The sequence below is a fragment of the Enterobacter cloacae complex sp. IR53030 genome, from assembly GCF_049238365.1.
GTDB lineage: Bacteria > Pseudomonadota > Gammaproteobacteria > Enterobacterales > Enterobacteriaceae > Enterobacter > Enterobacter kobei.
Genome location: NZ_JBMKHA010000007.1, coordinates 171,524 through 227,824, shown reverse-complemented (window position 1 = coordinate 227,824; position 56,301 = coordinate 171,524). Strand labels below are relative to the sequence as shown.

The following is a 56,301-nucleotide window of genomic DNA, read 5'->3' as shown; positions in this document are numbered from 1 at the left end:
CGGCATCGGTAATGGGAGTCTGGTTTGCGCGTATCACCGGCCTGTCGATGTTCCTCGCCTATACCGGCGCATTCTTCACGCTAATCTACTCGCCGCTGAAAGCGATCATTCAGGGTACGCCTAAAGCGCTGTGGCCAGCACGCATGACGCAGTTGAACACCGCAGGAATGCCAGCTAACGCTATGTGGATGCAGTGTCTGCTGGTCTGCATGTTCATCCTGCTGGTGTCTTTTGGTGGCGATACGGCGTCTGCGTTTTACAACAAGCTGACCCTGATGGCGAACGTGTCGATGACGCTGCCCTACCTGTTCCTGACCCTGGCGTTCCCGTTCTTCAAAGCGAAGCAGGATCTTGAGCGTCCGTTTGTGATCTTCAAAACCCGCGCGGCAACGCTGCTGGCGACCACGGTAGTGGTGCTGGTCGTGGCGTTTGCCAACATCTTTACCGTTATACAGCCCGTGGTTGAGGCGAATGACTGGAACAGCGCGTTGTGGATGGTTGGTGGACCGATCTTCTTCTCGCTGCTGGCGATGGGGATTTACGAGAATTACCGTCGACGCTCGCAGGCGTTCGTCACGGAAGTGGCATAGCGCTAAAATACCCCTCCCGAAAGGGAGGGGAGACAGTTACAAACTTCCTGCCGGGCGGGTTCTTGCCGCCGAGGTTAGGGTTTTACCCATCTTTCGTCCGTCCATACTTTCCAGACGCATCTGGAACGGTGGGAACGGCATATCAATACCGTGCTCGCGGAAGCCCGCCAGAATCAGCTGGTGGATCTCATGGCGAAGCGGCATTCGGTGTCCCATTTCGGCGGCGTAGATACGGAGCTCGAAAATCTGGATCCCCTGTTGTAAATCGACCAGGAACACTTCCGGTGCAGGGTTATCGAGCACCAGCGTGCAGCGTTCGGCAGCGGTATAGAGGATCTGCGTGACTTCTTCACTGTTAGCATCCGACGGCGCCGGCACTGTCAGCACCACACGCGTGACGGAGTCTGACAACGACCAGTTGATAAACTGCTCGGTGATAAACGCCTTGTTAGGCACGATGATCTCTTTACGGTCCCAGTCACTGATTGTGGTGGCGCGAGTGTTGATCTTCGTTACGCTACCGGTCAGATCGCGAATCGTCACCGTATCGCCTATACGAATCGGTTTTTCAAACAGGATGATCAGGCCGGACACAAAGTTGGCGAAAATCTCCTGCATGCCAAAACCCAGGCCAAACGTCAGCGCGGCGACCAGCCACTGCAGTTTAGACCACTCGATACCAATCATTGAGAAACCGACCATCCCACCAAAAAGCAATATCAGGTATTTGGTGATGGTGGTAATCGCATATCCCGTGCCGGGGGTTAAATCCAGATGCTGTAATAGCGCCAGCTCGAGCAGTGCCGGGAAGTTACGCACCAGTTGGGTGGTGATGATCAGCACCAGAATGGCAATCAGCACCGCGCCCAGGGTAATTGGCTCCAGGCTTTCCACGCCCTGCACCGTGGACGTCACATCCCACAGAGAGATGTTCTCCAGGAAGCCAAATGCGGAATGAATTTCCGACCACAGGAAGATTACCGACAGGAGGGCTACCAGCATCAGGATGGAACGCACCAGCCGCAGGGACTGGGTACTGATGGCATCCAGATCCAGTTCGACCTCGTCCGCGTCTATCGTGCCTTCCGTGCTGTTAACATGGTTTGACTCTTCCTCACCTCGCGCACGTTGAGCGAGGATCTCCGCCCGGCGATGCTTGGCGCGGTCGAAGGCCAGACGACGGCGCTGGATCAGCATTCCGCGGCGGATAACGTGATACACCACCAGAAGCAGGAACCAGATCGCCACCGAGGTTTCCAGACGCGCCAGTAGCGCCTTCGAGGTAGCCAGATATCCCACTGCTGCAGCCAGCATTGCAATCAGAGGGGCACTGAGCAGCAGGTTCCAGAGCAGTCGGTTAAACATGTTGTCGCCGCTACCGGATTTATCCAGATAGAGCGGTATCCCTGCACGTTTCAGGCTGAGCGTGACAATGGCCAGCGCACCACATATCAGCATAAAGCAGAGGCGGCCCAGCGAGCCTGAGAACTCGCGGTCATCGAGATTATCAAACATGATCAGCGCCATAATCAGCGGCACAATCAGCCCGATGCTCATCAGGTAGTAGCGCATGGCGCGCGCAACGCGGTTACGTGGCCAGCCAAAGTGGGCAATGAAAAGGCCATTTGGCCGCGCGAGGGTGGCGCAGATCATCACGACCCACAGCAGCGGTACCGTGGCGGTCACGCCATCGCCAATGGCAACGGCGAGTGGATAGGGCCAGGCTTCCCGTAGCCCGTACCCGAGCGTCATCCACAGCACCGGCAGCGGAGAGGCGACAAGTATCGACCAAAACACGGTGCGCAGCGTCAGCCAGAAATGGTCCTGAGTGACTTTCCCCACCCGTGCGCTGGAACGCTCCAGGAAACGGGTAAAATGCCTGCGTGAGTAAATGCTGAATCCCACCAGAATCAACGCGCCCAGCAGCGGGAAGATGGTCTCTTTGCTGGTCAGCATCATCACGCTGGCCTGTCCCAGTTGACTGACGGTGTCCAGCGAAATCAGACGGCGCAAATCCTGCACGATCTCGATCGGCCACGAGAAGGTCATTGGACGCACGTCGGATGTCCAGAAAAGATAACGGTGCGTTGCCTCGTTGACCTCTTTCAGCGCATCTTCCAGCTGGCTGTTGGAAACCTTGAGCTTAGTCAGCTCCAGAATCAGCGTATCGCCGCCCTGCAGCAGGGAGTTCAGCAGTTCACGCTGGGTACGCAGCTGAGCTTCCAGAATCCGGTTTTGCTCGCTGGTCAGGGGCTGGCCATCCGCCTGTCGGATTTGGCGAATTTGCGGCTGCTTATTGAGTAGATCCTCAAAATGTAATCGCTGAACGCGTAGCTGGGCCATCTCAGTATCCAGCTGCTGCGGCTTCGGCATTTCCGGCAGACGCGCAACCTGGGCACGCAACGCCTCGCCCAGCAGGTTTGATGACCCAAGCCACTGGGACTGTTCGCGCAGGGTGTTGAGCGCCTGACGCACCTGTAGGGTTTGATTGGTTGCCTGACGTTGCTGTGAGGCAACCAGATCCATACGCTGCGCCTGCTGATTCAGTGCGGCAGAAAGCTCACGGTTGACCTTAAACTGATCGACGATGTCCGCTGGCAGGTTGGCACTGTTTTCCGCCAGCAGTTCGGTGCTTTCGAGAGCACGTTCGGCCTCGCGCTGGCGCTGGCTATTAAGCTGATTACGCAGGGCCTGAAGATACGCATCCAGCTGCTCGCTCTGCTTTTGTGCGAGTTCCGAGCGCATCCGCGACAGCTCCTGGCGGTTATTGGCGGACAGCTGCGCCAGTTCCAGTTCATCTACCAGGGCTTTCAGACGCGCCGATTCCGCCTGCAGGCCAAGATTTTGTGCCTGCGCCTGCGGCGTGTTGCCGGTTTGCGTACCCACGCGGCGCTCAACTTCATTAAGCTGGCGACGGGCGTCGGTTTGCTGCTGCGGGAGCTGGCTGAGGGAGTCGGCAATTTCACGTGCACGCTCTTGCTCCTGCTGAGCCAGACGGCTCTTCTCCAGAAGCTGGCTGCTGACCTGCAGGATTTCCTGATTCAGGGCGTCCGTGGTCATGTTGGCTGGCACATCGCGCGGCTCATCACGCAGATTCGCCAGCTGCGCGCGCAATGTTTGCGAGAGTTTGGGGAAGTTGTCGATAACTTGCTGATATTGCTGAGCGCGCTCAAGAGAGCCTTTCCGCTCTTCAAGCGCGTTCAGTGCGGACTGAAGCGACTCGACGGTCTCTGGCTGAGCGGGTTTGGCCGCTTTTGCCTGCTCCAGTTCCTGACTTATCTGTTTGGCGTCGGGGGCTGTCGCTGCGTACGCCCCCATGCTGAGGCACCAGGCCATCAGTAGAACGATAATCGGGCGCACGTCAGCGATCCTTCTGTTGTTAGCCTTCGTCTTTTTTGTCGTCAACCAGCGGGCTGGCGTCATGCTCGGCGTTGATCTCTTCTTGTGACAGCGGAGCAGGTTCTGCATCGGGTGTCACAAAAGTTTCGGTGGAGACTGCCAGCGGCTGGCCAAGTTTGGTCACCGACAGGCTTTCAAGCTGTTCAGCCAGCTTCACTTTGCCCGGCGCAAACAGGTTGATAACGGTAGAGCCCAGCTTGAAGCGCCCCATCTCCTGACCTTTCAGCAGGGCGACAGAGCCTTCCGCTTCACCGGCAGGCCACGTCCAGCGTTTGATGATACCTTCACGCGGAGGCGTGATGGTGCCAGCCCAGACGGTTTCAATACTGCCGACAATGGTCGCGCCCACCAGAATTTGCGCCATCGGGCCAAATTCAGTATCGAACAGGCAGATGACGCGTTCGTTACGGGCAAACAGGTTCGGTACGTTCTGCGCGGTCAGGTGGTTCACGGAGAAGAGATCGCCCGGAACGTAGATCATCTCACGCAGGATACCGTTACACGGCATGTGTACGCGGTGATAGTCGCGCGGTGACAGGTAGGTGGTCGCAAACGTACCGTTACGGAACAGGTCCGCCATCAGGTAGTTACCCGCCAGCAGCGCTTCCAGGCTGTAGTTATGGCCTTTCGCCTGCAGGATTTTGTCGTCTTCGATATTACCCAGCTGGCTGATCACGCCGTCAGCGGGCATCACCAGTACGTTAGGGTCGGTGTTCAGCGGACGCACTTCATCGCGCAGCGGGCGTACAAAAAACTCGTTGAAGGTACGGTAGCTGGCGGTGTCTGGCTTCTGTGCCTCTTTCATGTCGACCTTGTAATACTTCACAAAAAGGTCGATGACCAGTTTGGTCAGCCAGCCCGCGCGTTTGCTTGCGCCCCAGCCCGCCAGGCGAGTGAGCCACAGTTTTGGCAGAATGTATTGAAGCGAAAGTTTAAATGCGTTTAACAAGGTAGCCTCCAGGCCATTGTTTTGTCGTTCCTGATCCGGCGGTAAGCCGCCGGAACCTGAAAAAAGGGGACGATTTTAGCGATGCTTAGCTTAGTTGTCAGTTGTCAGAATCAGAAAAGTTTTTACGCGTTTTTACCTGATCCATGCTCTCAAGAATGCGGTGGTAATTCTCGAAGCGGGTCTCCGCAATCTCACCTTTTTCGACCGCTTCACGGATAGCGCAACCTGGGTCATTATCGTGTTTACAGTCGCGGTACTTGCAAGCGCCTAAATAATCATGGAATTCGACAAATCCGTTGAAGATTTGTTCCGGTTCAAGATGCCACAAACCGAACTCGCGCACGCCCGGGGAGTCGATGACATCGCCCCCGTGCGGGAAGTGATACAGGCGTGATGCGGTGGTGGTGTGCTGGCCAAGACCCGAGACATCAGACACATCATTGGTAAGGATCGCCTGCTGGAGGCCAAGCAAATTGTTCAGCAGACTCGATTTGCCCACGCCGGACTGGCCCGCAAAGATGCTGATGCGATCGGTGAGCGCCTCTTCCAGCGGTTTCAGACCATCTTTGGTATGGCTGGAGACCATCAGGACGCGATAGCCAATATTGCGATAGATATCCATCTGCTCATTGACGAAGGCCATCCCGTCGTCGTCCAGCAGATCGATTTTGTTTAATACAATGATCGGCTCAACCTGCAGCGTTTCGCAGGCGACAAGGTAACGGTCGATAATGTTGAGCGAAAGCTCAGGTAAAATCGCCGAAACAATAACGATCTGGTTAATGTTGGCGGCAATCGGCTTCACGCCATCGTAGAAATCCGGGCGGGTGAGCACCGACGTGCGTTCATGCACGGCTTCAACGATGCCTTTAACCGTGACCCCTTCAGCCGCCTCTTTACCCGGACGCCAGACCACGCGATCGCCGGTAACCAGTGAACGGATGGTGCGACGGATATTGCAGCGGTGAATATCCCCGTCGGCGGATTCCACATCGGCATGCATACCGAAACGGCTGATGACGACGCCTTCTGTCGCTTCACCAAACAGGTTATCGTCATAATCCGGCTTCTCCGAAGTGGTTTTAAGACGGCGCTGGTGGTTGGCGTTTACGCGGCGCTGCTGCCCTTTGGAGAGTTTATTTTTACTCAATCGCGCTGGCTCCTGGTCGCCCGTAAGGGGCAAAACCTCTATGATACACTCTAATTAATACTAGTTAACCTGCTACTGCCGGTTATGCGAGAAGGGTGGAAAATAACATGAGCGCGGATGAAAACAACCTGATTTGGATCGATCTCGAAATGACCGGGCTGGATCCCGAGCGCGATCGCATTATTGAGATTGCAACTCTGGTGACGGACGCCAACCTGAATATTCTGGCCGAAGGGCCGACGATTGCCGTGCATCAGTCCGACGATCAGCTGGCTTTGATGGATGAATGGAACGTGCGCACCCACACCGGCAGCGGCCTGGTGGATCGCGTGAAGGCCAGCACGTTGGGCGATCGCGAGGCAGAACTGGCGACGCTTGAGTTCCTGAAACAATGGGTTCCGGCAGGTAAATCGCCTATCTGTGGGAATAGCATTGGCCAGGATCGCCGTTTCCTGTTTAAGTACATGCCGGAGCTGGAGTCTTACTTCCACTACCGCTATCTGGATGTCAGTACCCTGAAAGAGCTGGCGCGCCGCTGGAAACCTGAAATCCTTGATGGCTTTAAAAAGCAGGGGACGCACCAGGCGATGGACGATATTCGTGAGTCTGTGGCAGAGCTTGCGTACTACCGCGAAAACTTTATTAAGCTGTGATTTTGAGATCCAGCGCCTTGCGTGGCCGGGTTTTTGTCGTTAAATTGTTCAGCTTGCCGATTTAATAAGCATTTGAACTGAATTTCGAAAAAATCGCTTTAAGGGGGGTTGCAGCTAAAAGGATTTCTCGTATAATGCGCCTCCCGTAACGACAGAGAATTACACGTTACGACAGCAACAAAAGCAGTACAGATTTGCGGGAATAGCTCAGTTGGTAGAGCACGACCTTGCCAAGGTCGGGGTCGCGAGTTCGAGTCTCGTTTCCCGCTCCAAAATTTGAAAAGTGCTTTCACAGCACAGACTGCCCAAGCGGGAATAGCTCAGTTGGTAGAGCACGACCTTGCCAAGGTCGGGGTCGCGAGTTCGAGTCTCGTTTCCCGCTCCAAAATTTGAAAAGTGCTTTCACAGCACAGACTGCCCAAGCGGGAATAGCTCAGTTGGTAGAGCACGACCTTGCCAAGGTCGGGGTCGCGAGTTCGAGTCTCGTTTCCCGCTCCAAAATTTGAAAGTGCTTTCAGAGCACAGACCACCCAAGCGGGAATAGCTCAGTTGGTAGAGCACGACCTTGCCAAGGTCGGGGTCGCGAGTTCGAGTCTCGTTTCCCGCTCCAAATTCTTCTTCATATCTAAAGTATCCACAGCGAAAAGAGTCGTTGGGGACGTTTTCTATTTCTTCTGAAATACTCTTGTGAACAGAGTTATCCACAGATTCCGTCTTTAATCCTGACTGTGCAGAAAGTTAGCAGGGTGAATAATATCCTTCCAAGTGATTGTATAAATTGAAGAAAATTTGATTTCAAAATGTTATTGAGATCACTTGACCTCTTCTCAAGCCCAGATGGCGCTTGAGTTTTTATTTTTATACACAGGCTGTGAATAGTTCACGCATCCCGCGTAAGTCCTTTTTCGATGACCCTGACCAGCCGCTGTTTTTTCGGAAGCTGCACCTCAACCACACAGGCATTACGCTTCTCAATCTGCTGCGCAATCGCCCATTCTATGTGTTCATCAAGAAGTGGGTGCTCACCTCTACGGCTTTCAAGAGCCTGAATGTTCGCTTCATCCCACGGGGCATTACCCAGCGCGACGGCGACATTACGCAGCCAGCGCAGATGACCGATACGACGAATGGCCGAGCCTTCCGTCACTTTCAGGAACCAGGCTTCGCTCCAGACGAACAGTTCGATGAGTTGTGGCGCATGCAGCGCCTTACGCGGGCTGAAATCCTCTTCATCCGTAAGCTGCGAATAACGGTTCCACGGGCAGATCAGCTGGCAGTCATCGCAGCCGTAGATGCGGTTGCCGATAAGTGGTCGAAACTCCTCCGGAATGGCCCCTTCCAGTTCGATAGTGAGATAGGAGATGCAGCGACGGGCATCAACGGTATAAGGCTCAACGATAGCCCCCGTCGGGCAGATGGTCATGCAGGCCACGCAGCGGCCACAGCCTTCCTCCACCGGGCCGTCTATCGGTAACGGTAAATCAATCAGCAATTCGCCAAGGAAGAAGAACGATCCGGCGTCACGGCTAAGGATAAGTGAGTGCTTACCTGTCCAGCCAAGCCCGGCTTTTTCAGCGATCGGGCGCTCAAGAATAGGCGCGGAATCAACAAAGGGTCTAAAATTCAGCGAAACACAGTGCTGCTGAATAGTTTCCCCGAGTTTTTTTAAACGGTTACGCAGAAGCTTATGGTAATCACGCCCCAGGGCGTACCGGCTAACGTAACCCAGAGAGGGATTTTTTAGCGTGCGCGCAAAAGCCGCGTTGGCAGGCAGATAGTTCATGCGCACGCTGATGACGCGCAAGGTACCCGGTAAAAGCTCGTGTGGGCGGGCACGCATCATGCCGTGACGCGCCATCCACTCCATTTCGCCGTGGTATTGTTTGTCCAGCCAGGCCTGCAGTTTTGGCTCGCTGGCGGAGAGGTCGGTGTCGGTAATACCCACCTTCTGGAAGCCAAGTTCAGCACCCCACTGTTTTATTTTTTGCGCTAACTCATTGAGATCGAGGGGCTGTGACATGACGGACCATACAGTGAAGAAAAACCCCGCAAGTATACCACATTCCATCTGGCATGCGGATGACCTCCGGCGCGCCGAAAAAGAGGCTGCAGACAGCCTCGGGATCACCCTTTATGAACTGATGCAGCGTGCGGGAGAGGCAGCATTTACCGTTGCCCGCAGCGCCTGGCCGCAATCCAGCCACTGGCTGATTTTGTGCGGACACGGCAATAACGGCGGGGACGGCTACGTCGTTGCCCGTCTTGCGGTAGCTGCCGGTATTCGCGTTACGCTGCTGGCGCTGGAAAGTGATAAGCCCCTGCCGGAAGAGGCCAGCGCAGCACGGGAGGCATGGCTGAATGCCGGCGGTGTGATTCATGCGCCTGATATTGTCTGGCCGGAGGATGTCGATCTGATTATTGATGGTCTGCTGGGTACCGGGCTGCGCAGTGCTCCCCGCGAGAATATTGCCGCGCTGATTGAACACGCCAACAGACATTGCGCCCCGGTAGTGGCGCTGGATATCCCTTCAGGCCTGAACGCGCAAACCGGCGCGACGCCTGGCGCCGTCATCCAGGCTGCGCACACCGTGACCTTCATTGCTTTGAAGCCGGGTCTGTTAACCGGTAAAGCACGGGATGTGGTCGGCGTATTACACCATAACGCGCTCGGGCTGGAGGGCTGGCTAGCCGGGCAGGAAATACGCATCGCCCGTTTTGATGCATCGCTGCTGACTGAGTGGTTTCCGCCACGCCGTCCGACATCCCATAAGGGCGACCACGGCAGGCTGGTGATTATTGGTGGCGATCGCGGTACGGCAGGGGCGATTCGCATGACCGGCGAGGCAGCATTACGCAGCGGTGCTGGTTTAGTGCGAATTCTCACTCGTATTGAGAACATTGCACCGCTAATCACAGCCCGACCGGAGCTGATGGTGCATGAGCTTACGCCCCAGACGCTTGAGGAAAGCCTCGAATGGGCGGATGTCGTGGTCATTGGCCCAGGGCTTGGGCAACAGGGATGGGGTAAACAGGCCCTGCAAAAAGTCGAGAATTTTCGTAAACCGATGCTGTGGGATGCCGACGCGCTTAACCTTCTGGCAATAAACCCGGATAAGCGTCACAATCGCATCCTGACGCCACACCCCGGCGAAGCCGCGCGCCTGCTTAACTGCAGCGTCGCAGAAATTGAAAGCGATCGCTTACTTTCTGCTCAGCGTCTGGTAAAACGTTACGGAGGTGTTGCCGTTTTGAAAGGGGCAGGAACCGTCGTTGCCAGTGACGAGGCGCTGGGCATTATTGATGCCGGAAATGCGGGTATGGCGAGCGGCGGTATGGGCGACGTGCTTTCCGGTATCATCGGCGCATTGCTTGGACAGAAACTTCCCCTTTATGATGCAGCCTGTGCGGGCTGCGTGGCCCACGGTGTCGCGGCAGATAAACTGGCGGCGCGATATGGAACACGCGGTATGCTGGCCACCGATCTTTTTTGCACGCTACGGCGTGTTGTTAACCCGGATGTGATTGACGTAGAAAATGACTAATCGAGCGATTCCTTTACCTGATGAACAAGCCACTTTAGATCTCGGCAAGCGCGTGGCGCAGGCCTGTCAGGGGGCAACCGTCATTTATCTGTATGGTGATTTGGGGGCGGGTAAAACCACTTTCAGCCGGGGTTTTTTGCAGGCGTTAGGGCATAACGGGAATGTGAAAAGCCCAACCTACACGCTCGTCGAGCCGTACACCCTCGACAATCTCATGGTGTACCACTTTGATTTATATCGCCTTGCGGATCCTGAGGAGCTGGAATTTATGGGGATCCGTGATTATTTTGCCAATGATGCCATCTGCCTGGTGGAGTGGCCGCAACAAGGTGCGGGTGTGTTACCTGACCCGGATGTCGAAATTCACATAGATTACCAGGCACAAGGGCGTGAGGCTCGCATCAGTGCGGTTTCCTCATCAGGGTGTTCCTTACTGGCGCGTCTCGCCGGTTAAGCGTAGGGATGACGGGATGAAAAATCGCGTTAAAGGTTGGCTGTTAGCTGCTTCGGTGCTGCTGTGCGCGCAGGCCGGGGCGGCAAGCCTTTCGGATATTCAGGTGTCGAACGGCGAAAGCCAGGCCCGGATCACGTTTAGCTTTATGGGTGACCCTGAATACGCTTTTTCACAGCCAGACAGCCACAGCGTGGCGCTGGATATCAAACAGACCGGGGTGATTCAGGGGCTCCCGCTTCGGTTCAGCGGTAACAACCTGGTGAAAAGTATTCGCTCGGGTAACCCGCAGGACAGCCAGTCATTGCGCCTGGTGGTGGATCTCACCGAAAAGGGCAAAACGAAAGCGGTTAAGCAGCAAAACGGCGCGAACTATACGGTAGTTTTTACCATCAATGCCGACGTTCCGCCGCCGCCTCCGCCGCCACCGGTTGTCGCGAAACGCGTGGAGGAGCCTGTGTATACTCCGCGTCCATCGGAACCCGCGCGTAATCCGTTTAAATCGCAGAACGATCGCATTACCGCAGCAACCAGCAGCAATACGGTAACGCGTCCGGCGGCCAGTGCGCGCCGCGCGGTCAGCGGTGATAAAGTGATTATCGCCATTGATGCCGGACACGGTGGTCAGGATCCTGGTGCGATTGGCCCGGGCGGCACGCGGGAGAAAAACGTCACAATTGCCATTGCCCGCAAGCTGCGCGCGCTGCTGAATGACGATCCTATGTTTAAAGGCGTGTTGACCCGTGACGGCGACTATTTTATTTCCGTTATGGGCCGCTCGGACGTGGCGCGTAAGCAAAATGCCAATTTCCTGGTCTCTATTCATGCGGATGCTGCGCCAAACCGCAGTGCCACGGGCGCGTCTGTGTGGGTGCTGTCAAACCGCCGGGCAAACAGCGAGATGGCAAACTGGCTGGAAGAGCATGAGAAACAGTCAGAACTGCTGGGCGGTGCGGGTGATGTGCTGGCAAACAGTCAGTCAGACCCGTACCTCAGCCAGGCGGTACTGGATTTACAGTTCGGTCATTCCCAGCGCGTCGGGTATGATGTCGCCACTAACGTGTTGAATCAGCTGCAGGGCATCGGGGCATTGCACAAGCGTCGCCCGGAACATGCGAGCCTGGGCGTGCTGCGTTCGCCGGATATTCCGTCAATTCTGGTGGAGACCGGCTTTATCAGCAACAACGCCGAAGAGCGCCTGCTGGGAAGCGACAGCTATCAGCAGCAAATTGCCGAAGCGATTTATAACGGTCTGCGTAAATACTTTGACGCGCACCCGCTGCAGTCCGCGCCGTCGGGCGGAGCAGGCCAGGTGGCCAACGCTTCACTGCCGGGTGGGATGACCGCGACCAACTAAGGAGACATCATGCCGATTCAGGTTCTACCGCCGCAGCTTGCGAACCAAATCGCCGCCGGTGAGGTGGTGGAACGTCCTGCATCGGTGGTGAAGGAACTGGTGGAAAACAGCCTCGATGCGGGAGCTACCCGCATTGATATTGATATCGAACGCGGCGGGGCGAAACTTATCCGCATTCGCGATAACGGCTGTGGGATAAAAAAAGACGAGCTGGCGCTGGCGCTGGCGCGTCATGCCACCAGTAAAATTGCCTCTCTGGACGATCTTGAAGCAATAATCAGCCTCGGCTTTCGCGGCGAGGCGCTCGCCAGTATTAGTTCGGTTTCCCGCCTGACGTTGACCTCTCGTACCGCTGAACAGCAGGAAGCCTGGCAGGCATACGCCGAAGGACGCGACATGGATGTGACGGTTAAACCCGCGGCGCATCCTGTCGGTACCACGCTGGAAGTGCTGGATCTGTTCTACAACACCCCCGCCCGACGCAAGTTTATGCGTACCGAAAAAACCGAATTCGGCCATATCGACGAGATCATTCGTCGTATCGCGCTGGCGCGTTTTGACGTCACCATTAATCTCAGCCATAACGGCAAGGTGATGCGCCAGTATCGCGCGGTGGCGGAAGGCGGGCAGAAAGAGCGCCGTTTAGGGGCTATCTGCGGAACGCCATTTCTGGAACAGGCGCTGGCGATAGAGTGGCAGCATGGCGATCTCGCTTTACGTGGCTGGGTGGCTGACCCGAACGCCAGCAGTGCGGCTTTCTCTGAAATTCAGTATTGCTACGTGAATGGCCGCATGATGCGCGACCGCCTCATTAACCACGCCATTCGTCAGGCCTGTGAAGACAAGCTTGGGGCCGATCAGCAACCGGCTTTTGTGCTTTATCTGGAGATCGATCCGCATCAGGTCGATGTTAACGTCCACCCCGCCAAGCATGAGGTGCGCTTCCATCAGTCGCGTCTGGTGCATGATTTTATCTATCAGGGCGTGCTGAGCGTATTGCAACAGCAGGTTGAGCCTACATTGCCGCTGGAAAAAGACGATTCCTCACCGCGTCCCATCCCGGAAAACCGTGTCGCTGCGGGCCGCAACCATTTTGCGCAGCCCGCTGTCGCGCGAGAGCCGGAAACGCCTCGATTCTCAACCGGTGCGAGCACGACGCGTCCGACGGGAGCAAACTATCCCAACGCTCAACCCGGCTATCAAAAGCAGCAGGGGGCGTTGTACCGTAAGTTGCTGGAAACGCCTGCTGTTGAGCGCAAAGATCACGTTGCAGTGGCGACACCGTCCCTTGAAGGGCACAGCCAGAGTTTCGGGCGAGTGCTGACGATTATCGCACCGGATATGGCATTGCTAGAACGCGACGGCAAATTGCAGCTTCTGGCGTTACCGGTTGCCGAACGCTGGCTCAAACAGGCGCAACTGACGCCAGGGGAAAATGCGGCCTGTGCGCAGCCGTTATTGATCCCGGTTCGTCTGAAAATATCCGCTGAAGAAACGCGGGTATTGCAGCGTACAGAGGCCCTACTGGCGCAAATGGGCATTGAAATGGTGCTCGAACCACAACATGTGACAATTCGCGCAGTGCCTTTACCCTTACGCCAACAAAATTTACAAAACTTGATTCCTGAACTGATAGGCTACCTGGCGCAGCAAACATCGTTTGAGGCCGCCAACACCGCGCAGTGGATCGCTCGCCATCTGGCCAGCGAACATACACCGTGGAGTATGGCGCAGGCGATTACCGTGCTGGCGGAGGTCGAACGCCTCTGCCCACAGCTGGTGAAAGCGCCGCCGGGTGGGTTATTACAACCTGTTGATTTGAAAACGGCGATGACCGCCCTGAAACATGACTGACGTAAGTAAGGCGAGCCTGCCAAAGGCAATTTTTTTAATGGGCCCCACGGCCTCCGGCAAAACGGCGTTAGCCATTGAGTTACGCAAAGTTTTGCCTGTAGAGTTGATTAGCGTTGATTCCGCCCTCATCTATCGGGGGATGGACATTGGTACGGCGAAGCCTGGCGCAGAAGAACTGCGTGCGGCACCGCACCGTTTGCTGGATATTCTCGACCCGGCAGAGGCTTACTCCGCAGCGGATTTCCGCCGGGATGCCTTAGCCGAGATGGCCGAGATTACGGCGGCGGGACGTATACCGCTGTTGGTTGGCGGCACCATGCTCTACTTTAAGGCGCTGCTGGAAGGATTATCACCTTTACCTTCCGCAGATCCTGACGTGAGAGCAAAGATTGAGCAACAGGCGGCAGAGCAGGGATGGGACGTGTTGCATAAGCAACTAGCAGAGATTGACCCGGTTGCGGCAGCGCGAATCCATCCAAATGATCCGCAAAGGCTTTCCCGGGCACTGGAAGTTTTTTTCATTTCGGGTAAAACTTTAACGGAACTGACGCAAACGTCAGGAGACGCTCTGCCGTATCAGGTGCATCAGTTCGCCATCGCCCCGGCGAGCCGTGAACTGCTCCATCAACGAATTGAGCAGCGTTTTCATCAGATGTTAGCTTCAGATTTTGAAGCAGAAGTGCGGGCGCTATTTGCCCGTGGAGATTTGCATACGGATATGCCTTCCGTTCGTTGTGTGGGATACCGCCAGATGTGGTCGTATCTTGAAGGTGAGATTTCATACGATGAAATGGTTTATCGAGGTGTTTGCGCCACGAGACAGTTAGCGAAGCGCCAGATCACCTGGTTGCGCGGTTGGGAGGGAGTTCACTGGTTAGACAGTGAAAAACCGCAACAGGCGTTAAACGAGGTGATTGAGGTTGTTGGTGATATCGCCCACTGAATGTGTACAATTGAGACGTATCGTGCGCAATTTTTCAGAATCGCAAGGTTCTAAGTACAAAACAAGCATATAAGGAAAAGATAGAATGGCTAAGGGGCAATCTTTACAAGATCCGTTCCTGAACGCATTGCGTCGGGAACGTGTTCCAGTTTCTATTTATTTGGTGAATGGTATTAAGCTGCAAGGTCAGATTGAGTCTTTCGATCAGTTTGTGATCCTGTTGAAAAACACGGTCAGTCAGATGGTCTACAAGCACGCTATCTCTACTGTTGTTCCGTCCCGTCCAGTCTCTCATCACAGCAATAACGCTGGCGGCGGCACTGGCAGTAACTACCATCATGGCAGCAACGCGCAGGGTTCTTCAACGCCAGCGCAGGGCAGCGACGAAACCGAATAAGGTTTCAGCTGTTATCCACACGGGGAGCCAGGGATCCTGCGTTCCCCGCTGATCTTTTTAGAGAGGTTTACGCTTGTTTGACCGTTATGATGCCGGTGAGCAGGCGGTGCTGGTACACATCTATTTTTCGCAAGACAAAGATATGGAAGATCTCCAGGAGTTTGAATCTCTGGTCTCTTCCGCCGGTGTCGAAGCAATGCAGGTGATTACCGGTAGCCGTAAAGCGCCGCACCCAAAGTATTTTGTTGGTGAAGGTAAAGCAGTAGAAATTGCGGATGCCGTAAAAGCAACCGGCGCGTCAGTCGTGTTGTTTGATCATGCGCTGTCTCCAGCCCAGGAGCGCAACCTGGAAGCTCTCTGCGAATGCCGTGTGATCGACCGCACGGGATTGATTTTAGACATTTTTGCTCAGCGTGCACGTACCCATGAAGGGAAATTGCAGGTTGAGCTTGCACAACTGCGCCATCTGGCGACGCGTCTGGTGCGTGGCTGGACCCACCTTGAAAGACAAAAAGGCGGGATCGGTTTGCGCGGTCCGGGTGAAACCCAGCTCGAAACCGACCGTCGTTTACTGCGTGGCCGTATTACCCAGATCCTCTCGCGTCTGGAACGTGTAGAGAAACAGCGTGAACAGGGGCGTCGGGCGCGAACCAAAGCTGACATCCCGACCGTGTCGCTGGTGGGTTATACCAACGCCGGTAAATCCACCCTGTTTAACCAGATAACCGAGGCCCAGGTTTATGCCGCAGACCAGCTGTTTGCGACCCTGGACCCTACGCTGCGTCGTATTGACGTAGCAGACGTGGGTGAAACGGTGCTGGCGGATACCGTAGGGTTTATCCGCCATTTGCCACACGATCTGGTGGCGGCGTTTAAAGCGACGTTGCAGGAGACGCGACAGGCGACCCTGCTGCTGCACGTGATTGATGCGGCTGACGTACGCGTGCAGGAGAACATCGACGCGGTGAACGTGGTGCTGGAAGAGATTGATGCCCACGAAATTCCCACGCTGTTGGTGATGAACAAGATCGATATGCTGGAGGATTTCGAACCGCGTATCGACCGAGATGAAGAGAACAAACCGATTCGGGTCTGGCTTTCTGCTCAGGCCGGTATTGGTGTGCCACTGCTTTTCCAGGCTTTGACAGAACGTCTTTCCGGTGAGGTAGCGCAGCACACGCTGCGCCTGCCGCCACAGGAAGGCAGGCTGCGCAGCCGGTTTTATCAGCTTCAGGCGATAGAAAAAGAGTGGATGGAGGATGACGGCAGCGTGGGGATGCAGGTGCGTATGCCGATCGTTGACTGGCGTCGCCTCTGTAAACAAGAACCTGCGCTGGCGGACTATATCGTCTGATCAGAAAGGGGAAGCCTGAAAAATTCGCCCTTGCATAACAAATATGGAGCATATACATGGCGTGGAATCAGCCCGGTAATAACGGACAAGACCGCGACCCGTGGGGAAGCAGCAATAATCAAGGCGGCAACTCTGGGGGAAATGGCAACAAAGGTGGTCGCGAGCAGGGGCCGCCGGATCTGGATGATATCTTCCGCAAGCTGAGCAAAAAGCTTGGTGGCCTGGGCGGAGGAAAAGGTTCTGGCTCAGGGGGTAATTCCACTCAGAGTCCGCGCCCGCCAATGGGTGGCCGCGTAGTGGGCATTGTGGCCGCTGCGGTGGTAATCATCTGGGCAGCCAGCGGGTTCTACACCATTAAAGAAGCAGAACGCGGCGTGGTCACCCGTTTCGGTAAGTTCAGCCATCTGGTTGAGCCGGGCCTGAACTGGAAGCCGACCTTCATTGACGACGTGACAGCGGTAAACGTGGAGTCCGTCCGTGAACTGGCCGCCTCTGGCGTGATGCTGACGTCTGATGAGAACGTGGTGCGCGTTGAGATGAACGTCCAGTACCGCGTGACCGATCCTGAACGTTATCTGTTTAGCGTAACCAGCGCCGATGACAGCCTGCGTCAGGCGACTGATAGCGCCCTGCGTGGTGTGATTGGTAAATACACCATGGACCGCATTCTCACCGAAGGTCGTACCGTTATTCGTAGCGATACCCAGCGCGAGCTGGAGGAGACCATTCGTCCGTACAACATGGGTATCACCCTGCTGGACGTTAACTTCCAGGCTGCTCGTCCGCCGGAAGAGGTGAAGGCCGCATTTGATGATGCAATTGCTGCCCGTGAGAACGAACAGCAGTACATCCGTGAAGCGGAAGCGTACACCAACGAAGTTCAGCCACGTGCTAACGGTCAGGCGCAGCGTATTCTGGAAGAAGCACGCGCGTATAAGACGCAGACCATCCTGGAAGCACAGGGTGAAGTGGCTCGCTTCGCGAAGATTCTGCCGGAATATAAAGCAGCGCCAGAAATTACCCGTGAGCGTCTCTATATCGAGACCATGGAAAAAGTGCTGAGCCATACCCGCAAAGTGTTGGTTAACGACAGCAAAGGTGGAAACCTGATGGTGCTGCCGCTGGATCAGATGCTGAAAGGCGGTTCTGCACCGGCCGCGAAAGACACCAGCGGAGCAAACAACCTGCTGCGTCTGCCGCCAGCGTCATCGGGCAGCGCCAGCGCGAACACAACGCCTTCTTCGAACGATGGTGACATTATGGACCAACGCCGTGCTAACGCGCAGCGTAACGACTACCAGCGTCAGGGGGAATAAGGATGCGTAAGTCAGTTATTGCGATCATCGTCATCGTACTGGTCGTGCTGTATACCTCGATCTTTGTGGTGAAAGAGGGCGAGCGTGGGATCAAGTTCCAGTTCAGCAGCGTCGTGCGTGACAGTGACAAACGTCCGGTGATTTACGAACCGGGCCTGCACTTCAAGGTGCCGTTCATTCAGTCAGTGAAAACGCTGGATGCGCGTATCCAGACTATGGATAACCAGGCTGACCGTTTCGTGACCAAAGAGAAGAAAGACCTGATCGTTGATTCCTACATCAAATGGCGCATCAGCGATTTCAGCCGTTACTTCCTGGCAACCGGTGGTGGCGACGTTTCTCAGGCGGAAGTGCTGCTGAAACGTAAGTTCTCTGACCGTCTGCGTTCTGAAATTGGTCGTCTGGATGTGAAAGACATCGTGACCGACTCCCGCGGTCGTCTGACCCTGGAAGTGCGCGATGCGCTGAATTCCGGTACAGCGGGCACGGAAGACGAAGTGGAAACGCCAGCAGCGGATGACGCGATTGCGAAAGCAGCTGAACGCGTTCAGGCTGAAACCAACGGTAAAGTGCCGGTGATCAACCCGAACAGTATGGCTGCGCTGGGTATCGAAGTGGTTGACGTGCGTATCAAGCAGATCAACCTGCCAGCTGAAGTGTCCGAAGCGATCTACAACCGTATGCGCGCCGAGCGTGAAGCGGTAGCCCGTCGCCACCGTTCACAAGGCCAGGAAGAGGCTGAGAAGCTGCGTGCTGCAGCGGACTACGAAGTTACCAAGACGCTGGCGGAATCTGAACGTCAGGGCCGTATTCTGCGCGGTGAAGGTGATGCGGAAGCGGCGAAGCTGTTCGCAGATGCCTTCAGCCAGGATCCCGACTTCTACGCCTTTATCCGTAGCCTGCGTGCTTACGAGAATAGCTTCCAGAGCAACCAGGATGTGATGGTGCTCAGCCCGGACAGCGATTTCTTCCGTTATATGAAGACGCCGACTAACGCAACACGATAAACTCTGGCACGTTTGAGTATTCAAACCACCGCTCCCTCCGGAGCGGTGGTTTTCTTTTATAAGGAATAAAAATGAATTCAACCATTTGGCTGGCGCTGGCCCTGGTGTTAGTGCTGGAAGGCCTGGGACCGATGCTTTATCCGCGTGCCTGGCGCCGCATGATCGCGACCATGAGCCAACTTCCGGATAATATTTTGCGCCGTTTCGGCGGTGGACTTGTGGTTGCTGGCATCGTGATCTACTACATGTTGAGGAAAACGATTGGCTGATCAAAAAGTGGTCGGATTTGGCGTATTTTGAGGTCAAAAAGTGCTGTATATCTGAAAAAGCGATGGTAGAATCCATTTTTAAGCAAACGGTGATTTTGAAAAAAATGGGTAACAACGTCGTCGTACTGGGCACCCAATGGGGTGACGAAGGTAAAGGGAAGATTGTTGATCTTCTGACTGAACGGGCTAAATATGTTGTACGCTACCAGGGCGGTCACAACGCAGGCCATACTCTCGTAATCAACGGTGAAAAAACCGTCCTCCATCTTATTCCATCAGGCATTCTTCGCGAAAACGTCACCAGCATTATCGGTAACGGCGTTGTGCTGTCTCCCGCTGCGCTGATGAAAGAGATGAAAGGTCTGGAAGACCGTGGTATCCCTGTTCGTGAGCGTCTGCTGCTCTCCGAAGCCTGCCCGCTGATCCTGGATTATCACGTGGCACTGGACGTCGCGCGTGAGAAAGCACGTGGTGCGAAAGCGATCGGTACGACCGGTCGTGGTATCGGCCCGGCTTATGAAGATAAAGTGGCACGTCGCGGTCTGCGCGTGGGCGATCTCTTCGACAAAGCCACCTTCGCTGAAAAACTGAAAGAAGTGATGGAATATCACAACTTCCAGCTGGTGAACTTCTACAAAGCTGACGCTGTTGACTACCAGAAAGTGCTGGATGACGTCATGGCGATTGCAGACATTCTGACCGGTATGGTTGTTGATGTGTCCGATCTGCTGGACCAGGCGCGCAAGCGTGGCGATTTCGTTATGTTCGAAGGTGCGCAGGGTACGCTGCTGGACATCGACCACGGTACCTATCCGTACGTAACCTCTTCTAACACCACCGCAGGTGGCGTGGCGACCGGCTCTGGCCTGGGTCCACGTTATGTGGATTACGTTCTGGGCATCATCAAAGCTTACTCCACGCGTGTGGGGGCAGGTCCATTCCCGACCGAGCTGTTCGATGAAACCGGCGAGTTCCTCTGCAAGCAGGGTAACGAGTTTGGCGCGACCACCGGTCGTCGTCGTCGTACCGGCTGGCTGGACGCGGTTGCTGTGCGTCGTGCCGTGCAGATCAACTCCCTGTCTGGCTTCTGCCTGACCAAGCTGGACGTGCTGGACGGCCTGAAAGAAGTGAAAATCTGCGTCGGCTACCGTATGCCAGACGGCCGTGAAGTGACCACAACTCCGCTGGCCGCTGACGACTGGGAAGGCATTGAGCCAATTTACGAAACCATGCCGGGCTGGTCTGAGACCACTTTCGGTGTGAAAGAGCGTAGTGGCCTGCCACAGGCGGCGCTGGATTACATCAAGCGTATTGAAGAACTGACCGAAGTGCCGATCGATATTATTTCTACCGGCCCGGATCGTACTGAAACGATGATCCTGCGCGACCCGTTCGACGCATAATCTTCGTGAATGCTGGCCTGCGGGGAAACTCGTAGGCCGGATAAGCGTAGCGCCATCCGGCGACCGCTCCTGGATCTCCGCTTTTTCGCCCCGTCTGTCAAATAAATTAGCCGCTATCTATCTGGCTGGTTTATCATCATTAATGAATATCTCTGCGGTTTGACCGCGTTTTCCCTTTTTCCTGAGGTTGATGTGCAGTTAACAAGTTTCACCGATTACGGCTTACGTGCGCTGATTTACATGGCGTCGTTACCCGATGGGAAGATGACCAGTATCTCTGAAGTGACGGAGGTATACGGCGTATCTCGTAATCATATGGTCAAAATAATCAATCAACTTAGTCGTGCCGGATACGTTGCTGCCGTCCGCGGGAAGAATGGGGGGATCCGTCTCGGTAAACCGGCGCAGAGTATTCGCATCGGGGATGTGGTACGCGAACTGGAGCCCTTGTCTCTGGTGAACTGCAGCAGTGGGTTTTGCCACATTACACCCGCTTGCCGCCTGAAACAGGCGCTTTCTAAGGCTGTGCAAAGTTTTCTCAAGGAACTGGATAACTACACGCTGGCCGATTTGGTTGAAGAGAATCAACCGCTTTATAAATTATTGCTGGTGGAATGAAGAAAATTTCCACCGGAGCTGACAACGGAGGAACCGACATGTCACAAGATCCTTTCCAGGAACGCGAAGCCGAAAAATACGCGAATCCTATCCCCAGCCGCGAGTTCATCATTGAACACTTAACAAAACGCGAAAAACCCGCCAATCGTGAAGAACTTGCCGTTGAATTAAATATTGAAGGTGAAGAGCAAATTGAAGCCCTTCGCCGTCGCCTGCGTGCCATGGAGCGCGACGGGCAACTGGTCTTTACCCGCCGCCAGTGCTACGCGCTGCCTGAACGCCTCGACTTGCTGAAAGGCACCGTGATTGGGCACCGTGATGGCTTTGGCTTCCTGCGCGTGGAAGGCCGCAAAGATGACCTGTATCTGTCATCTGAACAAATGAAAATGTGTATCCACGGCGACCAGATCCTGGCGCAGCCGCTGGGTGCTGACCGTAAAGGTCGCCGGGAAGCGCGCGTGGTGCGCGTACTGGTGCCAAAAACCAGCCAGATTGTTGGCCGTTACTTCACTGATGCGGGTGTGGGCTTTGTGGTGCCGGACGACAGCCGTCTGAGCTTTGACATCCTGATCCCGCCTGAAGAGGTGATGGGCGCACGCATGGGCTTTGTGGTTGTGGTAGAACTCACTCAGCGCCCAACGCGTCGCACCAAAGCGGTTGGTAAAATCGTGGAAGTCCTGGGCGATAACATGGGCACTGGCATGGCCGTTGATATGGCATTGCGCACCCATGAGATCCCCTACATCTGGCCGAAAGCGGTTGAAGATCAGATCGAAAGTCTGCGTGAAGAAGTGCCGGAAGAGTCCAAAGTGGGCCGCGTGGATCTGCGCTCCCTGCCGCTGGTCACCATTGATGGCGAAGATGCCCGCGACTTCGATGATGCCGTTTACTGTGAGAAAAAACGCGGTGGCGGATGGCGTCTGTGGGTGGCGATTGCGGACGTGAGCTACTATGTTCGCCCGCACACCCCGCTGGATAACGAAGCGCGCAGCCGTGGTACCTCGGTGTATTTCCCCTCTCAGGTAATACCAATGCTGCCGGAAGTGCTCTCTAACGGCCTGTGCTCCCTGAACCCGCAGGTTGATCGCCTCTGTATGGTGTGTGAGATGACCATCTCCACCAAAGGGCGCTTAACCGGCTACAAGTTCTATGAAGCGGTCATGAGTTCCCATGCGCGTCTGACCTATACCAAGGTCTGGCATATGCTGCAGGGCGACCAGGATCTGCGCGAACAATACGCGCCGCTGGTCAAGCATATTGAAGAACTGCATAACCTCTACAAAACGCTGGATCAGGCACGCGAAGAGCGCGGCGGGATCTCGTTCGAGAGTGAAGAAGCGAAGTTTATCTTCAACGCAGAGCGTCGCATTGAGCGTATCGAGCAGACCCAGCGTAATGATGCGCACAAGCTGATCGAAGAGTGTATGATCCTGGCGAACATCTCGGCAGCGCGTTTCGTTGAGAAAGCCAAAGAGCCAGCGCTGTTCCGTATTCACGATAAGCCGTCAACGGAAGCCATCACCGCGTTCCGTTCAGTACTGGCGGAACTGGGTCTGGAGCTGCCTGGCGGCAACAAGCCTGAACCGCGCGATTACGCCGAGCTGCTGGAGTCCATTGGCGACCGTCCTGATGCAGAAATGCTGCAGACGATGCTGTTGCGTTCGATGAAGCAGGCGATTTACGATCCGGAAAACCGGGGACACTTCGGCCTGGCGTTGCAGTCTTACGCGCATTTCACCTCGCCGATCCGTCGCTATCCTGACCTCTCTCTGCACCGCGCGATCAAGTATCTGCTGGCGCAGGAGCAGGGCCATAAAGGGAACACTACCGAAACCGGCGGTTACCACTATTCGATGGAAGAGATGCTGCAGCTCGGTCAGCACTGTTCCATGACCGAGCGTCGTGCTGATGAAGCCACGCGCGACGTAGCGGACTGGCTGAAGTGTGACTTTATGCTGGACCAGGTGGGCAACGTCTTTAAAGGCGTGATAGCCAGCGTGACCGGCTTTGGTTTCTTCGTGCGTCTGGACGAGCTATTTATCGACGGTCTGGTGCACGTCTCCAGCCTGGATAACGACTACTACCGCTTCGACCAGGTTGGTCAGCGCCTGATTGGCGAATCGGGCGGTCAGACCTACCGTCTGGGCGACCGTGTGGAAGTGAAAGTTGAAGCCGTGAATATGGACGACCGTAAAATCGACTTCAGCCTCATCTCCAGCGAGCGTGCGCCGCGTAACGTCGGTAAAACCGAGCGTGAACGGGCGAAAAAAGGCGGAAACGGTAAACCGGGCGGCGGTAAACGTCGCCAGGCGGGTAAGAAGGTAAACTTCGAGCCAGACAGCGCGTTCCGCGGCGAGAAGAAGCAAAAGCCGAAGGCGGCAAAGAAAGACGCTCGCTCAGCGAAAAAACCTTCTGCGAAGACGCAGAAAATCGCTGCTGCCACCAAAGCAAAACGTGCAGCGAAGAAAAAACAGGCGGAGTAAGTTCCGCCCCTCACCCTGACCCTCTCCCCAGTGGGGAGAGGGGAAAGAACAGTCATAATGAGAACCATCAATGAGTGAAATGATTTACGGCATCCACGCGGTGCAGGCCCTTCTCGAGCGCGCACCGGAGCGTTTTCAGGAAGTGTTTATTCTGAAAGGGCGTGAAGACAAACGTCTGATGCCGCTGATCCACGCGCTGGAAGCGCAGGGCGTGGTGATCCAGCTGGCGAACCGTCAGTACCTGGATGAGAAAAGTGAAGGCGCGGTTCACCAGGGCATTATTGCTCGCGTGAAGCCGGGCCGTCAGTATCAGGAAAACGATCTGCCGGATCTTATTGCCGCACTGGATAACCCGTTCTTCCTGATCCTTGATGGCGTAACCGATCCGCACAATCTCGGCGCATGCCTGCGTAGCGCGGATGCGGCAGGTGTGCATGCTGTGATTGTACCGAAAGATCGCTCCGCGCAGCTGAACGCGACGGCGAAGAAAGTGGCCTGCGGCGCAGCGGAAAACGTTCCGCTGATCCGCGTAACCAACCTGGCGCGTACCATGCGTCTGCTGCAGGAAGAGAATATCTGGATCGTCGGTACCGCGGGTGAGGCAGATCATACCCTGTACCAGAGCAAAATGACCGGACGTCTGGCGCTGGTGATGGGTGCGGAAGGTGAAGGTATGCGCCGTCTGACGCGCGAGCACTGCGACGAGCTGATCAGCATCCCGATGGCGGGCAGCGTGTCGTCCCTGAACGTGTCTGTGGCGACGGGCATCTGCCTGTTTGAAGCGGTTCGTCAGCGCGGAGAATAAACAGCAAGGCCGTCCAAGGACGGCCTTTAGTGTTTTCTCCCTCTCCCCGTGGGAGAGGGCCGGGGTGAGGGCACCAGACGGTGACAACCTCACTCCTCTAACGACCGCAAATGGTCATCCTTTCGCAGCGTCATCAGCGCGAAAATACTCACTACCGCCGTTGCCATCACATAATATGCCGGAATATCCAGGTTGTCCGTCTCTTTAATTAATCCGGTAATAATCAGTCCTGCACAGCCCGAGAAGATCGCGTTTGACAGGGAATACGCCAGCCCCAGGCCGGTATAACGCACGCGCGTCGGGAACATTTCAGACAGCATTGCCGGCCCCGGTCCTGCCAGCATTCCCACCAGTCCGCCCGCAATTAGCACCACCATCGCTTTAACGGCCAGCGTGGCGGACTCAGCCTGCAACATTTTCAGCAGCGGCAGGGCGAGGATCAGCAGCAGGGCGGTGGCAATCATCATCACCGTGCGGCGGCCAATCTTGTCGCTCAGGATACCCGAGGGAATGATGGTCAGCGCAAAGCCGATATTCGAAATCACCGCTATCAGCAGTGCCTGGTTAAACCCTGTGTGTAGCGCCGACTGGAGATAGGTCGGCATAATCACCAGGTAGGTGTACCCTGCCGCCGACCAGACCATGACCCGGCAAATGCCCATCAGAATCGTTTTGAGCGTGGCGGAGGTGCTGGCCTGAGCCACAACCGGTTTTTCCTTCTGCAGCACAAAGCTCGGCGTCTCTTCCATACTCACACGCAGCCATAGCGCGACAGCCCCCATCGGCAGCGCAAGGAAGAATGGAATACGCCAGCCCCAGTCATGTAATGCCTCAGGCGTGAGAAGGGCGGAGAGCAGTGCCACAATCCCCGCGCCCGCTAGCAGCCCGAGCGCCACGGTAAAGGACTGCCACGCGCCATACAGACCGCGCTTGCCGCGTGGAGCGAACTCTGTCATCAACGAAACTGCACCACCGTACTCTCCGCCTGCGAACAATCCCTGCAAAATGCGCAGCAGCGTAACGATCAGCGGTGCGGCAATGCCTATGCTGGCGTAGACGGGCACAAGACCAATGGCTGTGGTGGCGAGCGTCATCAGTACCAGCACAATGATCAGCGTCGGTTTCCGGCCAATCCTGTCGCCGATGCGGCCAAATACCACCGCACCCAGGGGACGGAAGAAGAACGCGATAGCAAACGAGGCCCAGGTGAGGATCAGGCTGGTCAGTCCCGCTTCTCCCTCGAGCTGGAAGAAGTTCCTGGCAATCACGGTCGCCATAAAACCGTAGACCGCAAACTCATACCACTCGATGAAGTTACCAATGGAGCCTGCAATTAATGCTCGCTTGTGCGCATCCGGTTGCATAACGATCCTCACTGAAAGGGGTAAGAATAAATTATTCAACAAAAGCGAAGTGATGAAATAGTTTATTCTTATGTTCTGTGAGCTATTTCACGAATGATATCAGCGGGATCGCCAGCTTGTGACCCCCCTCCCATGCAGCGTGCACGCGGCCTGTCCATACTTATCTTCATTGCCACTGAAGGAGGGAGACAGCATGCACTGGCAGACCCATACCGTTTTCAATCAACCGGCACCGCTTTCAAACAGCAACCTTTTCCTCTCCGACTGCGCCCTGCGTGACGCGGTTTCCCGCGAGGGGGCCGAGTGGGATAGCGAGCTGCTCGCCAGTATCGGGCAGCAGTTAGGGACCGCAGAGTCGCTGGAGCTGGGCAGGCTGGCCAACGTCAACCCACCGGAGCTGTTACGCTACGACGCCACCGGAGAGCGGCTGGACGATATTCGCTTTCACCCCGCCTGGCACCTGCTGATGCAGGGGCTCTGTGCCAACCGGGTACATAACCTGGCGTGGGAAGAGGAGGCGCGAAGAGGTTCCTTTGTGGCCAGAGCGGCACGGTTTGTTTTGCATGCGCAGGTTGAAGCCGGCACGCTTTGCCCCGTCACCATGACCTTCGCCGCCACGCCGCTGTTGCAACAGTCGCTACCTAAACCGTTTCATGCATGGTTAACGCCGCTGATGAGCGATCGCTACGATCCCCATCTCGTGCCGGGTGGGCAAAAACGCGGGTTGCTGATCGGCATGGGGATGACGGAAAAGCAGGGGGGATCCGATGTCCTGAGCAACACCACCAAAGCGGAAAAATGCAGCGATGGTAGCTACCGTCTGGTAGGCCATAAATGGTTTTTCTCCGTCCCGCAGAGTGATGCGCATCTGGTGCTGGCTCAGACAAAAGGTGGATTATCCTGCTTTTTTGTCCCGCGCTTTTTACCTGACGGACAACGTAACGCCGTACGGCTGGAGCGCCTGAAGGACAAGCTCGGGAACCGCTCCAACGCGAGCAGCGAGGCGGAGTTTCTTGATGCCTCCGGCTGGCTGCTGGGGGAAGAAGGGGAAGGGGTACGGCAGATCCTCAAAATGGGCGGCCTGACGCGCTTCGACTGCGCGCTGGGCAGCCACGGTTTAATGCGCCGGGCGCTGTCTGTGGCGTTGTACCACGCTCATCAGCGGCAAACCTTCGGTAAAAATCTCATCGATCAGCCGTTAATGCGTGAGGTCTTAAGCCGCATGGCGCTGATGCTGGAGGGGCAAACGGCACTGCTGTTCCGTCTCGCCCGCGCGTGGGATAAACGTGTGGATCCGCAAGAGGCGGCCTGGGCACGGCTGTTTACGCCGGCCGCGAAATTTAGCGTCTGCAAAGCGGGTATCCCGTTCGTGGCAGAGGCAATGGAGGTGTTGGGCGGCGTAGGATACTGCGAGGAGAGTGAGCTTCCCCGCCTGTATCGCGAAATGCCGGTGAACAGTATCTGGGAAGGCTCAGGCAATATCATGTGCCTGGACGTGCTGCGCGTGCTGACGAAGCAGCCCGGGATCCACGACCTGCTGGCCGATGAGTTTGCGCAGGTCAAAGGGCAGGACAGACACTTTGACCGCAGCTGGCGCCAGCTTCAGCAAAAGCTGCGTAAACCACAGGAGGCGCAGGGGCGGGAGATCGCGCAGCAGCTTTTTCTGCTGGGGGCCGGGAGCCAGATGCTGCGGCACGCATCGCCGCCCGTGGCGCAGGCGTGGTGCCGCATGATGCTGGATACCCGTGGCGGTACGCTGATGAGCGAGCAGGTGCAAAGCGATTTGCTGCTGCGCGCCACGGGCAGGGTTGGCTAGCGTTTAAGCTGGAACAGACTGACCAGTTGGGTAAGGTGTAAACCTTTCTCGCGCAGCGTGTGTGCGGTTTGTTCGCTGCGCGAGACGCGATCGGCGTTGATGTGTGACGCTTCACCAATGTGGGTCATAGCGAGATTCACCTGGCCAATCCCCGCGGATTGCTCGCGCGATGCGTGGTTAATTTCGGTGACCAGCTGGCTGATGTTATCGATATGAACGATGATGGAATCCATAGCCAGACGCGTCTGTTCAGACAGCGCGTGACCTTCGCTCACTTTTCTCAGCGTATCGCCAATCAGCTGTTCTATCTCTTTCACCGCGTTGGCGCTCCGGCCCGCCAGCGCGCGAACTTCCTGGGCAACCACCGCAAAACCTTTTCCGTGCTCGCCTGCACGTGCCGCTTCTACCGCCGCATTCAGCGCCAGAATATTGGTCTGAAACGCGATGGACTCAATCACGCGGGTAATATCTTCGATACGTTTTGACGCTTCGCGAATGTCATCCATCGTGGCAACCGCATGGGTTACCGTTTCACCCCCCTGGTGAACCGCGCGTGAGGTTTCACACACCAGTTGCTGCGTTTGCTCCATGTTGGCGGCATTTTGCTGTACGGTCGCGGCCAGTTGCTCCATGCTGGCTGAGGTCTCCTCCACGCTGCTGGCCTGCTTGTTGATCTGCTCTGAGATCTCGCCGGTATCGGAGGCCAGCGCGTTAGTCCCCGTCTGGATCTCACCTGCTGCCTCGCGAACCTGCAGAACAATTTTTTGCAGCCCGCCGCCAATGCCGTTAATGGCGTCAATCAGCTGTCCGACCTCGTCCCGGCGCGTCACGGGCAGGCTGGAGCGAAGATCGCCGTCGGCATACTGCCGTGCAAGCTGAATCACGTTGCGCAGCGGTTGCGTCAGCATACGGCGAATAAGGACCACGAACAGGCCTGCAAAGAGGACTGACAAGACCACACCGGCCAGCAGGAAGCGATCGCGCATGGCGGTGACGCTTGAAAGCAGCACTGACTTATCCACTTCGCCCACGATAGTCCAGTTCCAGCCGGGTAGCGGGGTATAGGCCATTTTCAGCGTCCGTCCGTCGACACTTATGCGCTCCAGGGTGCCGGGTTTATCACCCAGAAGCTGCTGTTGTGTCGCGCTGTCCCACTTCGGCAGTTGTCCCTCTTCCGTGGTGTGGAACAGGTATTGCCCGCGTGTTTTGCCGTTGCTGCGATCCAGCACGAAGAAGTGACCGCTCTCGCCCAGGCGGCGGTTGAGGATTTTCTCGCGCATGACGTTCCAGGAGTGGCTAATGTCCACCCCGACAAAGACGATCGCAATGACCTGACCTTCGGCGTTTTTCACCGGCTGGTACTGGGTGATATAGCGTTTGCCAAACAGCAGCGCCAGGCCACGGTAGACATCACCTTTATTGGCGGCGGCAAAGGCCGGGCTGGAGGTATCCAGAACGGTCCCCATTGCGCGCTCGCCATTCTCTTTACGCAGGGAAGTGGCGACGCGAATAAAGTCGTTACCGCTGCGAACAAATAGCGTGGAGATGGCTCCCGTTCGGTTCAGGAAGTCGTCAGAAAAAGTGGTATTTTCATGGAGTTCCGTTTCCCCGCCTTTCAGCAGAGGAACATTGAGCCCGTTAATTGTCCGGGTCTGAAGCGTATCGACGCTAAATGGCTGGGGCAAAAAAGTCGTAAACAGTCTGGTATAGCTTTCGACTTCTTCACTCAGGCTGGTGTTGAACATTTGCACCATATCGACCATACCGGTGGACTGGTTATGCAGGTCTTCTACCGCGAGGGCTTCAAGCTGCTGGCTGGCTTTTTGGCTGAGCAGGAAAGTGAAAAGCAGAAACAGCACGGCAACACTGACGCCCGTCAGCAGCGATAGCTTTGTCCCGAGGCCCGCACGGCGGAAAAAATTGATCATAAATTGCTCATCATTGAAAAGGTATGGTTCTTCAACGGCAGAGCGGGGATTACGTTTACTAAATTAATGTAACAAAATGTTATTTAGTTGTTTTTATATGGTTTTGTAAAAGATAAAAAATTTGCAAAAACGAAAAGCCACTAAAAATAAGTGGCTTTTATCAGGAAGGTTCTTAGACGTAGAGAATGGCCTGTACCCGCCAGTGGTCGACATGGTTATCTTCCTGCATCTGGATGATGCGATACCATGAGGCACCCTGTTCATCGGCTTTTAATGCCACGATACGTTCAACATCTTGCGGGCTCCCCGAAATGTTATTGACGGAGATGTGGCCTATTTCATTCAGACCTGTAACGCAATCCGCGCTGGCAAATTCTGCTGACTGCGCGGTGGTGCTCACCAGGCCTGCTGAGAGCAACAGAGAGGTCAAAGCAAGAGTTCGTTTCATCGTCAGCTCCATTTCACATATCTCCGGTATCCGCCGGGCAATCCTTCGCGAATAAACTCCTTTCCATTGATGCGGGCATGGAGTTTATTGTGGACAGGAAAATGTCTATGGACGCAAAGCAGTGTAAATGTCGTTCAAAGGAAAACCATTACTGACGGTATAAAATGGCCTGTGAATACCACTGCCCCGTAATGATGGTTTCATCGACGATGATAATGACGTAATAATCTGCTTTGGCGGCGACGGCTTGTGCCTTTATTGCCTCTTCTGCGTCATCCGGAGAACCGCGAACCAGCGCGGAGACGGTGCCCATTCGTTGTAATCCTTCTGTCTGATTACGACGAATCTCCTGCGGGTGATCGGCAACCGGGGGAGCGGGTTGCGGCGTTCCCTGCAGTGCGCTACAGCCACTGAGAAGAAGCACCAGCAATAAAGCTGCAAACCTGTGCATAACCATATCTCTTTTCCTGATAGCCATAGTGTAGTTGTCTGCGAATTTCGTTTTGGGGGAATGTTCCCGAAGTGTTATCTGGGGCGTAATTTTCGAATGAAAATAGCCTGAAACCGTAACCCAGTTCTCAACATTATGAATCATTCATTCGTACAGGGTCGACAATGATTGAAATTGAAATACGCCGTCTCGGCGACCATGAAATTTTACACGCCATGCCGACGGGGAAACGTGATAAACCGCTGCCAGTTGTGGTTTTTTATCATGGATTTACCTCGTCAAAGCTGGTTTACAGTTATTTTGCGGTGGCGCTGGCGCAGGCCGGTTTTCGTGTCGTCATGCCGGATGCCCCCGATCACGGTGCGCGCTTTACGGGGGATGAACAGGCGCGGCTTGGTCAGTTCTGGCCCATTCTGCACGGCAGTCTGACCGAGTTTTCCGGGCTGCGCGATGCGCTTTATGACGCAGGGCTGGTGGCCGATAACCGGCTGGCGGTTGCCGGGGCCTCGATGGGCGGCATGACGGCGCTGGGGATTATGACGCATCATCCTGAAGTGAGATCCGTCGCCTGTCTGATGGGCTCCGGCTACTTTACGTCGCTGGCGAAGACGCTTTTTCCCCCGCAAGATTTGACGGAAATGACGGCGAGGTTGGCTGACTGGGAAGTGACTCGCGCACTGCCGCGCGTGGCCGATCGTCCGCTTCTGCTGTGGCACGGTGACGCAGATGACGTGGTACCGCCTGACGGCACCTTTCGCCTGCAGCAGGCGCTAAAGCGTGAAGGACTGGACGGCAATCTGACCTGTTTGTGGGAATCGGGCGTCCGCCACCGCATTACGCCAGCGGCGCTGGAGGCCACGGTGGCGTTTTTCCGCCAGCACCTTTAAACCCGCAGGATTTTAACGCCCTGATCTTCCAGTTTCTGGAGGATCTCGGGGTTAGCCCCTTTGCCGGTGATCACCATGTCGATCTGTTCTGCGCGGCTAAACAGCATGCCTGCGCGTTCACCGACTTTACTGCTGTCGACCAGCACGACGAGTTTGCCCACAACGTTCAGCATGTTTTGTTCGGCCATCGCAGTCAGCATATCGGTTTTATATAAACCGTCTGCAGTCAGGCCTTTGCCGCTGGTAAACATCCAGTGCCCGGCGTAAAGACTGTTTTCACTGTCCTGGGGGCTAAGGGTGATGGACTGGCTCTTATTGTACTGGCCGCCCATGATCACCACGCTGTCATGCTCCTGGTCGATAAGATAGTTGGCGAGCGGTAGGTAGTTGGTGATGATCTGCACCGGCTTGCCGCACATCTCGCGGCCCAGCAAAAATGCCGTAGAACCGCAGTTGATGACGACGCTCTCACCCGGGTTCACCAGCTGTGAGGCGGCTCTGGCGATCCGCACCTTTTCATCGTGATTCTGCGCCTGATGGATATTCATTGGCGACCAGCGTGGACGCTGCTGGCTGATGGCTTCTGCACCGTTGCGGACTTTTTTCAGTTTGCCGCTCTCATCCAGCTTGTTAATGTCCCGCCGCGCGGTGGCGGGGGAGATGCCTAAACGTTCGATCACTTTCTCGACGGTGATAAACCCTGTTTGCGCCAGGAGTTCCAGTAAAATTTGATGCCGTTGCGCTTCCGTCATGAGCTATTCCGATAAGAATTGATTTGAAAAGATGATATTTGAAATAGCGTGAAATTACTAAAATAAATATGAAATCGCCAGACTCAGGGTCTGGCGATGTGGCCGGATAATCAGAGGAAGGACTTAAACGGCAGGTCTGGCTCAATAGTAAAGCAATCATCGAAACCGCGTGGGTAGTGGTACTCAAGATTGTCTTTATCCAGCGGCCAGGTGAACTTGCCGCCTACCTGCCAGATAAATGGCTTGAATCCGTACTTCAGGCGGTCTTTTTTCATCTCCCACAGCACGCGAATTTCCTGCGGATCGGCCTGGAAGTTTGACCAGATGTCGTGGTGGAACGGAATCACGACCTTAGTGTTCAGCGCCTCCGCCATACGCAGCATATCGGCGCTGGTCATCTTGTCGGTAATGCCGCGAGGGTTCTCGCCGTAGGAGCCCAGCGCCACGTCAATCTGATGCTCATTACCGTGCTTCGCGTAGTAGTTGGAGTAGTGTGAGTCGCCGCTGTGGTACAGGGAACCGCCAGGGGTTTTGAACAGGTAGTTGACGGCGCGCTCGTCCATGCCGTCCGGCAGAACGCCTGCGGCTTTCTGGTCAGCCGGCAGCGTAATCAGTGCGGTACGGTCAAAGGCATCCAGAGCGTGAATTTCAATGTCTTTGATTTTCACCACGTCGCCCGGTTTCATCACGATGCAGCGCTCTTTTGGCACGCCCCAGCCAATCCAGAGATCCACGCAGGTCTGCGGCCCGATAAACGGCACGTCGTCCGCGCAGTTTTGCATTACTGCCGCCGCCACGTTCACGTCAATATGATCGTTGTGATCGTGGGTGGAGAGCACGGCATCGATTTGGCGAATGGCAAAAGGATCGAGCACAAACGGCGTGGTACGCAGGTTCGGTTGCAGTTTTTCCACGCCGGCCATGCGCTGCATCTGGTGGCCTTTTTTCATCAACGGATTGCCGTGGCTCTGTTTGCCTGTGCCGCACCAGAAATCGACGCAAATATTGGCGCCACCCTCGGATTTCAGCCAGATACCGGTGCAGCCCAGCCACCACATGGCAAAAGTACCAGGAGCAACCTGTTCCTGTTCGATCTCTTCGTTCAGCCAGCTACCCCACTCCGGGAAGGTGCTCAGAATCCATGATTCACGGGTGATGGTGTTCACTTTACTCATCGTTTTGACTCCTGGTTTTAATCAAAAGTAATCATATGGTGATTTGTTGCGATTAACTCTGGCACCATTTGACGTGCTTTGCAATGACAAAAGTGCGTAATTTTAACTGTGCGATATCACAGATACTTCGCTTTATCCTTGTTAGACTATCCGCTGCTAATGATTAATTACATGAATTATAAAGAATAATTCATTTTGTTTGTGCGGTAGTGAAAATCATTACTAACACCATGGAAATAATTTGCGTGATGCGTCACAAATAATCAAATTCAATCTTGTGATGATTATTTGTGATTACTAGAGTGATGACACCAACCACACAGGGATTGCCCCTCGTGTTCTCATTTCTGGAGAGAGTTATGGAGATCCTCTACAACGTCTTTACCGTTTTCTTCAATCAGGTAATGACCAACGCCCCGCTGCTGCTGGGTATCGTGACGTGCCTGGGTTACATCCTGCTGCGTAAAAGCGTCAGCGTGATCATCAAAGGCACGATTAAGACCATTATCGGTTTTATGCTGTTGCAGGCGGGGTCAGGCATCCTGACCAGCACGTTTAAGCCAGTCGTCGCCAAAATGGCGGAGGTCTACGGTATAAACGGTGCAATTTCCGATACTTATGCCTCTATGATGGCCACGATTGACCGCATGGGTGACGCCTACAGCTGGGTGGGTTACGCGGTTCTGCTCGCGCTGGCGCTGAACATTATCTACGTGTTGCTGCGTCGCATTACCGGTATTCGCACCATCATGCTTACCGGTCACATCATGTTCCAGCAGGCGGGTCTGATCGCGGTTTCTCTCTATATCTTCGGTTACCCAATGTGGACCACGATTATCTGCACCGCGGTGCTGGTCTCGCTCTATTGGGGCATCACCTCCAACATGATGTACAAGCCGACCCAGGAAGTGACCGACGGCTGTGGCTTCTCCATCGGCCATCAGCAGCAGTTTGCGGCCTGGGTTGCTTATAAAGTTGCGCCGTGGCTAGGGAAAAAAGAGGAGAGCGTTGAAGACCTCAAGATGCCCGGTTGGCTGAATATCTTCCACGACAACATCGTCTCGACGGCGATTGTGATGACCCTGTTCTTCGGCGCCATTCTGCTCTCCTTTGGCATTGACGTTGTGCAGGCGATGGCGGGCAAAACGCACTGGACGATTTATATCCTGCAGACCGGTTTCTCCTTCGCGGTGGCCATTTTCATTATCACCCAGGGCGTGCGTATGTTCGTCGCCGAGCTCTCTGAAGCCTTCAACGGCATCTCTCAGCGCCTGATCCCGGGAGCCGTTCTGGCAATTGACTGTGCGGCCATCTATAGCTTCGCGCCAAACGCCGTCGTCTGGGGCTTTATGTGGGGCACCGTCGGCCAGCTGATTGCGGTGGGTATCCTGGTGGCCTGCGGCTCCTCAATCCTGATTATTCCTGGCTTTATCCCGATGTTCTTCTCCAACGCCACCATCGGCGTCTTTGCTAACCACTTCGGCGGCTGGCGTGCAGCGCTCAAGATCTGCCTGGTGATGGGGATGGTGGAAATCTTCGGTTGCGTGTGGGCGGTCAAGCTCACCGGTATGAGCGCCTGGATGGGCATGGCGGACTGGTCAATCCTGGCGCCGCCGATGATGCAGGGCTTTGCGTCCGTCGGGCTGGTCTTTATGGCCGTCATCATCCTGATTGCACTGGCTTATATGTTCTTCGCTGGCCGTTCGCTGCGAGCAGAAGAAGATGCAGAAAAACAAACAGCAGAAGTTTCTGCTCACTAAGGAGTTTAGATTATGACCGTACGTATCCTGGCTGTGTGTGGCAATGGGCAAGGCAGCTCCATGATCATGAAGATGAAAGTGGACCAGTTTTTAACCCAGTCAAACATCGACCACACGGTAAACAGCTGCGCAGTGGGTGAATACAAAAGTGAGCTGAACGGCGCAGACATCATCATCGCGTCAACTCACATTGCCGGCGAGATTAGCGTGTCGGGCAACAAATATGTGGTGGGCGTGCGCAACATGCTGTCGCCTGCGGATTTCGGACCAAAACTGCTGGAAGTGATCAAAGAACACTTCCCACAAGACGTGAAGTAAGGACCCGACATGAAACTACGAGATTCGCTGGCAGAGAATGACTCCATCCTTTTGCAGGCTGACGCCAGCACCTGGCAGGAAGCGGTGAAGCTGAGCGTGGATCTGCTGGTTAAGGCGGACGTTGTCGAGCCGCGTTATTACCAGGCCATTCTGGATGGCGTGGCGCAGCACGGCCCCTATTTTGTGATTGCCCCGGGGCTGGCTATGCCGCACGGCCGCCCGGAAGAGGGCGTGAAGAAAACCGGCTTTGCGCTGGTCACGCTGAAAACGCCGCTGGTCTTCAACCATGAAGATAACGACCCGGTCGATATCCTGATCACCATGGCTGCCGTCGATGCAAATACCCACCAGGAGGTGGGCATCATGCAGATCGTCAATCTGTTTGATGATGAAGCCAATTTTGACCGTTTACGCGCCTGCCGTACCGCGCAGGAAGTGCTGGATTTAATTGATAACGCCACTGCGGCGGCCGTTTAAGAGGAATTGAACATGTCATTACCAATGTTGCAGGTTGCGCTGGATAACCAGACGCTGTCCGATGCTTATGAAACCACCCGCCTGATCGCCGAAGAGGTAGACATCATTGAAGTGGGTACCATTCTGTGCGTGGGCGAAGGCGTTCGCGCCGTTCGTGACCTGAAGGCGCTCTACCCGCACAAAATCGTACTGGCTGATGCCAAAATCGCTGACGCGGGCAAAATCCTCTCCCGCATGTGTTTTGAAGCCAACGCCGACTGGGTCACCGTGATCTGCTGCGCGGATATCAATACCGCTAAAGGCGCGCTGGACGTGGCAAAAGAGTTTAACGGCGACGTGCAGATTGAACTGACCGGTTTCTGGACCTGGGAGCAGGCACAGGCGTGGCGCGATGCGGGGATCCAGCAGGTGGTGTACCACCGCAGCCGTGATGCGCAGGCCGCTGGCGTGGCGTGGGGCGACGCGGACATCAGCGCGATTAAACGTCTGGCCGAAATGGGCTTCAAAGTGACCGTGACCGGTGGCCTGGCGCTGGAAGATCTGCCGCTGTTCAAGGGTATCCCGATTCACGTCTTTATCGCGGGTCGTAGCATCCGTGACGCGGCGTCTCCGGTGGAAGCAGCGCGTCAGTTCAAACGCTCAATCGCTCAGCTTTGGGGCTAAGGAGCGGGTATGTTGTCAAAACAGGTTCCGCTTGGCATCTATGAAAAGGCACTCCCTGCGGGGGAGTGCTGGCTGGCGCGGTTACAGCTGGCGAAGCAGCTGGGTTTCGATTTTGTCGAAATGTCAGTGGATGAGACGGATGAACGCCTCTCTCGCCTCGACTGGAGCCGCGAGCAACGTCTGGCGCTGGTGAGCGCCATTGCCGAAACGGGCGTGCGCGTGCCGTCCATGTGCCTGAGCGCTCACCGTCGTTTTCCCCTCGGCAGCGAAGATGATGCCGTGCGGGCGCAGGGGCTGGAGATCATGCGCAAAGCCATTCGCTTTGCTCAGGATGTCGGTATCCGTGTGATCCAGCTGGCGGGTTATGACGTTTACTATCAGGAAGCCAACGATGAAACGCGCCGTCGTTTCCGTGACGGTCTGAAAGAGAGCGTTGAAATGGCAAGCCGCGCGCAGGTGACGCTGGCGATGGAGATCATGGACTACCCGTTAATGAACTCCATCAGCAAGGCACTGGGCTACGCGCACTATCTGAATAATCCGTGGTTCCAGCTCTATCCGGATATCGGCAACCTGTCGGCATGGGATAACGACGTGCAGATGGAGCTGCAGGCGGGCATCGGGCATATCGTGGCGGTGCACGTCAAAGATACCCGTCCAGGCGTGTTTAAAAACGTACCGTTCGGCACCGGGGTGGTGGAGTTCGAACGATGCTTCGAGACGCTCAAGCAGACAGGGTATTGCGGGCCTTACCTGATTGAGATGTGGAGCGAGACGTCTGACGACCCGGCAGCGGAAGTGGCAAACGCGCGGGACTGGGTGCGCGAGCGTATGGCGCGAGCAGGTTTGCTGGAGGTGGAACATGCTTAAGCTTAAACAGCAGGTCTTTGAAGCCAATATGGATTTGCCGCGCTATGGCCTGGTAACGTTCACCTGGGGTAACGTCAGCGCGATTGACCGAGAGCGCGGCCTCATCGTCATTAAACCCAGCGGAGTGGCGTATGAGACCATGAAGGTCGACGATATGGTTGTCGTGGACCTTGAAGGAAACGTCGTAGAGGGACAGTGGCGTCCTTCTTCGGATACCGCTACCCATCTGGCGCTTTATCGACGTTATCCCTCCCTCGGCGGGGTAGTGCATACCCACTCAACCCATGCCACCGCCTGGGCACAGGCTGGGCTTGCCATCCCGGCGCTGGGCACGACGCACGCGGATTACTTCTTCGGGGATATTCCCTGCACGCGCGCGTTAACGCAGGCCGAGGTGGACGGCGAGTACGAGCTCAACACCGGCAAGGTGATTATCGAAACGCTGGGTGAGGCAGAACCGCTGCATACGCCGGGAATTGTGGTGTACCAGCACGGTCCGTTCTCCTGGGGTAAAGATGCTCACGACGCTGTGCATAATGCTGTGGTGATGGAAGAGGTGGCCAAAATGGCGTGGATTGCCCGCGACATTAATCCACAGCTTCAGGGGATTGATGATTACCTGATGAACAAGCATTTCATGCGCAAGCACGGCCCGAATGCCTATTACGGGCAGAAGTAAATAAGTGCTCTGGAATACCGAAAAACAGTTGTAACCGGTGGTATTTCAGAGCCATTTACAAAAAAAGCCCCCGGGCAGGGGGCAACGTAAACTATGGCTATGTTCTCGTTGTTGGCTTTCCTGGTGCTAGCGTTAAAGCGTTATCGGTAAATGTCTGCACTGGCGTGCATATTGCCGTTGCTGCCGGGTTCACGGATTAACATCACGTGGTAATAGGTTGCGCCCTGGGCATCGGTCTCTTCATTTAGTGCCTGATCTGCTTCGCTTTCAGTGGCGAAATTATGATTGATATAGATTACGCCTAAGCTTTGCACATCATCCATGTTCCTGGCCTGCCGGCCGTCTATTTTGATGGCTGCCATCGCGTTTGCACTGAGCAAAAGCGCAGCCATAATGGCTAATGCGATTTTTTTCATGATATGCGCTCCACGACTGCGTGCTGTGAGAGAGGGGATACTCCTTCTTTAATTCAGGTGTTCTCTGATTAAAGTGTAATCATTCATACGGCGGGGATGCGTGACCATTTCTGATGCAGTTGTTCAAAAAAACAACGCTTCCTGGTGTGTTCAATTTTAAATCACCCACTTAGACCCGCTTTACGCTTTGTGCGAATTATTTGTGCAATCAGCTTGAGTTTCCAGGGGCGCGCAAGTATTATGACGCGTCAATTTTTCAGCCGACCTTTAACACGTTCCTTGCCTCCCCGGGCCTCGGCTGACCCAGACAGGAGGCTGAATAATCCGTAAGGAGCAATTCGATGCGTCATTACGAAATCGTTTTTATGGTCCATCCTGACCAGAGCGAACAGGTTCCGGGTATGATCGAGCGTTACTCTGCTGCCATCACTGGTGCAGAAGGTACGATCCACCGTCTGGAAGACTGGGGCCGCCGTCAGCTGGCTTACCCGATCAACAAACTGCACAAAGCACACTACGTTCTGATGAACGTTGAAGCGCCGCAGGAAGTGATCGATGAGCTGGAAACTACCTTCCGCTTCAACGATGCCGTTATCCGCAGCATGGTTATGCGTACCAAAAACGCAGTTACCGAAGCATCTCCGATGGTTAAAGCGAAAGACGAGCGCCGTGAGCGTCGCGATGATTTCGCAAACGAAACCGCAGATGATTCTGATGCTGGGGATTCTGAAGAGTAATTTCTGATGACCAACCGTCTGGCGTTGTCCGGCATCGTATGCAGGGCTCCCCTTCGAAAGGTCAGTCCATCAGGAATTCCGCATTGCCAGTTCGTGCTTGAGCATCGTTCTGTGCAAGAGGAAGCCGGGTTTCACCGGCAGGCGTGGTGCCAAATGCCCGTTATTATTAGCGGACACGAAAACCAGGCCATTACTCACAGTTTAACGGTCGGTAGCGCAGTAATCGTTCAGGGGTTCATCTCTTGCCACAAGGCAAAGAACGGCCTGAGCAAAATGGTTCTGCATGCCGAGCAGATTGATTTGATAGATTCTGGAGACTAGCCATATGGCACGTTATTTCCGTCGTCGCAAGTTCTGCCGTTTCACCGCGGAAGGCGTTCAAGAGATCGACTATAAAGATATCGCAACGCTGAAAAACTACATCACCGAAAGCGGTAAGATTGTCCCAAGCCGTATCACCGGTACTCGTGCAAAATATCAGCGTCAGCTGGCTCGCGCTATCAAACGCGCTCGCTACCTGTCCCTGCTGCCGTACACTGATCGTCATCAGTAATCGGGCACGGTCCATTAATACGACTTTAAGAGGATAAGGTAATGCAAGTTATTCTGCTTGATAAAGTAGCAAACCTGGGCAGCCTGGGTGATCAGGTAAACGTTAAAGCGGGTTACGCTCGTAACTTCCTGGTTCCACAGGGTAAAGCTGTTCCAGCTACTAAGAAAAACGTAGAGTTTTTCGAAGCACGTCGTGCTGAACTGGAAGCCAAACTGGCTGACGTTCTGGCGGCTGCTAACGCTCGCGCTGAAGCAATCAACGCACTGGGCACCGTTACCATCGCGTCTAAAGCTGGCGACGAAGGTAAACTGTTCGGTTCCATCGGTACCCGCGATATCGCTGATGCAGTGACTGCAGCAGGCGTTAAAGTGGCTAAGAGCGAAGTTCGCATGCCGAACGGCGTTCTGCGTACCACTGGTGAGCACGAAGTTGACTTCCAGGTTCACAGCGAAGTGTTCGCTAAACTGGTTGTTAACGTTGTAGCTGAGTAATTTTTTACTCTGCTCACGTTGAAACGCCGGCCTTGTGCCGGCGTTTTGCTTTTTAAAGAACCAGGTCCTTAACGCGCCCGGACAAAACTGCCGTCCGGCTGGCGGGTAAACAGCACCTGCTGACCATTTCCTGTATCAATCGTTAAGCCTGTCACCACACCGCTGGCATTCTGGCGAATCTGTACCATCTGACCATTCTGCAGGTTACTGAGCGGCTTCCCCGCACCTTCCACTTTTGCCATGGCATACACGTCAGTCGGCGGCAGGTTGTGATCGCGGAAAAGCTGCGCCAGGGTTTTACCCGGCTCGACGCGATAGGAGCGCCACTGCTGCTCAATGCCCGTAGGCTGCTGAGCCTGCTGCTCTACCGGGGCGGAGGTTTGAGCCTGATCTTCCTGGACGGGTTCCGGTTCAACCGGCGCGACCTGACCCGGATCGTTCGAAGGGGTCACCAGCTGCGTTTGCATCGGCTGTGCATCAGGCTGCGGCCGCGTTTGCGACTGAATATCCAGTTGTGCATTGCGGGTGACAGGGGCGGTATCGACATCATCACCGCCGGAAGGAAGCAGGAAGCCTACGATCACCATCAGCGCACCAATGATAATCCCTCTGCGATGCAGGGGAGGCAGCGGGTCCATAATGCGAAAATCGTCCGGCGCCTGCCAGATTTTCGCCAGGGTAGGTTTCAGTTCAAATCGCCCGGGCATGGCTCTCCTCCTGCTCCGCGTCTTTTTTATCCTGTGCATCGAAGTATAGTTTGCTAACTGCCTGAACGGCGTAGCAAACCCGACATCCGTGACATCAGTTCGGGATTAATCCTGGTTGTCTCTATTGTTTCTGTTTCGTCGCGGTTTGTCACCTTAACTTCAGACAAAGTTTTACCCATAAGGGCATGGCTGCTATGCTGCCCGCTACTTTAAATGTGATGGAAGGAAAACCCATGACCACCCCGACTTTTGACACTATCGAAGCGCAGGCAAGTTACGGTATCGGCTTGCAGGTAGGACAGCAGCTGAGCGAATCCGGCCTGGAAGGTCTGTTACCAGAAGCGCTGGTGGCGGGTATCGCTGACGCGCTGGAAGGTAAACAGCCTGCTGTTCCGGTTGACGTTGTTCACCGCGCGCTGCGTGAAATTCATGAACGTGCTGACGCTGTGCGTCGCGCGCGTTTCGAAGAGATGGCGGCCGAAGGCGTGAAATATCTGGAAGAGAACCGTGAGCGTGAAGGCGTGAACAGCACCGAGTCTGGCCTGCAGTTCCGCGTGATCAACCAGGGCGACGGCGCAATCCCGGCACGTACCGACCACGTTCGCGTACATTATACCGGTAAACTGATCGACGGCACCGTGTTTGACAGCTCCGTGGCGCGTGGCGAACCGGCAGAATTCCCGGTCAACGGCGTGATCGCAGGCTGGATTGAAGCGCTGACCCTGATGCCAGTTGGCTCCAAATGGGAACTGACTATTCCGCACAACCTGGCTTACGGCGAGCGTGGTGCTGGCGCATCCATCCCGCCATTCAGCACCCTGGTATTTGAAGTCGAGCTGCTGGAAATCCTGTAATCGACTTTTCTTATTTCCTCTCTCCGTTCGGGGAGAGGAAAATAGTGATAAAACCTATAGTTACGACGTTATCAATATTTTATCTTGCAAACGAAACTTTTGCGTGTATTTTTGTGAGCTGTTTCGCGCTGTATGAGTGATATGACACTCACTTTCAACATATTATTAACATAATATCTAAATCATAGTATTCATCCCGCCGATTCTTACCTAATATCGATAAGCCCTTACAAGGGGAACGTCATCTTTTGACGTATTTAAAGGCCAGAAGAGCCTTAACAACACAGACAGGCATAAACAGGAAAAATTACATGGTAGATCAGGTCAAAGTCGCCGCTGCAGAAGAGGCGACGTCTGAACAGTCGCTACGGCGCAATCTCACAAACCGTCATATTCAGCTTATCGCCATAGGTGGGGCCATCGGGACCGGGCTGTTTATGGGGTCAGGCAAAACCATCAGTCTTGCCGGGCCGTCGATCATCTTCGTTTATATGATCATTGGTTTCATGCTGTTCTTCGTGATGCGGGCAATGGGTGAATTGCTGCTCTCGAACCTCGAATACAAATCCTTCAGCGACTTCGCGTCTGACCTGCTCGGTCCATGGGCAGGCTATTTCACCGGCTGGACCTACTGGTTCTGCTGGGTTGTTACCGGTATGGCGGACGTCGTGGCGATTACCGCCTACGCACAGTTCTGGTTCCCGGGACTGTCAGACTGGGTGGCCTCGCTGGCGGTTATCGCTTTGCTGCTGAGCCTCAACCTCGCCACCGTAAAAATGTTCGGTGAGATGGAGTTCTGGTTCGCGATGATCAAGATTGTCGCTATCGTGGGGCTGATTGTTGTGGGCCTGGTGATGGTACTGACGCACTTCCAGTCGCCAACCGGCGTACAGGCGTCATTTACCCATCTGTGGAATGACGGCGGCTGGTTCCCGAAAGGCATCAGCGGCTTCTTTGCCGGCTTCCAGATTGCGGTGTTCGCGTTTGTGGGCATTGAGCTGGTGGGAACCACGGCGGCCGAAACTAAAGATCCCGAGAAGTCTCTCCCGCGCGCCATTAACTCGATTCCGGTTCGTATCATCATGTTCTACGTCTTTGCGCTGATCATCATTATGTCCGTGACGCCGTGGAGCTCCGTGGTGCCGAGCAAGAGCCCGTTCGTTGAACTGTTTGTGCTGGTAGGGCTGCCCGCTGCGGCAAGCCTGATTAACTTCGTCGTGCTGACCTCTGCGGCGTCGTCCGCGAACAGCGGCGTGTTCTCAACCAGCCGTATGCTGTTTGGTCTGGCGCAGGAGGGCGTGGCGCCGAGCGCCTTTGCGAAACTGTCTAAGCGTGCGGTACCGGCGAAAGGGTTGACTTTCTCCTGCATGTGCCTGCTGGGCGGCGTGGTCATGCTCTACGTGAACCCAAGCGTGATTGGCGCGTTCACTATGATCACCACGGTCTCTGCAATCCTGTTTATGTTCGTCTGGACCATTATCCTCTGCTCGTACCTGGTGTACCGCAAACAGCGTCCACACCTGCATGAGAAGTCGATCTACAAGATGCCGCTGGGCAAGCTGATGTGCTGGGTGTGCATGGCGTTCTTCGTTTTCGTGCTGGTGCTGCTGACGCTGGAAGATGATACCCGTCAGGCGCTGATTGTTACGCCGCTGTGGTTTATCGCGCTGGGGCTGGGCTGGGTGTTTATCGGTAAGAAACGTATGGCAGGCGTAAGATAAAAGCAAAACGGCAACTTCAGTTGCCGTTTTTAGTTTTTGCACCCTCTCCCTGTGGGAGAGGGCATCAGGCCGCAGCGGCTTTTTTTATTCCCCAGCTAATGCCCGCGGGAACAACACGTTGTTCTCAAGACTGATGTGTTCCATCAGGTCATCGATCATCTCGTTAATGCCGTTGTACATCGCTTTCCAGGTGGTGCACGCCTCTGGCGGCGGTGTGACGTTGTGGGTGGTGTGTTTGATCACTTCCAGCAGTTCGCCCGCATCATCATGCTCGCTTTCCATCACGCTAATCGGACCCATTGCCTGGCTGCCCATTCCCTGTTTAATCATCGGGAAAAGGATCTGTTCTTCTTTCATCATGTGGCTGGAAAGCTCTTCGTGCAGCATGGTCAGATATTTCGCCAGACCGCGGGGTACGGAAGGTTTGTCAGCATGTACGCGCTCGACTTTGGTCGCCTGCAGGATCAGCTCCGGCAGTTGCTCCCGGTGGCGATCGTGGTAACGCACAATAATGTGGTCGATGATTTCTGCGAGCGGGGCGGTACGCCAGTCTTTATCAACAGGCTGTTCGGCCAGTTGCGCCAGCTCTGCTTCAATCACCTCCACATCCAGCTCCTTACGTGAGGCCGCTCGCGCGAGGGTTTGCTTACCGCCGCAGCAGTAATCCATATCGTATTTACGGAACAGCGCAGAAGCGCGAGGGATGGAGAGCGCCAGCTCGCCGAGGGGTTGGTCGCGAAAGGCCATAGCAGTTACCTCGTCATCAAGAATATAAGGTGCATTTTAAATGCATCTTTATGGCGGCGCTATAACCCTTTAGAGGGAAGGGTAAAAGTGAGACGTAAGTCACAAAAAATTATCCGGGTTAACGCCCTGAATGGACTCAGGAAAGTGGTTTAGAAAGTTTTTAAAGGTGGAGAAACAGTAAACAACCCGCCTTGCCTGCCGATATATCCACGTCAGACAAACCTGCATATAACAAAGGCAACGTATGTTTAAACGTATAAAAGTTATTACTCTTCTTATTTCGGTGCTGCTTGTACTCGGCATCATGCAAGTGATTTCCGCGGGGATCTTTATCAACGCGCTGAACAACGATAAAGACAATTTCACCGTGTCGCAGCTCTCCAGCAAGAATGTGGCGGAGTTTACCGATGCGTGGATCAGCCTGAACCAGGCGCGCGTGACGCTGAACCGTGGGATGCTGCGTCTGCAAAGCAGCATGGCTTCACAGATTAACGGTGGTCAGCTCAATGAGCTGGTCAACACGGCGAAAAATCTGCTGGCTGATGCGCAGGTCCATTACGATAAATACTATGCCCTGCCGAATACGCCGGGCCTGGACGAGAATCTGGCGAAGCGACTGGAGGAGCAATACCGCATTTACTCCTCAACGCTGACGCAAATGAACGTGCTGCTGAGCCAGGGCAATCTGGAAGACATGTTCAAGCAGAACGCTGAGCAAAAACAGACTGCGATGCAGGCGGTTTATCGCGAGTGGCGCGAAGCACAGGCAACGCTTACCGATAAAGGCATTCAGGACAATGAAAGCGACTACAAACGCATTCTGTGGATCCTCTCTGCGGTAATGCTGCTGGTCATTGTGGTGATTATTTCCAGCTGGATCGCCATGCGACGCGTGCTGCTGCTGCCTCTGGAAGAGGTGATCAACCATATTCGCGCCATTGCGGCAGGGGATTTAACCCAGCCGATTCAGGCTGACGGTAAGAACGAAATGGCGATCCTGGCGCGCAACGTGCAGGAGATGCAGACCTCGCTGGCGAACACCGTTGGCGTGGTGCGTGAAGGTGCCGACACCATCTACACCGGAGCCGGTGAAATTTCTGCCGGGAGTAACGACCTTTCTTCCCGTACTGAGCAGCAGGCGGCTTCCCTGGAAGAAACGGCAGCCAGCATGGAACAGCTGACGGCCACCGTGAAGCAGAACGCCGATAACGCCCGTCAGGCTTCCCGTCTGGCACTGGATGCCTCCTCAACGGCGAAGAAGGGCGGGAACGTGGTGGAAGGTGTCGTGCGCACGATGGACGAAATCGCCACCAGTTCCAGTAAAATTGCGCAAATTACCAACGTAATCGACGGTATTGCTTTCCAGACCAACATTCTGGCGTTGAACGCGGCGGTAGAGGCTGCGCGTGCAGGTGAACAGGGCCGTGGCTTTGCGGTGGTCGCAGGGGAAGTACGTACCCTCGCCCAGCGCAGTGCTCAGGCGGCGAAAGAGATCAAAGCGCTGATCGACGATTCCGGCGTGCGCGTGAACGCCGGCTCGCAGCTGGTTAACGAAGCCGGGGCGACGATGGCGGAGATCGTCAATGCGGTCACCCGCGTGACGGACATTATGGGCGAAATCGCCTCAGCCTCTGACGAGCAGAGCCGCGGTATCGACCAGGTGGGCCAGGCGGTGGCTGAAATGGATCGCGTGACCCAGCAGAACGCCTCGCTGGTCGAGGAGTCTGCGGCCGCGGCGGCCGCGCTGGAAGATCAGGCTGCACGCCTGAATGACGCGGTGGCGGTGTTTAAAATTACCCGTAATCAGGCGGTCAAAGCCGCGCCGGTGAAAACCTACGTGCCGAAAGCGCAGCCCGCAGCGAGCGTGCCTGAAGCGAACTGGGAAACGTTTTAACCTGGTGCCGGGTGGCGCTGACGCTTACCCGGCCTACAAAATCGCTCCGTGTAGGCCGGGTAAGGCGTAGCCGCCACCCGGCAAAAATCACACTTCTGATGCTGACACAACCCTCGGTTTTTCCGGCTTCGCTCTCACCGCCATCACCACCCCAACGACCAGCAACACAATCCCACAGGCCGTTAATACAGGCGGTACGCTCTGGCGCATCAGGAAGGTATAAAGCAGCCCGGCCAGGGTTTCGAAAACAATCAGCGGCCCCAGGATCACCGTTGGCAGTTTCTGGCTGGCAATGTTCCAGCACAGCGCGCCCACCCAGGAACACAGCACCGCAATCGCCACCATCAGGGCAACAAATACCCACGGTCTGGGTCCGAAGGGTTGGGCGAAATCGGGCTGTTGATGGCCTAACCAGAGGCACGCCCCAACATATCCCAGCAGTGAAACGGGCAATGTGACCAAGGCCTGAGCCGTCGCCCACATCATCGGATGCTTGTCCGGGTTCTCACGCAGCCAGCGCGCATTGCGCAGGGCATACCATGCCCAACACGCCACGGAAACGAACGCCAGCAGAATGCCGGAGCCGTAACGCCACAGATCAAAGTCCTCCAGCCCATGACGCAGCTCGGCAATATTGACGCATATCAGCCCTACGGCGGTACACAACAGCGCAGGCACCATTTTTGGCCACGCCAGTTTGCCATCGCGGTGGCTATAGAGCAGGTTAGCAAAGATGGGGATGACAACCGGCAGTGTGCCGATAATCATGGTCGAGACCGGGGCCCCGGTGCGTTGAATGGCACTCGCCAGGCAAACGTAATAGATGAGGTTGCCCATCATGGTCAGCGCCAGCGCGGTGCGCCAGTCCTGACGGCTAAGCTGACGCAGGCGCGCGCGTCCCAGCCATGCCAGAGGTAAGGCTATCAGCCCCAGCGCCAGATAACGTCCGGTCGACTGCAGTATTGCCGGGTATTCGGGCACGATCAGCGGGCCAACAAAAATCAGCCCCCACATCATCCCTGCCAGCAGGGCATACAACACGCCACTAATCATTTTTCCATCCCTATTGCTTCACGTTGCGCTCAGTGTAGGAGGGGCAAATGCGCGCGTATTGTATGAGATTGCGCATTAGCGCCGGGTGACCTGCTTCTGGTAGCGCACGGGCGTAATGCCGTAGCGGCGGGTAAATGCCCGGGTCAAATGTGACTGGTCGGTCAGCCCCGTCGCCGCAGCGACCTCAGCTGCGGGCATGCCGTGGGTGAGGAACGCTTTGGCGCGCCACAGGCGGATAGCCATCAGCATCTGGTGCGGCGTAACGTGGAAATAGGCTTTGAACTGGCGCTGAAAATGATACGGACTGAGCGAAACGACGTTGGCCAGCTCATCCAGCGTCAGGGAGTGCATATAGTTGTCATGCAGATACTCGCGCACACGTTCGAAGCGGTGCGCACCTTCCTGAACCACCGGCGCGTGATGGGCCAGGGGCTGAAAGGTCTCAATCAGATCCAGCAATAATCCTTTTTGCGCCAGCGGATCGTCCGTATGCCACAGGCCGTAGATGAGCCTGCCGATTTGCTGCGAGCGCTGGGGGTCAAAACGGGTCACCTCGCTGAACCACCAGTGCCGGAGGCCGGTTACCTCTTCCAGCAGGTCAGGTTCGATGTAAACCATCCGGTAGCGCCAGCCGCCTTCGGTGGCGGATTCCCCGGTGTGGATCTCGTCCGGGTTCATGGTAACGACGGATTTCTCCGGCGCGAGGTGCTGGGTACCGCGATAGCGAAAACGTTCGGCACCGGTTTCAATCGTGCCGATCCCGAAGGCTTCATGGGTGTGAGGCTCAAAGGCGTAGCGGGAAATATGCGCGTGATAGAGTTCGATGCCCGGCACCTGCGCCAGATGGCGAAAGCGCGCGCTGTCTCTCTCATCAATGAACTGTTCCGGTACGCCTTGCACGTTGAGCCTCCTCGTGGTCATCGCTTCATTATCAGAGATGACCCGAGGGGATGCCACAAAAAATAACCAATCTGTAACAATTACAGAATGGCTTTAATGCTCTCCGCCAGCGGCGTGGTCGGGCGGCCGAGCAGTGTGCTCAGGGTATGGCTGTCGTCAAACAGGCCGCCTTTGGATGCACCCACGTCGGAGTCCGCGAGCATATCCGCCAGCCCCGCAGGTAGACCCACCCCCTTCAGCGCGGCGGCAAAATCGGCTTCGCTGAGATTCTGATAGGTCACCGGCTTCCCGCTCTGTTTGCTGAGTTCAGCCGCCAGCTCGCTCAGCGTCCAGCCTTGGTCGCCAGCCAGTTCATATACCTTGCCAGCATGACCCTCTTCAGCGATCACTTTGGCTGCGGCAGCGGCGTAGTCTGCACGGGTTGCAGAGGCAATTTTGCCTTCGCCTGCCGCACCTATAAACACGCCATGCTCAATCGCCGGTGGCGCGCTTGCCAGATAGTTTTCGGTATACCAGCCATTGCGCAGCAGGGCATAAGGAATGCCGGACGCCGCCAGCGCTTTCTCCGTCTCGACGTGTTCAACGTGCAGGCCCAGCGGGGAGCGATCCGCATGCAGCAGGCTGGTGTAGGCGATGAATTTCACGCCAGCGGCTTTGGCGGCGTTAATGACGTTCTGATGTTGGGTTGCACGCTGGCCGACTTCGCTGGAGGAGATCAGCAGCAGCTTATCCACGCCGCTCAGCGCGGCGGTGAAGGCGGCTTCGTTCGTGTAATCCGCCTGACGAACTACAATTCCCTGCTGGCTTAAGGCGTCGGCTTTCGCCGGGTTACGGACAATGGCGACAATCTCGTTTGCCGGAACCGTTTTCAGTAGTTCTTCAATAACGTATTGGCCAAGCTGGCCGGTAGCGCCGGTAATCGCAATCATGATGAATCTCCTTCGTGTTTGTCTGGTGTTATGGCACACTAGCACCATAGCTAACTTTTAGTAAGTACGTACAAAAAGGTAAGTATGAAAACAACGATACCGACACTCAGCGAACAAATGCGCGATGGCAACCTCTTTGCGGAACAGTGTCCTTCCCGGGAGGTGCTCAAACACGTTACCAGCCGCTGGGGCGTGCTGATTCTGCTGGCCCTGCGTCAGGGAACGCATCGCTTCAGCGATCTGCGCCGCAAAATGGGCGGGGTAAGCGAAAAGATGCTGTCCCAGTCGCTTCAGGCGCTGGAGCAGGACGGGTTTGTCGATCGCGTGTCATATCCGGTTGTGCCGCCGCACGTAGAGTATAGCCTGACGCCGATGGGGATTGAGGTCAGTGAGAAAGTGGCTGCGCTGGCGGACTGGATTGAGGTGAATACGCCGAAGGTGATGGCGAATCGGGACGATCGGGCGGCGTGACATGCCGGGTGGCGGCTTCGCCTTACCCGGCCTACCCGATCTCGTAGGTCGGGTAAGCGAAGCGCCACCCGACACAATCACCGCGACTTGCTTAGGTCAACCTGATAAATCGCGAAGCCAATATCATCGGTCGCCACCTTCTTCATCGGATACAGCGCCTTATCCTTAATGAACGCGGCGGCCTTATCGGACGGTGACGTTTCAAAGCGGATATCCAGTTTCGTATCGCTGTGGATCGGTGCCAGACGCCAGTTGTTATCCACGGCCGGGTGAATTTCGCCCGCCTTCTTCGACTCAGCACTGATCCACGCCGCCAGTACCGAGCGGTTTTCGTCCGGTGAAGCAAAGGCGATGTGGTTATCTCCCGTACCGGCAAACTTACCGCCATAGGCGCGGTAGTTATTGGTTACCACCAGGAAGGTGGCATTCGGATCGATCGCCTTACCGTTGAAGGTCAGGTTTTTGATGCGCTCGGCCTGCGGGTTAATGGCCTGGCACTCGCCGTCATATTTCGCGGGTTGGGTAACGTCAATCTGATAATTCACGCCATCGATCACGTCAAAGTTATAGGTTCGGAAGCCATCCCAGTTAATCAGTGACTGCGGTTTACTGCTCTTCGGATCGATCTGGTTAAACTGTCCGGCAGAGCACTCCAGCCATTCCTTCACTTCTTTACCCGTCGCTTTCACCACCACCAGCGTGTTCGGATAGAGATAGAGATCGGCGGCGTTACGGAACGTCAGCTGGCCTTTCTCAACTTCGACATAGCTTGCCGGGTCGTTCTTACGCCCGCCAACTTTGAATGGCGCAGCGGCAGACAGCACCGGCAGTTTTGCCAGATCCGGATCGCCCTGAACAAAGTGTTCGGCATAGGCCTTCTGCGCCATGTTGACGACCTGAACGGTTGGGTCATCCTGCACCAGCGCCAGGAAGCTATACATATTATCGGCGGATTGGCCGATCGGCTTGCTGACGAATTCGCGGGTGGCGTCGTGATCGTGCTTCAGCACGTCGACCAGTTTTTTATCTTCAGCGGCCAGTGATTTTTTAGCCGCAGCGTCGTAAATCGGACGCGCCTCTGCTTTTGACTGAGTGACCTTCCAGCTGCCGCCGTCGTTATTGAGTACCAGATCCACCACCCCAAGGTGGTCGCCCCACATGCCCGGCATCACCGACGGCACGCCATTGAGCGTCCCTTTCTCGATGTCTGCGCCCTTAATGCTGGCAAAGTCCTTACCCGGGAAGACCGCGTGGGCGTGGCCGAACAGGATCGCATCGACGCCCGGGACTTCACTCAGATAATAAACGGAGTTTTCCGCCATGGCCTGATACGGGTCGGCGGAGAGTCCCGAGTGCGCAACCACCACCACCAGATCTGCCCCTTTTTCGCGCATTTCCGGCACGTATTTGCGCGCAGTTTCGGTAATATCGTTAACGGTCACTTTACCGGCGAGGTTGGCTTTATCCCAGGTCATGATTTGCGGTGGCACGAAGCCGATATAGCCGATTTTAAGCGTCTGTTTTTTACCGTCCTGATCGACAACCTCGGTCTCTTTAATCAGATAGGGGGTAAAGAGCGGCTTCTGCGTCTTAACGTCGATGATGTTGGCGTTAACGTAGGGGAATTTTGCGCCAGCCAGCGCATCGTGCAGGTACTTCAGGCCGTAGTTAAATTCGTGGTTGCCCAGGTTGCCGACGGCATAATCCAGCGTATTCATCGCCTTATAAACGGGATGGATCTCGCCTTTCTTTAGCCCCTTCGCGGCCATGTAATCCCCGAGTGGACTACCCTGAATAAGATCGCCGTTGTCCACCAGCACGCTATTTTTCACTTCACCCCGCGCGGCATCGATCAAACTTGCCGTGCGGACCAGACCGAATTTTTCGGTAGGGGTATCTTTGTAGTAATCGAAGTCCATTATGTTGCTGTGCAGATCGGTCGTTTCCAGAATACGCAGATCTACCGTCGCCGCCTGCACGCTCGCTGCAATCAGCGTCGCCAGAAGCGTTGCACTAAACTTAATCATCAGAGGAGTCCTTTTTTCGATCCATGCCACAAAAGAGTATGTATCTATAGCGTGTTGCTTACAGAAATGTGAATCCTGACAGAAAAAAGCGTACTGAAACCGGAATTGCTTCACAGATAGCGGAATTGTTCACATTACGATATAACTAAAACAATGAGTTAACCTCACTGCGTTAACAAAGAGGTGGAGAATGCTAGATAAAATTTGTCAACTCGCACGGGATGCGGGGGATGCCATCATGCAAGTGTATGACGGTGCAAAACCGATGGAGGTCGTCAGTAAAGCGGACGACTCCCCGGTCACGGCGGCGGATATCGCTGCGCATAAGGTCATTATGAACGGTTTACAGGCGCTGACGCCGGACATCCCCGTTCTGTCTGAAGAAGCGCCGCAGAGCTGGGATGAACGCCAGCACTGGCAGCGCTACTGGCTGGTCGATCCGCTGGACGGTACCAAAGAGTTCATCAAGCGCAACGGGGAGTTCACCGTTAATATCGCCCTGATTGAAAAGGGAAAGGCGGTGCTCGGCGTGGTTTACGCCCCGGTGATGAAGGTGATGTACAGCGCGGCGGAAGGTAAAGCCTGGAAGGAGGAGTGCGGCGTTCGTAAGCAGATCCAGGTGCGCGATGCGCGCCCACCGCTGGTGGTGATTAGCCGCTCGCACAGCGACAGTGAACTGCAGGAGTACCTGCAGCTGCTGGGGGAACACCAGACGACGTCGATTGGTTCATCGCTGAAATTCTGCCTGGTGGCGGAAGGACAGGCGCAGCTTTATCCGCGCTTTGGGCCGACTAACGTCTGGGATACGGCGGCAGGGCACGCGGTTGCAGCGGCCGCCGGGGCGCATGTTCATGACTGGCAGGGCAAGCCGCTGGACTATACCCCGCGTGAATCCTTCCTCAACCCCGGCTTCCGCGTCTCGATTTATTGAGCCAACAGCTTGTGCAGCAGGGCGACGACCTGCTGCACCTCTTCCTGGGTCAACGCGCCGTCTTTCACCCACTGGACGCGACCTTCCTTATCCAGCACGATAATCGCGGAACTCTCTTCCTCCAGCTGCCAGGCCTTACGGGTGACTCCGTTGCTGTCGACGATAAACTGCGACCACGGATAGAGCTTCTTATTACTCTCAAGGCTTGAACGCACAAACATCCCGGAGCCGGGAATCGCGTCATCGGTGTTCACAATCGTGGTGGTCTGGTAGCGATCGTGCGGGAATTTTGCGGCCTTGATCGCTTCCACCAGGTTGGCATTTTTCTCTTTTGCAGATGTACGACCGGCAATATGTTGTACAACTCTCACTTTGCCTGCGAGCTGCGCGCTATTCCAGGCTTTATAGCTAAACTTATCATTGTCGAGAATCAATTCTCCCCGGTCAGCAATGCCGACTGGCGGGACACGTTGTCCTTTTTCAATGTTGTGAGCGCAAGCCCACAGGGGCAGCAGCAGACAAGCTGCTGCAAGGATGTTACGTAGGGTCATGGCGTTTCCTTATTGTTTGCAGGTGATCCGACCACTTGGTCTTACGCTTTTAATCATAAGTGCGATCAATGTGGTTTTCCCGCAATCCCAATGCCAGTTTGCGGGTGAACGCACATATCCATGAAAAAACGACGGCTTATACTGCTCTCAGTCACGCTTTGCAAAGATTATTCTGAATAATTGTAATCAAACGGTAAATAAACTTATGCACACTGGGTAACACCGTAGTTCTGGTCTATAGTCATTGGGCATCAAAATTTGCGCTCAGGACAGTCGGGCCGATTGTGGCACCGCAAGAGCGTATGATTCGCAGGAGATACAAGAATGAAAATTTTCCAACGCTACAACCCGCTTCAAGTGGCGAAGTACGTGAAGATCCTGTTCCGTGGACGGTTGTACATCAAGGATGTTGGCGCTTTTGAATTTGATAAGGGCAAGATTCTTATCCCAAAAGTGAAGGACAAACAGCACCTGTCTGTGATGTCCGAAGTCAACCGTCAGGTTATGCGTCTGCAAACTGAGATGGCTTAACCAACGTGCTATGCAGTAGTTAAAAAGACGGCTCCCAATGGGAGCCGTTGATGTATATGGGTCTTACGCCGACACCTTATCTTCTGCGTCAGGCATCCGCGGCACCAGCACGGTCGGTTTGTTGTCGATGCGCGTCACCAGCAGCTGGTCGATGCGGTAGTTATCAATGTCCACCACCTCAAACTTGTAGCCGGAGAACTTCACCGAATCGGTACGTTTCGGGATTTTGCGCAGCATAAACATCATAAAGCCGCCGATGGTTTCGTAATTACCGGACTGCGGGAACTCGTCGATGTCCAGCACGCGCATGACGTCTTCAATCGGTGTACCGCCATCAATCAGCCACGAGTTATCGTCACGCTGAACAATCTGCTCCTCCAGCCCCTGGCCCACCAGGTCGCCCATCAGCGTGGTCATCACGTCGTTCAGCGTAATGATCCCCACCACCAGCGCGTATTCGTTCATGATGACGGCGAAGTCTTCCCCGGCGGTTTTGAAACTTTCCAGCGCTTCCGAGAGCGTCAGGGTGTCTGGCACGATCAGGGTGTTGCGGATCTGCACGCCGCTGTTGAGCGCCAGGCTCTGGTTTGCCAGCACGCGGTTGAGCAGGTCTTTGGAGTCGACGTAACCGATGATGTGGTCGATATCTTCATTACAGACCAGGAACTTAGAGTGTGGATGCTGTGCCACTTTGTTCTTAAGGCTCTGCTCATCCTCATGCAAATCGAACCAGATAATGCTTTCACGGCCCGTCATGGAAGAGGGCACGGTACGGGATTCCAGTTCGAATACGTTCTCAATGAGCTCGTGTTCCTGCTTACGCAGCACCCCGGCCAGCGCGCCAGCTTCCACCACCGCATAGATGTCGTCAGAGGTGATGTCGTCTTTACGCACCATGGGCAGCTTGAAGATGCGGAAAATCACGTTTGCCAGGCCGTTGAAGAACCATACCAGCGGACGGAACACGAACAGGCAGAAGCGCATCGGGTTGATGATACGCAAAGCCACAGCTTCTGGCGCAATCATACCGATGCGTTTCGGGGTCAGGTCAGCGAAGAGGATGAACATGCCGGTAACTAGCGTGAAGGAGAGAATAAAGCTCAACTGCTCGGCCAGTTCGGCGGACATGTACTGCACAAACAGGCTGTAAAACGCCGGCGAAAACGCTGCATCGCCCACGATACCGCCGAGAATGGCGACCGCGTTCAGGCCAATCTGCACCACGGTGAAGAAGGTGCCGGGGTTCTCCTGCATTTTGAGAATGCGGGAGGCGTTGATGTTGCCTTCATCAGCAAGCAGCTTCAGTTTGATTTTACGGGAGGCGGCCAGCGAAATCTCCGATATCGAGAAAAATGCACTGACGGCAATCAGACAAAGTATTACTAAAATACTGTTTAACATAGTTTATCCGGCTTCTCGCCAGATCCTCAGAAGGGGAATTGATACCATTTGTGTGAAAACACGTAGAACGTCAGCCCGTAGCGTTGAGCTGATTATTTCAGCGGGTAGTATAGCGTAAAGAGATGTAAATCTGCCAGAGGTCACATTTTGGCATAAAAACAGACCGGACAGTGGAGTGCTGCCCGGTCTGCGCGGTTATTTCACGGGAGATAAATGGGCGCTTCCCACCGTCTGTCGTGTGGCGTCGCCTCCCCACACCTGGTCATACTCGTATCCGGTTAACTGCTTGATGATCACCCGAGTCCTGGCGTCGCAATCGCGGTAATCTCCGCCAAGTTTCCGCCGGGCAATCTCCTTGAGAAGCAACTTATGCGTCTCGCGGGTGAGCTTAAACTTATAGGTAGTGAAGAAACTCACCGCCAGAAGCGCCGCGGTGGCGAAAATCATCAGGCCGATAATGGCCCCCAGCGCGCTTTCCGGTTGTGCGCCACTGCCTTTCACGAAACCGGACTCCTGCAGCACCAGACCAATAATCATGATGGCAATAGCCACGGTACTTTTGCGGGTCAGGACCATCACACCGGCAAAAATCCCTTCGCGTCGCTGCTGCGTCACCATCTCGTCGATATCCGGAATGAAGCTGTAGATATTCCACGGAATGTAGTAAAGGCCGGAGCGGGCGGCACCCAGCAAGATAAAGACCGCCGAGAACAGCAGCGTCGGCACCTGCGTTTCGGTAAGGTAGACCGTAAACAGGAATACCAGCACGCAGAAAATACAGCCGTAGGAGAGGCGGAGCGCGGCGGAAGGAGTCACATTCAGCCGGTTCAGCAACAGCATAAACCCGTATGTGCCCGGCACCGAGGCGAAGGCCGCAATGCTCAGCCAGCCAGATACCGCTGCCGCATCCTGGCTCAGGCAATACACGACATAATAGGTAAAGACCGAACCGAATACGTCCATCGCCGTAAACGAAAAGATATAAATAATGATATGCAGCCGGAACGCGCGAATGCGGAATGAAGAAAAGAGATCCAGAACCAGATATTTCAGGTGATTGAGTATCCCGCTGCTGCGCTGGTTATCCACTTTAAAATCGGACTCTTGCTGCACATCTTTGGCTTCCCAGGTGGTGTACCAGGTAATAAATACCGCAATGCAAAATACGCAGGAAAATATCAGCCCGGTAAGGGTATAGGTAAACGGATTATCTTTACCCGTGAACTGCATAATGACGCCGGGGACGGAAACCGCAAGAA

Annotated in this window: 54 protein-coding genes and 4 tRNA genes (2 of these 58 only partly in view); 38 read left to right on the top strand and 20 right to left on the bottom strand. The window is 55.3% G+C overall.

Annotated elements, in window-relative coordinates; translation table 11 throughout:
- A protein-coding gene (yjeM, locus tag ACOTXR_RS10135; protein ID WP_058690322.1) for a glutamate/gamma-aminobutyrate family transporter YjeM crosses the window boundary here: on the top strand, positions 1 to 590 show its 3' portion. 910 nt of this gene lie to the left of the window's left edge; only the last 590 of its 1,500 coding nucleotides appear in the window; its start codon lies off the left edge, out of view; the stop codon is at positions 588 to 590.
- 36 nt (positions 591 to 626) lie between these two features.
- On the opposite strand, the gene mscM is transcribed toward yjeM, so the two are convergent.
- From mscM to rsgA, 3 genes are all read right to left on the bottom strand, one after another.
- Entirely contained in the window at positions 627 to 3,950 is a 3,324-nt protein-coding gene (gene mscM, locus ACOTXR_RS10130) for a miniconductance mechanosensitive channel MscM (RefSeq protein ID WP_045134428.1), read from the bottom strand.
- Between the two features lie 19 nt (positions 3,951 to 3,969).
- Positions 3,970 to 4,938: an archaetidylserine decarboxylase gene (asd, locus tag ACOTXR_RS10125; protein WP_023331845.1), complete on the bottom strand. Its 969-nt coding sequence runs from the start codon at positions 4,936 to 4,938 to the stop codon at positions 3,970 to 3,972.
- A 97-nt stretch (positions 4,939 to 5,035) separates the two neighbouring features.
- On the bottom strand, positions 5,036 to 6,088 hold the full coding sequence (gene rsgA, locus ACOTXR_RS10120) for a small ribosomal subunit biogenesis GTPase RsgA (RefSeq protein ID WP_014882220.1): 1,053 nt from the start codon (positions 6,086 to 6,088) through the stop codon (positions 5,036 to 5,038).
- 107 nt (positions 6,089 to 6,195) lie between these two features.
- Between rsgA and orn the strand changes: the two genes are divergently transcribed.
- From orn to ACOTXR_RS10095, 5 genes are all read left to right on the top strand, one after another.
- The gene (gene orn / locus ACOTXR_RS10115; protein ID WP_014882221.1) at positions 6,196 to 6,741 is read left to right on the top strand and encodes an oligoribonuclease; all 546 of its coding nucleotides are present in this window, start codon (positions 6,196 to 6,198) and stop codon (positions 6,739 to 6,741) included.
- A 196-nt stretch (positions 6,742 to 6,937) separates the two neighbouring features.
- A tRNA-Gly gene (locus tag ACOTXR_RS10110) sits at positions 6,938 to 7,013 on the top strand.
- Between the two features lie 37 nt (positions 7,014 to 7,050).
- A tRNA-Gly gene (locus tag ACOTXR_RS10105) sits at positions 7,051 to 7,126 on the top strand.
- A gap of 37 nt (positions 7,127 to 7,163) precedes the next feature.
- Positions 7,164 to 7,239: transfer RNA gene (locus ACOTXR_RS10100), tRNA-Gly, on the top strand.
- Between the two features lie 36 nt (positions 7,240 to 7,275).
- A tRNA-Gly gene (locus tag ACOTXR_RS10095) sits at positions 7,276 to 7,351 on the top strand.
- Between the two features lie 270 nt (positions 7,352 to 7,621).
- On the opposite strand, the gene queG is transcribed toward ACOTXR_RS10095, so the two are convergent.
- Positions 7,622 to 8,761 carry a tRNA epoxyqueuosine(34) reductase QueG gene (gene queG / locus ACOTXR_RS10090; RefSeq protein ID WP_058690321.1) on the bottom strand — a complete coding sequence of 380 codons (1,140 nt, stop codon included), beginning with the start codon at positions 8,759 to 8,761 and terminating at the stop codon, positions 7,622 to 7,624.
- Between queG and nnr the strand changes: the two genes are divergently transcribed.
- From nnr to rlmB, 14 genes are all read left to right on the top strand, one after another.
- Positions 8,760 to 10,283: a bifunctional ADP-dependent NAD(P)H-hydrate dehydratase/NAD(P)H-hydrate epimerase gene (gene nnr / locus ACOTXR_RS10085; RefSeq protein WP_058690320.1), complete on the top strand. Its 1,524-nt coding sequence runs from the start codon at positions 8,760 to 8,762 to the stop codon at positions 10,281 to 10,283. The genes queG and nnr overlap by 2 nt on opposite strands.
- Complete coding sequence (gene tsaE / locus ACOTXR_RS10080) at positions 10,276 to 10,737, top strand: tRNA (adenosine(37)-N6)-threonylcarbamoyltransferase complex ATPase subunit type 1 TsaE (protein ID WP_014882224.1); 462 nt, start codon at positions 10,276 to 10,278, stop codon at positions 10,735 to 10,737. The genes nnr and tsaE overlap by 8 nt, the downstream gene beginning before the upstream one ends.
- Positions 10,738 to 10,753: 16 nt before the next feature.
- Positions 10,754 to 12,091, top strand: a complete 1,338-nt coding sequence (gene amiB, locus ACOTXR_RS10075; RefSeq protein WP_045134425.1) for an N-acetylmuramoyl-L-alanine amidase AmiB — start codon at positions 10,754 to 10,756, stop codon at positions 12,089 to 12,091.
- A gap of 9 nt (positions 12,092 to 12,100) precedes the next feature.
- Entirely contained in the window at positions 12,101 to 13,945 is a 1,845-nt protein-coding gene (gene mutL, locus ACOTXR_RS10070) for a DNA mismatch repair endonuclease MutL (RefSeq protein WP_058690319.1), read from the top strand.
- Positions 13,938 to 14,888, top strand: a complete 951-nt coding sequence (gene miaA / locus ACOTXR_RS10065; RefSeq protein ID WP_032629682.1) for a tRNA (adenosine(37)-N6)-dimethylallyltransferase MiaA — start codon at positions 13,938 to 13,940, stop codon at positions 14,886 to 14,888. Before mutL ends, miaA begins: the two co-directional genes overlap by 8 nt.
- Before the next feature lie 85 nt (positions 14,889 to 14,973).
- On the top strand, positions 14,974 to 15,285 hold the full coding sequence (gene hfq, locus ACOTXR_RS10060) for an RNA chaperone Hfq (protein WP_047744928.1): 312 nt from the start codon (positions 14,974 to 14,976) through the stop codon (positions 15,283 to 15,285).
- Positions 15,286 to 15,358: 73 nt separating this feature from the next.
- Positions 15,359 to 16,639, top strand: a complete 1,281-nt coding sequence (hflX, locus tag ACOTXR_RS10055) for a ribosome rescue GTPase HflX (protein ID WP_023331851.1) — start codon at positions 15,359 to 15,361, stop codon at positions 16,637 to 16,639.
- A gap of 56 nt (positions 16,640 to 16,695) precedes the next feature.
- Entirely contained in the window at positions 16,696 to 17,955 is a 1,260-nt protein-coding gene (gene hflK / locus ACOTXR_RS10050; protein WP_014882229.1) for an FtsH protease activity modulator HflK, read from the top strand.
- A gap of 2 nt (positions 17,956 to 17,957) precedes the next feature.
- Positions 17,958 to 18,962 carry a protease modulator HflC gene (gene hflC / locus ACOTXR_RS10045; RefSeq protein ID WP_013095290.1) on the top strand — a complete coding sequence of 335 codons (1,005 nt, stop codon included), beginning with the start codon at positions 17,958 to 17,960 and terminating at the stop codon, positions 18,960 to 18,962.
- 71 nt (positions 18,963 to 19,033) lie between these two features.
- On the top strand, positions 19,034 to 19,231 hold the full coding sequence (locus ACOTXR_RS10040; protein ID WP_003855996.1) for a DUF2065 domain-containing protein: 198 nt from the start codon (positions 19,034 to 19,036) through the stop codon (positions 19,229 to 19,231).
- A 104-nt stretch (positions 19,232 to 19,335) separates the two neighbouring features.
- Positions 19,336 to 20,634 carry an adenylosuccinate synthase gene (locus ACOTXR_RS10035; protein ID WP_006178975.1) on the top strand — a complete coding sequence of 433 codons (1,299 nt, stop codon included), beginning with the start codon at positions 19,336 to 19,338 and terminating at the stop codon, positions 20,632 to 20,634.
- Positions 20,635 to 20,826: 192 nt separating this feature from the next.
- A complete protein-coding gene (gene nsrR, locus ACOTXR_RS10030) occupies positions 20,827 to 21,252 on the top strand; it encodes a nitric oxide-sensing transcriptional repressor NsrR (protein ID WP_421767026.1) in 426 nt (141 codons plus the stop codon).
- Positions 21,253 to 21,290: 38 nt separating this feature from the next.
- Positions 21,291 to 23,735, top strand: coding sequence for a ribonuclease R (gene rnr, locus ACOTXR_RS10025; protein WP_014882231.1), 2,445 nt, complete (start codon positions 21,291 to 21,293; stop codon positions 23,733 to 23,735).
- A gap of 70 nt (positions 23,736 to 23,805) precedes the next feature.
- A complete protein-coding gene (gene rlmB, locus ACOTXR_RS10020; protein WP_014882232.1) occupies positions 23,806 to 24,540 on the top strand; it encodes a 23S rRNA (guanosine(2251)-2'-O)-methyltransferase RlmB in 735 nt (244 codons plus the stop codon).
- Positions 24,541 to 24,629: 89 nt separating this feature from the next.
- Here rlmB and ACOTXR_RS10015 read toward each other — a convergent pair whose 3' ends face one another.
- Positions 24,630 to 25,904, bottom strand: coding sequence for an MFS transporter (locus tag ACOTXR_RS10015; protein WP_058690318.1), 1,275 nt, complete (start codon positions 25,902 to 25,904; stop codon positions 24,630 to 24,632).
- Between the two features lie 193 nt (positions 25,905 to 26,097).
- On the opposite strand from ACOTXR_RS10015, the gene ACOTXR_RS10010 reads away from it, so the two are divergent.
- A complete protein-coding gene (locus tag ACOTXR_RS10010; RefSeq protein WP_058690317.1) occupies positions 26,098 to 27,720 on the top strand; it encodes an isovaleryl-CoA dehydrogenase in 1,623 nt (540 codons plus the stop codon).
- Here ACOTXR_RS10010 and ACOTXR_RS10005 read toward each other — a convergent pair.
- From ACOTXR_RS10005 to bsmA, 3 genes are all read right to left on the bottom strand, one after another.
- Positions 27,717 to 29,648 (bottom strand): methyl-accepting chemotaxis protein, encoded by a 1,932-nt coding sequence (locus tag ACOTXR_RS10005; RefSeq protein WP_047625916.1) that lies wholly within the window; start codon positions 29,646 to 29,648, stop codon positions 27,717 to 27,719. The genes ACOTXR_RS10010 and ACOTXR_RS10005 overlap by 4 nt on opposite strands.
- 172 nt (positions 29,649 to 29,820) lie before the next feature.
- Complete coding sequence (gene yjfN, locus ACOTXR_RS10000; protein WP_023331857.1) at positions 29,821 to 30,108, bottom strand: DUF1471 family protease activator YjfN; 288 nt, start codon at positions 30,106 to 30,108, stop codon at positions 29,821 to 29,823.
- 136 nt (positions 30,109 to 30,244) lie between these two features.
- On the bottom strand, positions 30,245 to 30,574 hold the full coding sequence (gene bsmA, locus ACOTXR_RS09995; RefSeq protein ID WP_072205338.1) for a biofilm peroxide resistance protein BsmA: 330 nt from the start codon (positions 30,572 to 30,574) through the stop codon (positions 30,245 to 30,247).
- A 137-nt stretch (positions 30,575 to 30,711) separates the two neighbouring features.
- On the opposite strand from bsmA, the gene yjfP reads away from it, so the two are divergent.
- Positions 30,712 to 31,434: an esterase gene (yjfP, locus tag ACOTXR_RS09990; protein WP_047625915.1), complete on the top strand. Its 723-nt coding sequence runs from the start codon at positions 30,712 to 30,714 to the stop codon at positions 31,432 to 31,434.
- On the opposite strand, the gene ulaR is transcribed toward yjfP, so the two are convergent.
- Together ulaR and ulaG are read right to left on the bottom strand one after the other, a co-directional pair.
- On the bottom strand, positions 31,431 to 32,186 hold the full coding sequence (ulaR, locus tag ACOTXR_RS09985; RefSeq protein ID WP_014882239.1) for an HTH-type transcriptional regulator UlaR: 756 nt from the start codon (positions 32,184 to 32,186) through the stop codon (positions 31,431 to 31,433). The genes yjfP and ulaR overlap by 4 nt on opposite strands.
- A gap of 110 nt (positions 32,187 to 32,296) precedes the next feature.
- On the bottom strand, positions 32,297 to 33,361 hold the full coding sequence (gene ulaG, locus ACOTXR_RS09980) for an L-ascorbate 6-phosphate lactonase (RefSeq protein ID WP_010427455.1): 1,065 nt from the start codon (positions 33,359 to 33,361) through the stop codon (positions 32,297 to 32,299).
- A 359-nt stretch (positions 33,362 to 33,720) separates the two neighbouring features.
- On the opposite strand from ulaG, the gene ulaA reads away from it, so the two are divergent.
- Genes ulaA through ACOTXR_RS09950 form a run of 6 tightly spaced genes read left to right on the top strand, consistent with a single transcriptional unit; the run spans position 33,721 to position 38,128 of the window.
- Complete coding sequence (gene ulaA / locus ACOTXR_RS09975; RefSeq protein WP_047625914.1) at positions 33,721 to 35,121, top strand: PTS ascorbate transporter subunit IIC; 1,401 nt, start codon at positions 33,721 to 33,723, stop codon at positions 35,119 to 35,121.
- 12 nt (positions 35,122 to 35,133) lie between these two features.
- Positions 35,134 to 35,439, top strand: a complete 306-nt coding sequence (gene ulaB / locus ACOTXR_RS09970; RefSeq protein ID WP_003856022.1) for a PTS ascorbate transporter subunit IIB — start codon at positions 35,134 to 35,136, stop codon at positions 35,437 to 35,439.
- A gap of 9 nt (positions 35,440 to 35,448) precedes the next feature.
- Positions 35,449 to 35,916 carry a PTS ascorbate transporter subunit IIA gene (gene ulaC / locus ACOTXR_RS09965; protein WP_014882241.1) on the top strand — a complete coding sequence of 156 codons (468 nt, stop codon included), beginning with the start codon at positions 35,449 to 35,451 and terminating at the stop codon, positions 35,914 to 35,916.
- 12 nt (positions 35,917 to 35,928) lie between these two features.
- Entirely contained in the window at positions 35,929 to 36,579 is a 651-nt protein-coding gene (gene ulaD, locus ACOTXR_RS09960; RefSeq protein ID WP_032637676.1) for a 3-keto-L-gulonate-6-phosphate decarboxylase UlaD, read from the top strand.
- Between the two features lie 9 nt (positions 36,580 to 36,588).
- Positions 36,589 to 37,449 carry an L-ribulose-5-phosphate 3-epimerase gene (locus tag ACOTXR_RS09955; protein ID WP_014882243.1) on the top strand — a complete coding sequence of 287 codons (861 nt, stop codon included), beginning with the start codon at positions 36,589 to 36,591 and terminating at the stop codon, positions 37,447 to 37,449.
- Complete coding sequence (locus ACOTXR_RS09950; RefSeq protein ID WP_014882244.1) at positions 37,442 to 38,128, top strand: L-ribulose-5-phosphate 4-epimerase; 687 nt, start codon at positions 37,442 to 37,444, stop codon at positions 38,126 to 38,128. Before ACOTXR_RS09955 ends, ACOTXR_RS09950 begins: the two co-directional genes overlap by 8 nt.
- Positions 38,129 to 38,268: 140 nt before the next feature.
- On the opposite strand, the gene yjfY is transcribed toward ACOTXR_RS09950, so the two are convergent.
- The gene (gene yjfY / locus ACOTXR_RS09945; RefSeq protein ID WP_014882245.1) at positions 38,269 to 38,544 is read right to left on the bottom strand and encodes a DUF1471 family protein YjfY; all 276 of its coding nucleotides are present in this window, start codon (positions 38,542 to 38,544) and stop codon (positions 38,269 to 38,271) included.
- Between the two features lie 341 nt (positions 38,545 to 38,885).
- Between yjfY and rpsF the strand changes: the two genes are divergently transcribed.
- From rpsF to rplI, 4 genes are read left to right on the top strand one after another with little or no spacing between them, the layout of a single operon-like run.
- Positions 38,886 to 39,281 (top strand): 30S ribosomal protein S6, encoded by a 396-nt coding sequence (rpsF, locus tag ACOTXR_RS09940; RefSeq protein WP_014068637.1) that lies wholly within the window; start codon positions 38,886 to 38,888, stop codon positions 39,279 to 39,281.
- Between the two features lie 6 nt (positions 39,282 to 39,287).
- The gene (gene priB, locus ACOTXR_RS09935; RefSeq protein WP_008502895.1) at positions 39,288 to 39,602 is read left to right on the top strand and encodes a primosomal replication protein N; all 315 of its coding nucleotides are present in this window, start codon (positions 39,288 to 39,290) and stop codon (positions 39,600 to 39,602) included.
- A 4-nt stretch (positions 39,603 to 39,606) separates the two neighbouring features.
- Positions 39,607 to 39,834, top strand: coding sequence for a 30S ribosomal protein S18 (gene rpsR, locus ACOTXR_RS09930; RefSeq protein ID WP_000135199.1), 228 nt, complete (start codon positions 39,607 to 39,609; stop codon positions 39,832 to 39,834).
- A gap of 41 nt (positions 39,835 to 39,875) precedes the next feature.
- Complete coding sequence (rplI, locus tag ACOTXR_RS09925) at positions 39,876 to 40,325, top strand: 50S ribosomal protein L9 (RefSeq protein ID WP_006810372.1); 450 nt, start codon at positions 39,876 to 39,878, stop codon at positions 40,323 to 40,325.
- 68 nt (positions 40,326 to 40,393) lie between these two features.
- Here the strand turns inward: rplI and ACOTXR_RS09920 are convergent, their stop codons facing one another.
- Positions 40,394 to 41,032: an OapA family protein gene (locus ACOTXR_RS09920; protein WP_058690315.1), complete on the bottom strand. Its 639-nt coding sequence runs from the start codon at positions 41,030 to 41,032 to the stop codon at positions 40,394 to 40,396.
- Between the two features lie 233 nt (positions 41,033 to 41,265).
- Here ACOTXR_RS09920 and fklB point away from each other — a divergent pair, with 233 nt between their 5' ends.
- Positions 41,266 to 41,886 carry an FKBP-type peptidyl-prolyl cis-trans isomerase gene (gene fklB / locus ACOTXR_RS09915; protein ID WP_008502892.1) on the top strand — a complete coding sequence of 207 codons (621 nt, stop codon included), beginning with the start codon at positions 41,266 to 41,268 and terminating at the stop codon, positions 41,884 to 41,886.
- A gap of 311 nt (positions 41,887 to 42,197) precedes the next feature.
- Entirely contained in the window at positions 42,198 to 43,607 is a 1,410-nt protein-coding gene (cycA, locus tag ACOTXR_RS09910; protein ID WP_014882247.1) for a D-serine/D-alanine/glycine transporter, read from the top strand.
- A gap of 84 nt (positions 43,608 to 43,691) precedes the next feature.
- Here the strand turns inward: cycA and ytfE are convergent, their stop codons facing one another.
- Entirely contained in the window at positions 43,692 to 44,354 is a 663-nt protein-coding gene (ytfE, locus tag ACOTXR_RS09905; protein WP_045134413.1) for an iron-sulfur cluster repair protein YtfE, read from the bottom strand.
- 244 nt (positions 44,355 to 44,598) lie between these two features.
- Between ytfE and ACOTXR_RS09900 the strand changes: the two genes are divergently transcribed.
- Positions 44,599 to 46,248: a methyl-accepting chemotaxis protein gene (locus tag ACOTXR_RS09900; RefSeq protein WP_058690314.1), complete on the top strand. Its 1,650-nt coding sequence runs from the start codon at positions 44,599 to 44,601 to the stop codon at positions 46,246 to 46,248.
- Between the two features lie 87 nt (positions 46,249 to 46,335).
- Here the strand turns inward: ACOTXR_RS09900 and ACOTXR_RS09895 are convergent, their stop codons facing one another.
- From ACOTXR_RS09895 to ACOTXR_RS09885, 3 genes are all read right to left on the bottom strand, one after another.
- Entirely contained in the window at positions 46,336 to 47,301 is a 966-nt protein-coding gene (locus ACOTXR_RS09895) for a DMT family transporter (RefSeq protein WP_014882250.1), read from the bottom strand.
- Positions 47,302 to 47,376: 75 nt separating this feature from the next.
- Positions 47,377 to 48,201, bottom strand: a complete 825-nt coding sequence (locus ACOTXR_RS09890) for an AraC family transcriptional regulator (protein WP_058690313.1) — start codon at positions 48,199 to 48,201, stop codon at positions 47,377 to 47,379.
- Positions 48,202 to 48,281: 80 nt separating this feature from the next.
- On the bottom strand, positions 48,282 to 49,130 hold the full coding sequence (locus ACOTXR_RS09885) for an SDR family oxidoreductase (protein WP_222834756.1): 849 nt from the start codon (positions 49,128 to 49,130) through the stop codon (positions 48,282 to 48,284).
- 84 nt (positions 49,131 to 49,214) lie between these two features.
- On the opposite strand from ACOTXR_RS09885, the gene ACOTXR_RS09880 reads away from it, so the two are divergent.
- The gene (locus ACOTXR_RS09880) at positions 49,215 to 49,601 is read left to right on the top strand and encodes a winged helix-turn-helix transcriptional regulator (RefSeq protein WP_023331869.1); all 387 of its coding nucleotides are present in this window, start codon (positions 49,215 to 49,217) and stop codon (positions 49,599 to 49,601) included.
- Positions 49,602 to 49,678: 77 nt separating this feature from the next.
- Here ACOTXR_RS09880 and ACOTXR_RS09875 read toward each other — a convergent pair whose 3' ends face one another.
- Positions 49,679 to 51,628 (bottom strand): bifunctional 2',3'-cyclic-nucleotide 2'-phosphodiesterase/3'-nucleotidase, encoded by a 1,950-nt coding sequence (locus tag ACOTXR_RS09875; protein ID WP_058690311.1) that lies wholly within the window; start codon positions 51,626 to 51,628, stop codon positions 49,679 to 49,681.
- Positions 51,629 to 51,818: 190 nt separating this feature from the next.
- Between ACOTXR_RS09875 and cysQ the strand changes: the two genes are divergently transcribed.
- A complete protein-coding gene (cysQ, locus tag ACOTXR_RS09870) occupies positions 51,819 to 52,559 on the top strand; it encodes a 3'(2'),5'-bisphosphate nucleotidase CysQ (protein WP_047624573.1) in 741 nt (246 codons plus the stop codon).
- Here cysQ and ACOTXR_RS09865 read toward each other — a convergent pair.
- On the bottom strand, positions 52,553 to 53,110 hold the full coding sequence (locus ACOTXR_RS09865; RefSeq protein ID WP_014882256.1) for a YtfJ family protein: 558 nt from the start codon (positions 53,108 to 53,110) through the stop codon (positions 52,553 to 52,555). The two genes, cysQ and ACOTXR_RS09865, sit on opposite strands and share 7 nt — an antisense overlap.
- 324 nt (positions 53,111 to 53,434) lie before the next feature.
- Here ACOTXR_RS09865 and ACOTXR_RS09860 point away from each other — a divergent pair, with 324 nt between their 5' ends.
- On the top strand, positions 53,435 to 53,641 hold the full coding sequence (locus ACOTXR_RS09860; RefSeq protein ID WP_003856054.1) for a DUF1107 domain-containing protein: 207 nt from the start codon (positions 53,435 to 53,437) through the stop codon (positions 53,639 to 53,641).
- Between the two features lie 63 nt (positions 53,642 to 53,704).
- Here ACOTXR_RS09860 and ACOTXR_RS09855 read toward each other — a convergent pair whose 3' ends face one another.
- The gene (locus ACOTXR_RS09855) at positions 53,705 to 55,042 is read right to left on the bottom strand and encodes a hemolysin family protein (protein ID WP_014882257.1); all 1,338 of its coding nucleotides are present in this window, start codon (positions 55,040 to 55,042) and stop codon (positions 53,705 to 53,707) included.
- Positions 55,043 to 55,237: 195 nt separating this feature from the next.
- On the bottom strand, positions 55,238 to 56,301 hold the 3' portion of the coding sequence (locus ACOTXR_RS09850; protein WP_058690310.1) for an MFS transporter. 484 nt of this gene lie beyond the right edge of the window; only the last 1,064 of its 1,548 coding nucleotides appear in the window; the start codon falls outside the window, past its right edge — the gene reads right to left on this strand; its stop codon occupies positions 55,238 to 55,240.

Bases quoted from the DNA above. Each gene is read 5' to 3' on its own strand.
- orn (WP_014882221.1), top strand. From the start codon at position 6,196: ATGAGCGCGGATGAAAACAACCTGATTTGGATCGATCTCGAAATGACC.
- nnr (WP_058690320.1), top strand. From the start codon at position 8,760: ATGACGGACCATACAGTGAAGAAAAACCCCGCAAGTATACCACATTCC.
- queG (WP_058690321.1), bottom strand. From the start codon at position 8,761: ATGTCACAGCCCCTCGATCTCAATGAGTTAGCGCAAAAAATAAAACAG.
- tsaE (WP_014882224.1), top strand. From the start codon at position 10,276: ATGACTAATCGAGCGATTCCTTTACCTGATGAACAAGCCACTTTAGAT.
- amiB (WP_045134425.1), top strand. From the start codon at position 10,754: ATGAAAAATCGCGTTAAAGGTTGGCTGTTAGCTGCTTCGGTGCTGCTG.
- mutL (WP_058690319.1), top strand. From the start codon at position 12,101: ATGCCGATTCAGGTTCTACCGCCGCAGCTTGCGAACCAAATCGCCGCC.
- miaA (WP_032629682.1), top strand. From the start codon at position 13,938: ATGACTGACGTAAGTAAGGCGAGCCTGCCAAAGGCAATTTTTTTAATG.
- hfq (WP_047744928.1), top strand. From the start codon at position 14,974: ATGGCTAAGGGGCAATCTTTACAAGATCCGTTCCTGAACGCATTGCGT.
- hflK (WP_014882229.1), top strand. From the start codon at position 16,696: ATGGCGTGGAATCAGCCCGGTAATAACGGACAAGACCGCGACCCGTGG.
- hflC (WP_013095290.1), top strand. From the start codon at position 17,958: ATGCGTAAGTCAGTTATTGCGATCATCGTCATCGTACTGGTCGTGCTG.
- ACOTXR_RS10040 (WP_003855996.1), top strand. From the start codon at position 19,034: ATGAATTCAACCATTTGGCTGGCGCTGGCCCTGGTGTTAGTGCTGGAA.
- ACOTXR_RS10035 (WP_006178975.1), top strand. From the start codon at position 19,336: ATGGGTAACAACGTCGTCGTACTGGGCACCCAATGGGGTGACGAAGGT.
- rnr (WP_014882231.1), top strand. From the start codon at position 21,291: ATGTCACAAGATCCTTTCCAGGAACGCGAAGCCGAAAAATACGCGAAT.
- rlmB (WP_014882232.1), top strand. From the start codon at position 23,806: ATGAGTGAAATGATTTACGGCATCCACGCGGTGCAGGCCCTTCTCGAG.
- ACOTXR_RS10015 (WP_058690318.1), bottom strand. From the start codon at position 25,904: ATGCAACCGGATGCGCACAAGCGAGCATTAATTGCAGGCTCCATTGGT.
- ACOTXR_RS10010 (WP_058690317.1), top strand. From the start codon at position 26,098: ATGCACTGGCAGACCCATACCGTTTTCAATCAACCGGCACCGCTTTCA.
- ACOTXR_RS10005 (WP_047625916.1), bottom strand. From the start codon at position 29,648: ATGATCAATTTTTTCCGCCGTGCGGGCCTCGGGACAAAGCTATCGCTG.
- yjfN (WP_023331857.1), bottom strand. From the start codon at position 30,108: ATGGAGCTGACGATGAAACGAACTCTTGCTTTGACCTCTCTGTTGCTC.
- bsmA (WP_072205338.1), bottom strand. From the start codon at position 30,574: ATGGCTATCAGGAAAAGAGATATGGTTATGCACAGGTTTGCAGCTTTA.
- yjfP (WP_047625915.1), top strand. From the start codon at position 30,712: ATGATTGAAATTGAAATACGCCGTCTCGGCGACCATGAAATTTTACAC.
- ulaR (WP_014882239.1), bottom strand. From the start codon at position 32,186: ATGACGGAAGCGCAACGGCATCAAATTTTACTGGAACTCCTGGCGCAA.
- ulaG (WP_010427455.1), bottom strand. From the start codon at position 33,361: ATGAGTAAAGTGAACACCATCACCCGTGAATCATGGATTCTGAGCACC.
- ulaA (WP_047625914.1), top strand. From the start codon at position 33,721: ATGGAGATCCTCTACAACGTCTTTACCGTTTTCTTCAATCAGGTAATG.
- ulaB (WP_003856022.1), top strand. From the start codon at position 35,134: ATGACCGTACGTATCCTGGCTGTGTGTGGCAATGGGCAAGGCAGCTCC.
- ulaC (WP_014882241.1), top strand. From the start codon at position 35,449: ATGAAACTACGAGATTCGCTGGCAGAGAATGACTCCATCCTTTTGCAG.
- ulaD (WP_032637676.1), top strand. From the start codon at position 35,929: ATGTCATTACCAATGTTGCAGGTTGCGCTGGATAACCAGACGCTGTCC.
- ACOTXR_RS09955 (WP_014882243.1), top strand. From the start codon at position 36,589: ATGTTGTCAAAACAGGTTCCGCTTGGCATCTATGAAAAGGCACTCCCT.
- ACOTXR_RS09950 (WP_014882244.1), top strand. From the start codon at position 37,442: ATGCTTAAGCTTAAACAGCAGGTCTTTGAAGCCAATATGGATTTGCCG.
- yjfY (WP_014882245.1), bottom strand. From the start codon at position 38,544: ATGAAAAAAATCGCATTAGCCATTATGGCTGCGCTTTTGCTCAGTGCA.
- rpsF (WP_014068637.1), top strand. From the start codon at position 38,886: ATGCGTCATTACGAAATCGTTTTTATGGTCCATCCTGACCAGAGCGAA.
- priB (WP_008502895.1), top strand. From the start codon at position 39,288: ATGACCAACCGTCTGGCGTTGTCCGGCATCGTATGCAGGGCTCCCCTT.
- rpsR (WP_000135199.1), top strand. From the start codon at position 39,607: ATGGCACGTTATTTCCGTCGTCGCAAGTTCTGCCGTTTCACCGCGGAA.
- rplI (WP_006810372.1), top strand. From the start codon at position 39,876: ATGCAAGTTATTCTGCTTGATAAAGTAGCAAACCTGGGCAGCCTGGGT.
- ACOTXR_RS09920 (WP_058690315.1), bottom strand. From the start codon at position 41,032: ATGCCCGGGCGATTTGAACTGAAACCTACCCTGGCGAAAATCTGGCAG.
- fklB (WP_008502892.1), top strand. From the start codon at position 41,266: ATGACCACCCCGACTTTTGACACTATCGAAGCGCAGGCAAGTTACGGT.
- cycA (WP_014882247.1), top strand. From the start codon at position 42,198: ATGGTAGATCAGGTCAAAGTCGCCGCTGCAGAAGAGGCGACGTCTGAA.
- ytfE (WP_045134413.1), bottom strand. From the start codon at position 44,354: ATGGCCTTTCGCGACCAACCCCTCGGCGAGCTGGCGCTCTCCATCCCT.
- ACOTXR_RS09900 (WP_058690314.1), top strand. From the start codon at position 44,599: ATGTTTAAACGTATAAAAGTTATTACTCTTCTTATTTCGGTGCTGCTT.
- ACOTXR_RS09895 (WP_014882250.1), bottom strand. From the start codon at position 47,301: ATGATTAGTGGCGTGTTGTATGCCCTGCTGGCAGGGATGATGTGGGGG.
- ACOTXR_RS09885 (WP_222834756.1), bottom strand. From the start codon at position 49,130: ATGATTGCGATTACCGGCGCTACCGGCCAGCTTGGCCAATACGTTATT.
- ACOTXR_RS09880 (WP_023331869.1), top strand. From the start codon at position 49,215: ATGAAAACAACGATACCGACACTCAGCGAACAAATGCGCGATGGCAAC.
- ACOTXR_RS09875 (WP_058690311.1), bottom strand. From the start codon at position 51,628: ATGATTAAGTTTAGTGCAACGCTTCTGGCGACGCTGATTGCAGCGAGC.
- cysQ (WP_047624573.1), top strand. From the start codon at position 51,819: ATGCTAGATAAAATTTGTCAACTCGCACGGGATGCGGGGGATGCCATC.
- ACOTXR_RS09865 (WP_014882256.1), bottom strand. From the start codon at position 53,110: ATGACCCTACGTAACATCCTTGCAGCAGCTTGTCTGCTGCTGCCCCTG.
- ACOTXR_RS09860 (WP_003856054.1), top strand. From the start codon at position 53,435: ATGAAAATTTTCCAACGCTACAACCCGCTTCAAGTGGCGAAGTACGTG.
- ACOTXR_RS09855 (WP_014882257.1), bottom strand. From the start codon at position 55,042: ATGTTAAACAGTATTTTAGTAATACTTTGTCTGATTGCCGTCAGTGCA.